The organism is Mesorhizobium sp. NPDC059025, from assembly GCF_042739655.1.
Lineage (GTDB): Bacteria > Pseudomonadota > Alphaproteobacteria > Rhizobiales > Rhizobiaceae > Mesorhizobium.
In genome coordinates, this window is record NZ_JBHYIM010000001.1 from 456,082 (window position 1) to 511,855 (window position 55,774).

Sequence of the window (55,774 nt, forward strand, 5' to 3'; positions counted from 1 at the left end):
GCTCGGCCTCGATCATGATGGGCAAGACGGCGACCGTTACCCACGATTTCGAGGTGGTCGATACCGCTGCCGGCTGAGGCAGCCTGCAAGGCAGTGCGATTGTACGTTGGGTCGGTCAGCTCGCTGCCAGAGCCTTGATACCGTCGGCCACGAACTGGACGGCGAGCGCGGCAAGGATCACGCCGAGCAGCCGGGTCAGGATCGAGCGCCCGGTCTGGCCGAGAATGCCGTCGATGCGCTCCGCCAGCACGAACACCAGATAGGTGATGAGCAGGCAGGCGAGGATGATGCCGAGCAGCGCCAGCTGCCCTCCAAGGCCTTGGAACGAACTGGACAGCAGGACGGTGGCCGAAATGGCGCCGGGGCCTGCGATCAGCGGGATCGCCAGCGGGAAAGCCGCGATGTTGTGGATGTGATCCTTGGTGATCGCCACATCCGCGCTTTTTTCCTTGCGGTCCTGCCGGCGCTCGAAAACCATCTCGAAGGCGATGAAGAACAGCAGGAAGCCGCCGGCTACGCGGAAAGCAGGCAATGTGATGCCGAACACCGAAAGGATCGAGGCGCCTGCCACCGCAAACAGCGCGATGACCAGAAAGCCGATGATCGAGGCGCGAACGGATACCTGGCTTCGCTGCTCACGATTCATGCCGCGCGTCACGGCAAGGAAAAGCGGGGCGAGTCCCGGCGGGTCGATGGTCACGAGCAGTGTCACGAAGGCGTTGAACAGGCTTTCGTAGCTCGGCATGCCGTTCCCCTCTCTCGCGACAACCAGGCCATTGGTAGCGCGAATATGGGGAAGTTGCCAACGCTCAGTCGGTCAGCTGCCTGAGCCGCAACAGGCCTCTATGCGATAGCCGTCCGGATCGATGGCGAAGGCCGCGAAATAGCTATCGCCATAGTCGGCGCGCAGGCCCGCTTTGCCGTTGTCGTTGCCGCCATGAGCAAGGGTTGCCGCGTGGAAGGCGCGGACACTGTCGTGAGTTGGCGCGGCAAAACAGAAGTGAAGCCCCGATCCCATATCGGCTGGAACCGGTCGTGCGACCTCGAGAATCCACAGTGAGATCTGATCGCCGCCATAACCTAGCGACCCCACGGATTCGCTGAGGCACGAATAGCCGAGCGGCGACAGAACCGCGTCATAGAAAGTCTTGGAGCGGGAGGGGTCGGCGACGCCGATCGAGACATGGTCGAGCATTTTGAACCTCGTTTGAGTTTGTATTGATGGGATAAGGACGTCACGCGGCGCGTCGTGCCAGGAATTCAACTTGCAGGTTCCAGTCTCCTTCGCCGTCCGCCCGTTCCCCAAGCCAGCGAAATGAGTTGTCGGTGATTTCGGTGAAGCGCCAGCGTGTCCGTGTTCCGCTGCCATCGCCGCCGATCTGGACGATGTCCGCCCCTTCAGCGCGGCCGGTCTGTCGGCTGTGGTATTGCGTGCGCGGATCGCTCCACAGGATGTGCCAGGCATCGATACCGGGGTCGTAGATCCGCAGCGTCGTGCCGTAGAACGTCCAGGGGCCGAGCTCCGGCGAAGGTCCTGCGTTGCGCGCAGGCAGTATCCAGACGTCCTGGATGGCACGTCCCTCCAGTGCCCAGCCGAAATGGATCTCGCCGTGGCCAGTCAGCAGCTTGCCGTCATCGGTCCAGCGTTTTGCATCGAAGCTCCATGCTCCGACAAAGCGACCGTAGAGCGCGAGCTTGTCTGCGTGGGCAGCGAAGGGGCCTGGCGCTTGCAGGGCTTCGGAGAAGGAGTTCGGGTGATGCATGGCGACCTCAAACCTGTCAGGAGATATGGCCGGCGTAGCGCTTGCCGGCTGTCCGGGCTTGGGAAAAATTGCTAAATCGCGGTCATGAGCCAGCAGGTGCGGATCCTTGCCAGGAAAGCCGGATGGAGCGTGGCCGACATTGTCTGCACTGCGACGGCTGGCGAACGGCCTTTCGAGGAAGAGCACGGCTCGTTCTGTATCGCAGTCGTTGCGAGCGGCACTTTCCGCTATCGCTCGCAGCAAGGAACGGCGGTGATGACGCCGGGCGCCCTGCTGCTGGGCAATGCGAGGACATGTTTCGAATGCGGGCATGACCACAGCAGCGGTGATCGTTGCCTGTCCTTTCAGTTTTCGCCCGAGATGCTGGAGGACGTTCTGGTCGATGTGCCCGGAGCGAAGCATCGCGGATTCGATGCGCCGAAGCTGCCGGCATGCCCGGAGCTTCCCGCGCTCCTCGCGGATACCGAGGTCGCACGCCGTGAAGGCGATGCCGACGAACTCGAGGAAGTCGCGCTCCGGCTGGCAGGTGCCACGCTGACCATGCTGACGGGATTGCCGGGAAGGCCGGCAAAGACCAACCAACGTGATGAAAAGCGCGTCGCCGAAGCGATCCGTCTCATCGAGAGCCGGGGCGACGAGCATCTCTCGCTGTCCGCATTGGCGGACCGAGCCGCGACCAGCCCATACCATTTCCTGCGCTCGTTTCGCGCGATCGTTGGCATGACCCCGTATCAGTTTCTGCTGCGGACAAGGCTGCATCGTGCCGCCGTCCGGCTGCGGATCTCCCGAGACGCTGTTTCGGAGATCGCCTTCGAGGCGGGTTTCGGCGATCTGTCGACCTTCAATCGCCGTTTCCGAAAGGTCATGGGGCAAACGCCAAGCCGATACAGGCTCTCCGGCAAGCCTGGTGCGGAATTGCGCCGGCTATACGCCCGGGAAGCAAAATCCCTCACGACCTCAGGTTGTCGCGGGTGAGATTTCGCGGTTGACGCGGCGGCAATCGACCAGCGTATTTCACACCGCCGCCACAATCTGCCGGACGCCATTCGCGCCGTGTTTCTTCGATCTGTCTATCTATTTGAAATAACTTGAAAAATAAGCACTGGAAAACATCGGTTGCGTGGCGAAAAACCGCGCCCTCGCATTGGAGAATGGCGCGGCTTTCCTATATAAGAAGTCAGTGATTCCCAGCTGATTGCGATCTATTTTGACCGACCAGAATACACCACAAGGGCCGGACGGCCCTTCCGGCATCGAACCGATTTCCATTATCGAGGAGATGCAGCGCAGCTATCTCGATTACGCCATGAGCGTGATCGTCAGCCGAGCGCTGCCCGATGTGCGCGACGGCATGAAGCCGGTGCACCGGCGCATCCTGTTTGCCTCGCATGAGAGCGGCTATCACTGGAACCGCAAGTATGTGAAGTCGGCGCGCCCGGTCGCCGACGTGATGGGTAAGTACCACCCGCACGGTGACGCTTCTATCTACGACGCCTTGGTACGCATGGCTCAGGATTGGTCGATGAGCGTGCCGCTCATCGACGGGCAGGGCAATTTCGGCTCGATCGACGGCGATCCACCGGCGGCCATGCGCTACACGGAATCGCGCCTGACCAAGGTCGCGCATGAGTTGCTGGAGGATATCGACAAGGATACCGTCGACTTCCAGGATACCTACGACGCATCGGGGCAGGAGCCGCGTGTTCTGCCTGCGCGTTTTCCGGCGCTGCTGGTCAACGGTGCTGGCGGTATCGCCGTCGGCATGGCCACGAACATTCCGCCGCATAATCTGGTGGAAGTCTGCAACGGCGCCATCGCCGTCATGGAAAATCCGGCCATCGACCTCACCGAGATGATGGAGATCATCCCCGGTCCGGACTTCCCGACCGGTGGCCTGATCCTTGGCCGCACCGGCATCTACAATGCCTACTCGACCGGCCGTGGTTCGGTTGTCATGCGCGGCAAGGTGCATGTCGAGGAAATACGCGGCGATCGCGAAGCCATTGTCATCACCGAGGTGCCTTACCAGGTAAACAAGGCCTCGATGATCGAGAAAATGGCCGAACTGGTGCGCGAAAAGCGCATCGAAGGCATTTCCGACATCCGCGACGAGAGCGATCGCCAGGGCTACCGCGTGGTGATCGAGCTGAAGCGCGATGCCAATACCGAGGTGATCCTGAACCAGCTCTATCGCTTCACGCCGCTGCAGACGTCGTTCGGCGCCAATATGGTCGCTCTCAACGGCGGCAAGCCGGAAGTGATGACGCTGCTCGATATGCTGCACGCCTTCGTCGCGTTCCGCGAGGATGTGATCAGCCGGCGCACCAAGTTCCTGCTGCGCAAGGCGCGAGACCGCGCGCACGTCCTGGTTGGCCTAGCGATCGCGGTTGCCAATATCGACGAGGTCATCAAGGTGATCCGCAGTGCGCCTGACCCGCAGTCGGCGCGCGACCAGTTGATGACACGCCGCTGGCCGGCTGAGGATGTCGAGGCGCTGATCCGCCTGATCGACGATCCGCGCCATCGCATCAACGAGGACGGCACCTACAATCTGTCCGAAGAGCAGGCTCGCGCCATTCTCGAGCTGCGGCTGCAGCGCCTGACCGCGCTGGGTCGCGACGAGATCGCCGACGAATTGAACAAGATCGGCGCCGAAATCGCTGATTTTCTTGAGATTCTGGCATCCCGCGCGCGCATCCAGCAAATCGTCAAAGACGAACTCATCGCCGTGCGCGATGAATTCGGCGGGCCACGCCGGACCGAGATTACCGACGCCGGCTCGGACATGGAGGACGAGGACCTCATCCCGCGCGAGGACATGGTCGTTACGGTCTCGCACTCGGGCTACATCAAGCGTGTGCCTTTGTCGCTCTACCGGGCGCAGCGCCGCGGTGGCAAGGGCCGTTCGGGCATGTCGACCAAGGACGAGGATTTCGTTACGCGGTTGTTCGTTGCCAACACGCACACGCCGATCCTGTTCTTCTCGTCGCGCGGCATCGTATACAAGGAAAAGGTCTGGCGCCTGCCGATCGGCAATCCGCAATCTCGTGGCAAGGCCTTGATCAACATGCTGCCGATCGAGAATGGCGACCGCATCACGGCCATCATGCCGCTGCCGGAAGACGAGACGAGCTGGGGCGAACTCGACGTGATGTTCGCCACCACGCGCGGCACCGTGCGTCGCAACAAGCTGTCGGATTTCGTCGACGTGAAGCGCAACGGCAAGATCGCGATGAAGTTCGACGAGGAAGGTGATGCCATCCTGGCTGTCGAGACCTGCACGGACAATGATGATGTGCTGCTCACCGCAAACACCGGCCAGTGTATCCGTTTCCCGGTTTCGGACGTACGTATCTTCGCAGGGCGCTCGTCACAGGGCGTGCGCGGCATCAATCTCGCCGAAGGCGATGGCGCTATTTCGATGGCGATCATCGAGCATGTCGACGCCGATCCGGCGGAGCGCGCGGCCTATCTCAAGCGTTCGGTCGCCGAGCGTCGCCTGGCAGGTGCTGGAGAAGAGGAAGAGGTCGCGCTGACCAACGAGGAGGTTTCGGAGGAAGCGCAATTGTCCGACGAGCGCTATGAATTCCTCAAGCAGCACGAACAGTTCGTGCTGACCGTGACCGAATATGGCTACGGCAAGCGGTCTTCGTCCTATGACTTCCGTCTGACCAGCCGTGGCGGCAAGGGTATCCGGGCCACCGACGTATCGAAAGCGGGGGAAATCGGTCCACTGGTGGCGGCGTTCCCGATCGGTAACGACGATCAGATCATGCTGGTTTCCGACGGCGGTCAGGTCATCCGCGTACCGGTACACGACATCCGGTTCGCCAGCCGCGCCACCAAGGGTGTCACCATCTTCAACACCGCCGAGGGCGAGAAGGTGGTGTCGGTGGAGCGCATTTCGGAACCGCAGGGCGAAGATGAGCCCGGTGACGAAGACGTGGCCGAGGGAAGCGACAGCCCAGCCGAAGGCGACGGCAACACGAGCGACGAAGCCTGACCTGACTGCATGGATCGCTTGTGAGCTATCTGGCCCAAGTGCAGGAAGTGCATGATGTTTCTGAAAGGGCGGCTCTCCAGGCCGCCCTTTCTTTTTGGGTTGGCCGGCGCTGGTCTTCACCCAGGTCCTCGCAGCCTCGCGGGGTATTGGCCTGTCCGCATTCTTGCCCAACCGACTTCGCCCGAGTGGCGCATTGGTCTGTGGTGCATCATGCCTATGGTGTCGGGCAGGTGCCTTACAAAGCGGGAAAAACGAATGGATCAGACCAAGGCTATTCTGCGCCTGGCAGACCTGTCCGATGTCGTGGCCGTGGCAGCGCTGACCGAACAAGCCTATGCGGCGTATACGCATCTGCTTGGCGCACCGCCGATTCCTGTCACTGAGGATTACAGACCGCGTGTCGAGGCCGGGCAGGTGTGGTTGCTGGAGTTCTCAGGCAAGCTCGCTGGACTGATCGTTCTCGAACGACATGTCGACCACGTCCTGATCTTTTCCGTCGCGATAGCACCGGAGTTTCAGGGAAAGAAGTTCGGCATCCGCCTGCTTGACTGGGCTGAAGAAAAAGCGGCCGAAGCTGGGGTCGATCTGGTGAAGCTTTACACCAACGCCCGGATGGAACGAAACATCGCGTTGTACTCAGCCTATGGCTATCGGGAAACCGGCAGGCGGGCCAACCCAAAGCGACCGGGCTGGACTGTCGTGGATATGGAGAAACGTCTCACCAGCCAAGGCTGACAGAGCCAATCTCCAGTCGAATCTCTACCGGCGCTTGCCGAAGCGGTGACGGCGATCGAGGTCGTCGAGGCGCACGCGCTCGGCTTCCTGATGCAGGCCGAAAACGGTCGCGATCAGCATGGCTACGGTCATTGCGGTGGCGAGCATGAGGATCATCATGGCTTAATCTCCTGTTCCCTAAACGAGCAGAAGGTGAATTGGTTTCACCGCGCATGATCATCTGTACGTGAACAGACTTTAACCGTGTGTGATCGCGCCGTTCATCTGCTGTTCATGGTTGATGAAGGGTTCACGCCGCAGTCCGGCCACCCATTTGCGTTCCGGCCCGGTGCCCGCTAGAAGCAGCATCATGACTGAACGCATCGCTCTCTATGCCGGCTCTTTCGATCCTCTGACCAACGGCCATCTCGATGTGCTGAAGGCCTCGCTTGCGATAGCGGATACGGTTTACGCCGCCATCGGCATCCAGGCGTCGAAGACGCCACTGTTCTCCTTTGAGGAGCGTTCCGAGCTGATCGAAAAGGCTGCCGCCGCCGAATTCGGCAGCGAGGCCAAGCGCATTCGTGTCGTCTCCTTCACCGGCCTGGTGATTGACGCGGCCCGCAAGAACGGCGCATCCATCATGATCCGTGGCCTGCGTGACGGCACCGATCTCGACTACGAGATGCAGATGGCCGGCATGAACGAGACAATGGCTCCGGAGTTGCAGACAGTCTTCCTGCCCGCGAGCCCTTCGGTGCGCACGATTACCGCCACATTGGTCCGCCAGATAGCCTCGATGGGCGGCGACATTCGTCCCTTTGTGCCGGTCGCAGTCGCCGGCGCGCTCAAAGCCAAATTCGCGAAATAGGTCCTGACCCTAGATATTTCGGAGATCATCCCATGCAGCTCAAAAAGCTCGCCGCCTTCCTCGTCGTGCTTGCCGGCCTTTTCGGCGGCGCGTCGCAGGCCTTCGCGGCAGACCCTGAAAACACCATGGTCATCACGCTGAAGGACGGCGATGTCGTTGTCGCCCTGCGGCCCGACCTTGCACCCAAGCATGTCGCCCAGATCAAGAAGCTGGTGCGTGAAGGTGCCTATGACAACGTTGCCTTCCACCGTGTCATCGATGGCTTCATGGCCCAGACCGGTGACGTCCAGTACGGCAACATGAAGAAAGGTTTCGACGCCAGCCTCGCCGGCACCGGCGGCTCGAAGGAACCCGATCTGCCCGCCGAATTCTCCAAGGAAAAATATGCGCGCGGCGTTGTCGGTATGGCGCGATCGCAGGATCCGAATTCGGCGAATTCGCAGTTCTTCATCATGTTCGCGCCGGCACCGTCGCTGAACGGCCAGTACACCATCGTCGGCAATGTCGAGAAGGGCATGGAATTCGTCGACAAGATCAAGAAGGGCGACGCCGCCGACAACGGCTCCGTCTCCGATCCGGACCGTATGGTCAAGGTTCGCATTGCCGCTGACAAGAACTGAGTTTTATCAAAAGGATATCCAAAATGGCTGAAATCAAGGATCGCGAAAACGCGCTCATCATGGAAACGACCAAAGGCAAGGTCGTCATCGAATTGTTCCCTGACCTCGCACCCGGTCATGTCGGCCGCATCAAAGAACTGGCGCGTGAGGGCGCTTATGACGGCGTCGTCTTCCATCGTGTCATCGACGGCTTCATGGCCCAGACTGGCGATGTGAAGTTCGGCAAGTCGGGCGGCAAGGATTTCAATCCGTCGCGTGCTGGCATGGGCGGTTCCGACAAGCCGGACCTGAAGGCAGAGTTCTCCAACGTCAATCACGCTCGCGGCACCTGCTCGATGGCACGCGCACAGAACCCGAATTCGGCAAATTCGCAGTTCTTCATCTGCTTCGAGGATGCCGGCTTCCTGAACCGTCAGTATACGGTCTGGGGCCAGGTCATCGAAGGCATGGAGAATGTCGACAAGATCAAGCGCGGCGAGCCGGTGCAGGATCCCGACAAGATCGTGTCGCTGAAAGTCGCGGCGGACGTGAAGGCCTGATCCGATGGCCGGCGCTCTCTGGTCGCTTCTCGGCGTCCTTGCGGGCGCCTTCATCGCCATCCAGGCTCCCATCAATGCCCAGCTCGCCCGCGGGCTGGGTGTGCCCGTTGCCGCGGCCGCGATCTCGTTCCTGGCCGGCGCAATCGTTCTCGGCATCGTTACGTTCTTCACGACGCGCGCGCAGGGCATCGCCATCGACTGGCGCGCGCCGGCACCTTGGCTCTTCGTCGCCGGTGGAGCGCTGGGTGCAGTCTATGTCACGAGTTCCGTGCTTCTTACGCCGAGAATCGGCGCCGCCGCGCTGATGGCGTTCCTTGTTGCGGGTCAGCTTCTGGCCGGCATGCTGGTGGACCGGATCGGCTTCCTTGGCGTCGCCGTCCGTGAAATCTCGATGGGTCGCGTGGTCGGCGCAGCGCTGTTGCTCGTCGGTGCGTTGATGATCCGGCTTTATTGACGGGCAGGCTCCTAGCAACAAGCACGGTGGCGGATCGATCGAGATCGCGCTATGGCCGCTGCCATGAAAGTGGATCTCTTCGATTTTGACCTGCCCGAGGAGCGCATAGCGCTTCGGCCCGCCGAACCGCGCGACACGGCGCGACTTCTGGTCGTGCGACCGGGCGAGGGACTTGCCGACAAGGTTGTGCGCGACCTGCCGTCCCTCCTCGATCCCGGCGACGTGCTGGTCTTCAACGATACAAAGGTCATTCCCGCGCAACTGCGCGGCATCCGCCGCCGCGGTGAGGCTGCTGCCCAGGTGGAAGCGACGTTGCACATGCGCACCGGTGCCGACCGCTGGCTAGCCTTCATGCGGCCAGGCAAGCGTGTCGCAGAAGGCGACCGGATCCATTTCGGCCACGACGGCAGTTCCTGTTTCCTCGGCCAACTCGACGCCACGGTGCTCGAAAAACGCGAGGGTGGCGAGGTGTTGCTGAGTTTCGATCTTTCCGGTGCGTTCCTCGATGAGGCTTTGCACGCCGTAGGCCATATCCCGCTGCCGCCTTATATTGCTTCAAAGCGTGACGATGACGCACGTGACCTTGCGGACTACCAGACCATCTATGCTCGGGAAGAGGGGGCGGTGGCGGCGCCGACCGCAGGCCTGCATTTCACACCCGATCTGTTTGCAGCGCTTGACGCCAAAGGTATCGAGCGACGGTTCGTGACCCTGCATGTCGGAGCCGGCACCTTTCTGCCGGTAAAGGCGGACGACACCGCCGACCACAAGATGCATGCCGAAACGGGTTACGTGTCGAGTCAGGTGGCGGATGCGCTGAACGCCGCCAAGGCACGTGGTAATCGCATCGTCTGCGTCGGTACGACGTCATTGCGGCTGTTGGAAAGTGCCGCGCGCGAAGATGGCAGGCTTGGCGAATGGTCTGGAGCGACCGACATTTTCATCACGCCTGGTTATCAATTCCGGACCGCCGATGTGCTGATGACCAATTTCCACCTGCCGCGCTCGACGCTGTTCATGCTGGTTTCGGCCTTCGCCGGGCTGGATACAATGCGCGCGGCCTATCGGCATGCGATCGAGAACGGGTATCGCTTCTATTCCTACGGTGACGGCAGCCTGCTGTTCAGGTCATAGCGATCTTCCCAGATCGGCATTTCGACGCTTTCGACATAAGGTGCTCTTGCGCGGGGAGCGGGGCGCACCTTATGTCGAGGAGGAGAGATGGATCACGATCTCGAAGCCATGAACCGCGACCAGCTTGTCGCCGAGGTGAAGAAGCTACGGCAAGGCATTCGCACGCACCGAGACTCGACGGGTCACGAGCTGTGCTGGCATCATCCGGACCTTTGGGAACTGTTGCCGGAAAGAACCGACCCGGCGATCGCAGTGCCGCCCTGGCCCAAGTTCATGCGCGGCTGCATCCGCTACAGGCAGTCGCTCGAGGAGCAGGCAGCCACGGCGCCGGTCCACGACAAGGAATTCGGCGAATAACAGTCGACAGCTCAGAACCAGTAGTCGACGACATTGCGGCCGTCGCGCGGTAAGTCGGTGTGGGTGGTCAGACCGTCGAAATGGTCGATCGGCAAGGCCGCCACGGTTTCCGGCTCGGCAAGCCGTACGTTGACGGCCATGCGTCTGCGACCGTTCCTGTCCAGTTGCGTGCCGCGCCACCACGCTACGTTGCCGCAGTTGGGGCAGAAATGGAACGTGAGATCGCCATCGCTGTCACTGCGGGCATAGACGCGTGCTTCGCCGGAGACCTCGATTTCCTTACCCTCGTAGCCGTAGATCCACAGCACGCCATAGCGGCGGCAGGCTGTGCAGTTGCAAGCCGTAGCGCCATCCGGAATCCCGTTGAACCGCCAGCGTACGGCACCGCAGTGGCATGCACCTTCGAATATCGGCATAGGATCGCTCCACGGATTGCCGTTTCTCAAGCTAGGCGCGGGGACTGAGCCGGACAAGGGTTCATCCCGGATTGTCTTGCGCCGCAGCGACAGCTAAAGGCAGCGCATGATCGAGAATTTTTCCTTTTCCGTGCTCGCCACGGACGGCAAGGCGCGGCGCGGTGAAATCGCCATGCCGCGCGGCAAGATTCGGACCCCCGCTTTCATGCCGGTCGGTACCGGCGGCACGGTTAAGGCCATGTACATGGACCAGGTGCGTGGTGTCGGTGCAGACATCATCCTGGGCAACACCTATCACCTGATGCTGCGGCCTGGTGCGGAACGGGTGGCGCGGCTGGGTGGGCTGCACGAATTCGCGCGCTGGCCGCATCCGATCCTGACCGATTCCGGCGGCTTCCAGGTGATGTCGCTGTCGAAGCTCAGGAAACTGACCGAGCAGGGCGTCACCTTCCGCTCGCATATCGACGGCTCGGCCTACGAGATGTCGCCGGAACGTTCGATCGAGATCCAGGGCCTGCTCGATTCCGATATCCAGATGCAGCTTGACGAGTGCACGGCACTGCCTACCGACGCCAGGGAAATCGAGCGTGCGATGGAGCTGTCGCTGCGCTGGGCCGAGCGCTGCAAGACAGCCTTCGGCGATCAGCCTGGCAAGGCGATGTTCGGTATCGTGCAGGGCGGTGACATTGCTCCGCTACGGGTGCGCTCCGCGCAGGCGCTGTCGGCGATGGATCTCAAGGGGTATGCGGTTGGTGGCCTTGCGGTGGGTGAACCGCAGGCGGTGATGCTGGATATGCTCGACATCACCTGTCCGGAGCTGCCGGCCAACAAGCCGCGCTATCTGATGGGAGTCGGCACGCCTGATGACATCGTGAAATCGGTGGCACGTGGCATTGACATGTTCGATTGCGTGATGCCGACGCGGGCAGGGCGCCATGGGCTAGCCTATACCAGACGCGGCAAGATCAACCTGCGCAACGCCCGCCACGCCGACGATCCGCGTCCGCTTGACGAGGAAAGCGACTGCCCTGCGGCCCGAGACTACTCCAGGGCGTATCTTCATCATCTGGTCCGCTCGCAGGAGGCGCTCGGCGCCATGCTGCTCACCTGGAACAACCTGTCCTACTATCAGAAGCTGATGCAGGACATTCGCGCCGCGATCGAAGCCGGTCAGTTCGAAGCCCGTACCGCTGTGATCTCGGAAGGCTGGGTGAAGGGTGATTTGCCGCCCTGCTGAAGGCGGGGCGGCCAATGACCCTGCGGCAGCCCCCTTTGATCAGTCAAGCTTCGACCAGCCGAAAACCTGCCATTTGTATTTGGACGTTTTTTCCGGCTCTGCCGTATAAGTCATCTGGATATCGCCGCCCTCGGCGTAGATGTCGAGCCGTGGTGCCGTGTCCAGTTTGAGCCAGAGCGAATCGTTCTTGAACGACCAGGTTCCGCACCACACGCAAGGCCCCGACGCAGGATCGCCAGGCTGATGGAAGTTGTAGCTACCGTCTGCCTTGATCTCAAGATAGTCGAAGGCTGAATAGAAGGTGGTTACTGTCTGCTGGAAATCATTCGCAGCCGCTTCATCCTTCTCTGAGGGCGATCCTTTCAGATCTCGCGGCGGCCGGATGGCCGACCCGCTCAGTTTCCACTTGCCGATGAAATCCTTCTTGGTCGGCAGATATTCGGTCTGAGCTTGGGCTGACGAAACAGGTGCGATCGACTGTGCCGCACCGATCAAGCCGGTTGCAAGCAACAGAGCAGCCGCACACGCAGCCTTGCTTCGGTTTTTCATGACGCGCATTTCTTCTCTGGAGTGGCAGGGTTTGTCGGAATTTGGCGAAGCGGCTACCACTGTGCTTGTCGATGCGTCAATCGTTGCACCCTCCCGGACGACGTCCGGGTTCTCCGTCGGCTATAGCGCGTTGGCGATCGCCTGGAATGCATCGATCGTTTCGTATTCCATCGCACCGCCGCTGTTGTTGTAGTCGGCATAGGCCGAAGTCTTGGCAATCACCACCCCGCGCGCCGGGTTCACGTAGATGAACTGACCATAGATGCCGATTGCCGCGAAGTCGCCCTGCGGCTTGCCGGGAATCCACCATTGGTAGCCGTAGCCGAATGGAATACCGGCGGCGGGGTCCTCACGGCCAGGCATCAGATAGGGTGCGTCCGGCGTCACCGAGGCATGCACCCATTCGGCCGGTACGATCTGCTCGCCCTTCCAGTTACGCCCCTTGTTGAGATAGAGCAGGCCAAAGCGGGCGTAGTCACGCAGCACGGCATTCAGGCCGCCGGCCGCCAGCGCTTCCTTCTTCTGATCGACCAGCCAATAGGCATCCGCCTCGGGGCCTAGCCTGGACCAAAGTCTCTCCTTGAAATAGTCGGGCAGGGGTTTGCCGGTTGCCCCCTCCAGTACCATGCCGAGCACCTGGGTATCGGCAGAGACGTAGCGGTTGAACGTGCCTTGCGGCCGCTCGCTCTTGAGATGCGCGGTGAAATCGTTCACCGAACCGGTGAGGATCTGGATGATATAGCGCACGATATCGGAATTGAGATCGCCGTAATCCTCGTTGAAACCGATGCCGGACGACATCTGCAGGACGTTCTTGACCGTAACGCCCTTATAGCCGCCCTCGGCCAGCAAGGGGGCGTATTTCTCGACGGGATCCTCCAGCCTGATCAGACCGTCGGCGACTGCATTGCCAACGAGAAAGGAAATGGTCGACTTCGAGACCGACATGGCGATCGACTGGGTTCCAGCATTGTTGCCGCGTCGGTATTCCTCGTGGATGATCTTGCCATCCTTGATCACAATGAGGCCGGTGGTCTGTGTCCTTTCGATCCAGTCGGCGAGCTTTCGGGTCTCACCTGCGGAGGCATAGGTTTCCGGCAGCGCTCTTTCTGCCTTTGGAAGTTCGCTTACCTCCGAACCATGTTCGACCCGAACGGCGGGATAGAGTTTGTAAAGCGAGCGGAAGTTCTCATCGATGACGTTCGGTTTGAACGCGTTCGCGTAAGTGTAGACGGCGTGCAGTTCCTCTATCTTCCGACGAAAGACGAAGCCGCCGACCAGTGCGACGGCAATGAGCAGAAGAAGGACGCGCAGCATCCAGCGCCAGAAAGTCCGCATTCAGTCCTCCCACCATGCCGGAACTACATGGGTTCCGATCGAATTGGGATGAAGTTGACGCTACGGCCGTCGGGCCTGTCAATGTGCCGTTGCGGCAAGCGTGGGCCTGCCGTCCCTGTCGGAAACCGGCTTGAATGCACCGGACACGTCTGCCAAAACGGATGCGAAACAGAAGGAAGGCCGGCCCGTGAAGACGTTTTTTGTGCAGTTCAAGTGCGAACTCGGCAAGGCCTATGAGGTGGCTGCCGCGCTTGCCGACGCTGAACTCGCCTCCGAGATCTACTCGACCGCCGGTCACTACGATCTGCTCGCGAAATTCTACATCGACGATGACCAGGACATCGGCCATTTCGTCAATGAGAAGGTGCAGATCATTCCAGGTATCTCCGACACCTTCACGACCGTGACGTTTCGGGCATTTTAGGCTGCGGTAAAGTGCACGCCGAATAAGCACGCATTGCCCAGGAAGCTGTTTTGCCGCCTGCCTATCGTGCAATCTTGACGGCCAAACTGCTGTAACGATGCAAATCGCCGATTGCGCTTGATTTCCTCTCCGACGCCAGTTGAAATGGTGTCAGAGGGGAGTACGCGTTTGGCAGCTTTCGATGAGATGCTTCCGGAAACGACCGGGCTGAGGAGACCATACTCGGCATATGATCGCTGGCTGAAAGAACAAGACCCAGGTCGACTTACCCAGAAGATGGAAGATGCCGAACGTGTCTTCCGGAAAACCGGGATCACCTTCGCCGTTTACGGCGAGCAGGAGGCTTCGGAGCGCCTCATTCCTTTCGACATCGTGCCGCGCATCATCTCGGGCCAGGAATGGCGCCGCCTGGCATTGGGCATCGAACAGCGGGTGCAGGCGCTCAACGCCTTCCTGGACGACATCTATCACCGCCAGGAGATCCTGCGGGCAGGGCGCGTCCCGAAACAGTTGATCGCGGCCAACGAAGCCTTCCTGCCGGAGATGATCGGTGTTCGGCCTCCGGCCGGAGTCTACACGCACATCATCGGCGTCGACATCGTGCGCATCAGCGAAAACGAGTTCTACGTGCTGGAAGACAATGCGCGTACGCCATCAGGTGTCTCGTACATGCTGGAGAACCGCGAGACGATGATGCAGCTCTTTCCGGAGCTGTTCCAGCAAATCAAGGTGCGGCCCGTCGAGAATTATCCGGCGCTGCTCAGGCAATCCCTGGCTGCCGTGAAGCCAAGGGGCGTCGAGGGGACGCCGACCATCGCTGTGTTGACGCCGGGCATCTATAATTCCGCTTATTACGAGCATGCTTTCCTGGCCGACCAGATGGGCGTGCAACTCGTCGAGGGGCAGGATCTGCGTGTCGTCGACGGCCATGTCGCGATGCGCACCACGGAGGGTTACAAGCAGATCGACGTGCTCTATCGCCGTGTCGATGATGCGTTCCTGGATCCGCTGACCTTCCGTCCGGATTCGGCACTTGGCGTGCCCGGCATCATGGACGTCTACCGCGCGGGCAACATCACCATCGCCAATGCGCCGGGCACCGGGATTTCCGATGACAAGGCGATCTATTCCTACATGCCGGAGATCGTCGAGTTCTACACGGGTCGCAAGCCGATCCTGGGTAACATTCCGACCTGGCGCTGTTCCGAGCCGGACAGCCTGAAATACGTGCAGGAACACATCTCGGAACTGGTCATCAAGGAAGTGCACGGATCGGGCGGCTACGGCATGCTGGTTGGCCCGGCGGCAACCAAGAAGGAATGCGAAGAGTTCGCCAAGAAGCTTGCCGCCAAGCCTGCCAACTACATCGCCCAGCCGACGCTGGCGCTCTCCACCTGTCCGATCATGACCGAGAAGGGTCTGGCGCCACGCCACGTCGATCTCAGGCCCTATGTGCTGGTTTCCGACCGTATCCAGCTGGTTCCGGGTGGCCTGACGCGCGTTGCGCTCAAGGAAGGCTCGCTTGTGGTCAATTCCTCTCAAGGCGGAGGCACGAAGGATACATGGGTGCTGGATGACTGAAGGCAGGTCGGCAGTCGGCGGCCGGCAGTCGGGTGTCTGCAACGCGCTGCTTGCTTTCGGAGGGGGGTATTAATGCTGCTCGGACGCACCGCCAACGGCCTTTACTGGATGAACCGCTACATCGAGCGGGCGGAGAACATGGCGCGGCTGGTCGATGCCGGGCTGCGCATGGCGCTGACGCGCACCCAGGATGCCTCGGAAGAATGGCATTCGGTGGTGATCAGCGCCGGGTCCGACGTCGCGTTCGCGCAAAAATATTCGGAGTTCACTGCGGCCAACGTCGCCGACTTCCTGCTGCGCGACACATCGAACCCGTCCAGCGTCATGTCGTCGATCGAGACGGCGCGCAACAATGCGCGCATGGTGCGTACCGCGCTGACACGCGAGACCTGGGAAAGCACCAACGAAGCCTGGATGGCGCTGAAGCGGATGCTGGCCAGGCCGATCGACCAGCGCGACCTGCCGTCAGTGCTCGATGCGGTCAAACGCGAGACGGCCTTGATCCGCGGCTCGCTCTTCGGCACGCAACTGCGCAACGAGATCTTCGATTTCTCGCAGCTCGGCACATATCTCGAACGCGCCGACAACACCGCCCGCATCCTCGATGTGAAATACTACGTGCTGTTGCCGTCGATCTCCTGGGTCGGCTCGACCCTCGACAACTATCAGTGGGAATCGATCCTGCGTTCGGTGTCGGCGCACCGCTCCTATCGCTGGGTCTACGAGGCGGAGTACAAGCCGACGAACATCGCCGACTATCTGATCGTCAACGCACGCATGCCGCGTTCGCTGACCTTCTGCTATCGGTTCATCCTTGAGCACCTGAATTTCCTGTGCGGCGACTATGGCGCGCGCCACGCCAGCCATGCGACGGCCGAGCGAATTCATGCGATGCTGAAGGTTGGCTCCATCAAGGACGTCTTCGATGCGGGCCTGCATGAATTCCTCGGCAATTTCATCGCCGAGAACACGCGCCTCGGCGACCAGATCGCCGAAGACTACCGGTTCTACTAGGCGGATTGAGATGAACCCTGCGATTTCGACCCGTCCTGATATCAACGCAAAACGTCGCAGTTGGCCATCATGCGTCTGAAGATCACGCACCGGACCGAATACAGTTACGACACGCCGGTCAGCTACGCGCTGCAACGCGTGCGACTCGTTCCAGGTTCGGGTCCCACGCAGACCGTGCGCTCCTGGGCGCTGAAGATCGAAGGCGCCAGGGAAGAGGTGCACTTCCGAGACCAATTTGCCAACGACACGCGCCTGGTCAGCGTCGAAGGGGCGTCGCACGTCATCGCGATCGAGGCGGTCGGCGAAGTGGAGACGATCGACAAGGCAGGCGTGTATGGACCACACCAGGGCTTCGCGCCCTTGTGGCTGTTCCTGCGCGAAACACCACTGACGACGGCTGGCGAGGGGATTCGTGGTCTTGTCGCGGGCCTCGGCGAAGGCCCCGAGATCGAACGGCTGCATAGACTGATGGGGCTGGTGCGCGATCGTATCACCTACCTGCCAGGCAGCACCAGCGCCGAAACGGTGGCTGAAGAAGCGCTCAGTCTTGGCACTGGTGTGTGCCAGGACCACAGCCATGTCTTCATCTCGGCGGCGCGGCTTCTTGGTTTATCAGCCCGATACATCAGCGGTTACCTGATGATGGACGGCATTTCGGAGCAGGTGGCGAGCCACGCCTGGGCCGAGGTGCATGTCACCGGATTGGGTTGGGTGTCGTTCGACGCGGCCAACGGCATCTCGCCGGATGAGCGTTATGTCCGGGTGGCGAGCGGACGCGACTATCGCGATGCGATGCCGGTTTCCGGCATTCGTCTGGGCCAGGGCCGCGAGCAACTCGCCGTTTCGATCACTGTCGTGCAACAGTAGTCACCAAGGCGACGCCAAATGCCGCCAACCTGCCTTGCGCGCCAGTGCCTGGCAGCATAATGCACATGTTAATCAATATCGGGCCGAACTCAGGGAGAAGGCGGTATGGATAGCCAGGAATTCCGCGCGTGGTCACGGCGCGCCGCGGACTGGGGCGCGGATTACCGGGATACCGTGCGGGACAGACCGGTACGGCCGCATGTGGCCCCGGGATCGACCCTGCAGCAGATCGCGGCATCGCCACCGGAGCAGGCGGAAGCGATGGAAGCGATCTTCGCCGATTTCGAAGCGAAGATCATGCCTAGCATGACACATTGGCAGCATCCGCGCTTCTTCGCCTATTTTCCGGCAAACGCCGCGCGTGTTTCCGTCATCGCCGAATACCTGGTGACCGCAGTAGCGGCGCAATGCATGCTGTGGCAAACCTCGCCTGCCGCAACCGAACTCGAAACAAAAATGATCGACTGGCTGCGCCAGGGACTCGGCCTGCCGGAAGGGTTCTCCGGGGTTATCCAGGATTCGGCTTCCTCCGCCACGTTGGCCGCCATACTCACCATGCGCGAACGGGCACTCAACTGGAAGGGCAATAAGGATGGCCTGACCGGACAGAAGCGCTTGCGTATCTACAGTTCCAACCAGGTCCACACGTCGATCGATCGCGCCATCTGGGTCGCCGGCATAGGCGACGAGAACCTCGTCCGTGTCCCGACAACCGGTGTGCTGCGTTCCATGGATGCAGCCGCGCTGGAGGCTGCGATCCTCGCTGACAAGGAGGCAGGATTTCTCCCGGCAGGCATCGTCGCCTGTGTCGGAGGTACCAGCACCGGCGGCACGGACGACATCGCTGCGGTCGTGGAAATCGCCCGCCGCCACGATCTCTACCTGCATGTCGATGCAGCATGGGCGGGCGCCGCGATGATCTGTCCGGAATATCGTCACTTCTGGCGCGGGATCGAAAAGGCCGATTCCATCGTCTTCAATCCGCACAAATGGCTGGGCGCCAGTTTTGACTGTTCAATCCAGTTCGTGCGCGACCCGGAAAGCCATGTGCGCACGCTGGCCATCAAACCTGAATATCTGAAGACACACGGCCATGACGGCATCGTCAATTATTCCGAGTGGACGGTGACGCTGGGTAGGCGGTTCCGTGCGCTGAAACTGTGGTTCCTGATGCGCGCGCATGGATTGGAAGGCCTGCGCACCATGATCCGCAACCATGTGGGCTGGAGTGCCGCTCTGGCGGAGCGGCTTTCGAAAGAGCCGGATTTCGAACTGGTGACAGCGCCGGTGCTGTCGCTGTTCTCATTCCGCCACCTGGCAGGCGAGGGAGGTGACAGCGACGAACACAATCTGCGGCTGGTCAATGCCATCAACGATGATGGCCGCATCTATCTCACCCAGACACGCGTCGACGATCAGGTCGCGATCCGTTTCCAGGTCGGGCAATTCGAGGCGACGCGAGAGGATGTCGAGGCCGCTTTCGATGTGATTGTCGAGATCGCTCGCGGCCTCTCGTAGCCAAAGAGGATGCGGCGGATACGCTGTCCGCCATAGCTGGCTCTTGCTTTTCTTCCATTTTCGTTTTTGGCTATGAGTAACAAAAAACGAAAATGGGAACTGCCCAAATGTATCTGTCGCCACGCCATGCCGAGATCATCCAGATGGCCAAGGAGGCAGGTCGTGTGCTGGTGGATGATCTTGCCGCGCATTTCGAAGTGACGCCGCAGACGATCCGCAAGGATCTCAACGATCTGTGTGACCAGCGGCTTCTGACACGCGTCCATGGCGGCGCATTGTTCCCGTCAGGCATCGAGAACATGGAGTATGAGGCGAGACGGCAGATCGCTGCCGATGAAAAAGAAGCAATTGGTCTCGCCGCTGCACGGCTGATCCCGGACAATGCCTCGCTATTCATCAATATCGGCACCACGACCGAAGCCGTCAGCAAGGCCCTGCTTGATCATAGCGGCCTGATGGTGATCACCAATAACATCAATGTTGCCAACAGGATGCGTGTCTATCCTTCGATAGAAGTGGTGATTGCCGGTGGTGTGGTGCGCGGCTCGGACGGTGGTATCGTCGGTGAGGCGGCAGTCGATTTCATCAAGCAGTTCAAAGTCGACTACGCAGTAATCGGCGCCTCGGCCATCGATCATGACGGGGCGCTGCTCGATTTCGATTTTCGCGAAGTGAAAGTCGCGCAAGCCATCCTTGCCAATGCGCGCCACGTCATCCTGGTTTCGGATTGCACCAAGTTCGAGCGCACCGCACCCGTTCGCATCGGTCACCTCTCGCAGGTCAACACCTTCATAACCGATCGATGCGACATCCCCGCGGTGCGCAAGATCTGCGCGGACTCCGAGGTTCAGCTCATCGAGACGTCACGACCCTGATAGCAATGCAGGCTAGCTTTTTTGATTGATCTGAATTTCGTTTGACATTCGTTCTGTTTTCGAAATAACATCCAAGCGCTTTCGAAATGCGGCTTTCTATGCTGCAATGCGAAATCATGGGAGGGCATTTTGGACGGAACTCCGGTCCATGACATTTTTGTCATCGGCGGTGGCATCAACGGTTGCGGCATTGCGCGCGACGCGGTCGGCCGTGGCTATTCGGTATTCCTGGCCGAGATGAACGATCTGGCGAGCGGGACATCGTCCGGTTCGACCAAACTCATCCATGGTGGCCTTCGCTATCTCGAATTCTATGAGTTTCGCCTTGTGCGTGAGGCGTTGATGGAGCGCGAGGTGCTGTGGCGCAACGCGCCGCACATCATCTGGCCGATGCGTTTCGTGCTGCCCTTTTTTGCCGGCGGGCCGCGTCCGGCCTGGATGCTGCGGCTCGGTCTTTTCCTCTACGATCATATAGGCGGGCGCAGGCTTCTGCCGGCCACGAAAACACTGGACATGCGGCGCGATCCTGCCAGCAAGCCGCTGAAGCCGCTGTTTTCCAAGGCGTTTGAATATTCCGACGGGTGGGTCAACGATGCGCGCCTGGTCGTGCTGAACGCGAGGGATGCCGCCGATCGCGGCGCAACCATCCGGACCCGCACCAAGGTTGTGGCCGCGCGCCGCGAAGGCGATCTATGGGCGATCACGATCGAGGACTCGCGTGACCGCAAGACCGAAACCGTCAGGGCGAGGCTGCTGGTCAATGCTGCCGGGCCCTGGGTTGACCATGTCCTGGAGAAGACCGTCGGCAAGAACGACGTGCACAATGTGCGTCTGGTGCAGGGCAGTCATATCGTCGTGCGCAAGAAGTTCGATGACCCGCGCGCCTATTTCTTCCAGAACAAGGATGGCCGCATCATCTTCGCCATTCCCTATGAGGAAGATTTCACGCTGATCGGTACCACCGATCGCGATTATTCCGGTGATCCGCATAATGTGACGATCAGCGAAGGCGAGATCGACTATCTGTGCGCGGCGGCCAGCGAGTATTTTGCCGATCCGGTGACGCGCGCCGACATTGTCTGGACTTATTCCGCTGTCCGCCCGCTTTACGATGACGGCGCATCCAAGGCGCAGGAAGCGACACGCGACTATGTGCTGAAAGCCGAGGGCGGGGAGGGCGCAGCTCCGCTCATCAATGCCTTCGGCGGCAAGATCACCACCTATCGCCGGCTGGCGGAGTCCATGCTGGAGAAGATCGAGGGCTTTCTCGGCAAGCGCGGCGAGCCCTGGACTGCAAAAGGCGCGCTGCCTGGCGGCGACTTCCCGGCAACCGGGTATGACGCCGAGGTCGCCAAGCTCAAGAGTTCCTATCCGTTTCTGGAAACCCGCATGGCGAGGCGTCTGGTGCGGCTCTACGGGACGCGTGCGCGCGTCCTGCTCGGACCGGCCAAATCAACGGCCGACCTTGGCCAGGATTTCGGTGCCGAGCTCTACGAGGCCGAAGTCCGCTACCTCGTCGAACATGAATGGGCACGGACTGCCGAGGACATCCTCTGGCGCAGGACCAAGCGTGGCCTGCATTTCGATCGCGAGCAGACCGCCAAGCTGGAAGCATTTCTGCGCCGCGTCAGCGGCCCGCATATCGCTGCCGCCGAATAGCGCGGCATAGGGAGGAAACCGAATGCTGGAATTGCGGAACGTCTTGAAGGTCGTGGGTGCGGCAACGCACATCAACGACGTATCGCTGACGCTGCAGCACGGCTCACTGAATGTGCTTCTGGGCCCGACGCTGTCTGGCAAGACGAGCCTGATGCGGCTGATGGCTGGTCTCGATCGCCCAACCACCGGTTCGGTCTGGTTCGATGGCAAGGATGTCAGCGGCGTGCCGGTACAGAAGCGCAACGTCGCCATGGTCTACCAGCAGTTCATCAACTATCCGGCGATGACGGTCTATGAAAACATAGCCTCGCCGCTGCGCGTTGCCGGTGTCGACAAGGCCAGGATCGATCGCGAGGTGCGGCAGGCCGCGGAGCTTCTGAAACTCACACCCTATCTGGAGCGCACGCCGCTTCATCTGTCCGGCGGCCAGCAGCAGCGTACCGCGCTCGCCCGCGCCATCGTCAAGAATGCCAGCCTCGTGCTGCTCGACGAGCCGCTGGCCAACCTCGACTACAAGCTTCGCGAGGAACTGCGTGCCGAATTGCCGAGGATTTTCGCCGAGGCCGGCACCATTTTCGTCTACGCAACCACGGAGCCGCATGAAGCGCTGCTGCTCGGCGGCAACACGGCGACGCTGTCGGAGGGCAGGGTCACGCAGTTCGGTCCGACCATCGAGGTTTTCCGCAAGCCGAATGACCTGATCACGGCCCGCACCTTCGCCGATCCACCGCTCAATACGATCGTCCTGCGCAAATCCGGCGCAAGGTTCCTGCTCGATGGCGGCGTGAGCCTGCCCGTGCCGGCGGATATCACCGGTGTTGCCGATGCCAGCTACACGATCGGATTCCAGCCGCATCATCTTTCATTGCAGCGGCCGAACGATCAGGCCGTGCCGGTGCGCGCCAAGGTATCGATCACCGAGATCACCGGTTCGGAGAGCTTCGTGCATCTGGACTTCGCCGATGCGCGCTGGGTGATGCTTTCCCACGGCATTCTCGACCTCACCACCGACGACGAGGTCGAGGTGTTCATCGATCCCCGCCACATCATGGTCTTCGACGCGGACGGGCGTTCGGTCGGCGCGCCGCGGTTGGCGGCATAGGAGCGCGGCATGGCACGCATCGATCTCGATCATATCCGCCATTCCTATCTGCCCAATCCGCAGAAGGACACCGACTTCGCGCTGAAGGAAGTGCATCACACTTTCCAGGATGGCGGCGCCTACGCGTTGCTCGGCCCGTCCGGTTGCGGCAAGACCACGCTGCTCAACATCATTTCCGGCCTGCTGCATCCTTCGCACGGCAAGCTGCTTTTCGACGGAAACGATGTGACCAATCTGTCGACGCAGGAGCGCAACATCGCCCAGGTGTTCCAGTTCCCGGTCATCTACGACACCATGACGGTTTACGATAATCTGGCTTTTCCGCTCCGCAATCGCGGCGTTCCGGAGGCAGATATCGACCGCAAGGTGCGCGAGACGCTCGACATGATCGATCTCGCTGACTGGGCCAGGCGCAAGGCGAGGGGCCTGACCGCCGACCAGAAGCAGAAGATTTCGCTCGGCCGCGGACTGGTGCGCTCCGACGTCAATGCCATCCTGTTCGATGAACCGCTGACCGTCATCGACCCGCATATGAAATGGGTGCTGCGTTCGCAGCTCAAGCAGCTGCATCGCCGCTTCGGCTACACCATGGTCTATGTCACGCACGACCAGACGGAAGCGCTTACCTTCGCCGACCAGGTGGTGGTGATGTACGACGGCGGTATCGTCCAGATCGGCACGCCGGCAGAGCTTTTCGAACGACCGAAACACACCTTCGTCGGCTATTTCATCGGCTCGCCCGGCATGAACGTGCTGCCGATCGAGGTCCAGGGCAAGACCGCCAAGCTTGGATCCCTGGCGATTACGCTCCCCGGAGCCCCGGAGAAGACCGGCGGTTCGATGGAACTCGGTATCAGGCCTGAATATGTGCGCCTTGGCCGGGTCGGCATCGGCGTGTCGATCAGCAAGGTCGAGGATGTCGGCCGCCACAAGGTTGTCCGTGCCAGGCTGGAAGGCCGCGAGATCGCGGCGATCGTCGGCGAAGACGAGGAAATTCCCGCTGAACCGAAGCTGCGTTTCGAACCGGCCGGCATCAATGTCTATGCCGATTCCTGGCGCGTCGAGATGAGGGCCTGACCATGGAGAAAACCTGGAACAACAAGGCCTGGTTTCTCGTCCTGCCGGTGCTGGTGCTGGTGGCTTTCTCCGCCGTCATCCCGCTGATGACGGTGGTCAACTATTCGGTACAGGACACCTTCGGCAACAACCAGTTCTTCTGGGCCGGTACCGAATGGTTCGAGGAATTGCTCGGTTCGCCGCGTTTCTGGCAGGCGATGGGGCGCAACCTCGTCTTCTCTGCGATCATTCTGGCCATCGAAGTGCCGCTCGGCATCCTGATCGCGCTCAATATGCCGAAGAAGGGCTGGGGCGTTCCCGTCTGCCTGGTGCTGATGGCGCTGCCGTTGCTGGTTCCGTGGAACGTCGTCGGCACGATCTGGCAGGTGTTCGGCCGCAGCGACATCGGTCTGTTCGGCTACTACCTGAACAAGCTGGGTTTCAACTACAACTATGTGCAGGACCCGCTCGACGCCTGGTTCACCGTCATCATCATGGATGTGTGGCACTGGACGAGCCTCGTCGTGCTGTTGTGCTATGCAGGCCTTGTCTCGATCCCGGATGCCTTCTATCAGGCCGCCAAGATCGACGGCGCTTCGCGCTGGGCCGTGTTCCGCTACATCCAGTTGCCAAAGATGCAGCGCGTGCTTCTGATCGCGGTTCTGCTGCGCTTCATGGACAGCTTCATGATCTACACCGAACCGTTCGTCGTCACCGGCGGCGGCCCCGGCAACTCGACCACTTTCCTGTCCATCGATCTGGTCAAGATGGCGCTCGGCCAGTTCGACCTCGGCCCGGCGGCGGCAATGTCGCTGGTCTACTTCCTGATCATCCTGCTGCTGTCATGGGTGTTCTACACCGTCATGACCAACTACGACGCGGAGCGCTGACATGGCGAGCGCAAACGAACGGACAAACCCGACCGATACGGCGATCACCGCCGGTTCGCTGAGGAGCGGTCTCTCGCAGGAACAGCTCGCGCGGCGCATGCGCAAGCGTGGCGAGGAATCGAAATTCTGGTGGGTGATCCCCACACTCTACATCCTGTTCCTGCTGCTGCCGATCTATTGGCTCGTCAACATGAGCTTCAAGACCAACACGGAGATCGTGTCCGGCCTGACGCTCTATCCGCACGAGCCGACACTGCGGAACTACCGGATCATCTTCACCGATCCATCCTGGTACATGGGCTATGTGAACTCCATCACCTATGTCGTTATGAATATGGTGATTTCGGTGGCCGTTGCCTTGCCTGCGGCCTATGCCTTCTCGCGCTATCGCTTCCTTGGCGACAAGCACCTGTTCTTCTGGCTGCTGACCAACCGCATGGCGCCGCCGGCCGTGTTCGCGCTGCCGTTCTTCCAGCTCTACTCCGCCTTCGGCCTGATCGACACGCACATCGCGGTGGCGCTGGCTCACTGCCTGTTCAACGTGCCGCTGGCGGTGTGGATCCTGGAGGGCTTCATGTCCGGGGTGCCGAAGGAGATCGACGAAACGGCCTATATCGACGGCTATTCGTTCCCACGCTTCTTCTTCAAGATCTTCATGCCGCTGATCGCGAGCGGCATCGGCGTGGCCGCCTTCTTCTGCTTCATGTTCTCATGGGTGGAACTGCTGCTTGCCCGCACGCTGACCACCACCGATGCCAAGCCGATTGCTGCCGTCATGACGCGCACGGTCTCAGCCTCCGGCATGGACTGGGGTCTGCTTGCCGCCGCCGGAGTGCTGACGCTGATCCCCGGCGCCATCGTGATCTGGTTTGTCCGCAACTACATCGCCAAGGGCTTCGCCCTGGGGAGGGTATGATGGCTGTTTCCCGGAACTGGATCGTTCCCTTCATCATCGTGATCGCCGTCTATCTCGGCGCATCCGGGCTGCTGGCCGCATTCGTCCCGGTTCAGGACGGCGCGCGCGCCTGGGGGGCGCCTCTGATCGCCGGCGGCTGGATGGCATGGACCTTTCCGACCGCCATGTTCTTTCTCTCGATCTTCGGCATCCTCTCGTTGATGGCGGTGTGGGAATATGCGTCGCCCGGCGGAAATCCGCGCGTCGGCGTGCTGCGTTTCGAGACGACGCGCGGCGACCGTCTGTTCATCACGCTGCTTGGCAGCGCCTTCATTCATCTCGCTTGGCTGGGTCTCGTTGGAGCCGGCCTGTGGTGGGCTCTCGCTCTCTCCGTGGCCTACGCCGTAGCGGTGTTCCGCTACGTTTAGAGGGAGAAAACCGTCGGGGAGGCGGCGGGTTCCGCTGCCGATCCGGAGCATATTAAAACTTATTGAGGAGGAGACTTATGCGACGGCAATTTCTGATATCGACGACCGCGCTTGCCCTGCTTGCTGGCATGGGCAACGCCTACGCAGGCATGGACGAGGCGAAAGCCTTCCTGGACAAGGAAATCGGCGACGTGTCGACGCTTTCGCGCGCCGACCAGGAAAAGGAAATGCAGTGGTTCATCGACGCCGCCAAGCCGTTCGCCGGCATGGAGATCAAGGTGGTGTCGGAAACCATCACCACGCACTCCTATGAATCGGAAGTGCTGGCGCCGGCCTTTTCGGCCATCACCGGCATCAAGCTGACGCACGACCTGATCCAGGAAGGCGACGTCGTCGAAAAGATCCAGACCCAGATGCAGACGGGTCAGAACCTCTACGACGGCTGGGTCAACGATTCCGACCTGATCGGCACGCACTGGCGCTACAAGCAGGTGCGCAACCTGACCGACTGGATGGCCAACGAAGGCAAGGATGTCACCAATCCGAACCTCGACCTCGCCGACTTCATCGGCACCTCGTTCACCTCGGCACCGGACAAGAAGCTCTATCAGTTGCCTGACCAGCAGTTCGCGAACCTGTACTGGTTCCGCTACGACTGGTTCAACGACGAGAAGAACAAGGCCGACTTCAAGGCGAAGTACGGTTACGATCTCGGCGTGCCGGTCAACTGGTCAGCCTACGAAGATATCGCCGAGTTCTTCAACGGTCGCGAGATCGACGGCAAGAAGGTCTTCGGCCATATGGACTACGGCAAGAAGGACCCGTCGCTGGGCTGGCGCTTCACCGACGCCTGGCTGTCGATGGCCGGCAACGGCGACAAGGGCATCCCGAACGGGCTCCCGGTCGACGAATGGGGCATCAAGGTCAACGAGAAGTCGCAGCCCGTCGGTTCCTGCGTGGCGCGCGGCGGCGACACCAACGGCCCGGCTTCCGTCTACGCCATCCAGAAATATCTGGACTGGCTGAAGGCCTATGCTCCGGCCGAAGCCCAGGGGATGACCTTCTCCGAAAGCGGTCCGGTTCCGGCGCAGGGCAACATCGCCCAGCAGATGTTCTGGTACACCGCCTTCACCGCCGACATGGTCAAGGACGGTCTGCCGGTGGTGAACGCCGACGGCACGCCGAAGTGGCGCATGGCTCCGAGTCCGCATGGCGTCTACTGGAAGGACGGCATGAAGCTCGGCTACCAGGACGTCGGTTCCTGGACGCTGATGAAGTCGACCCCCGATGACCGCGCCAAGGCCGCCTGGCTCTACGCGCAGTTCGTCACTTCGAAGACAGTCGACGTGAAGAAGAGCCATGTCGGTCTCACCTTCATCCGCGAGAGCACCATCCACCACAAGAGCTTTACGGACCGCGCGCCGAAACTCGGCGGTCTGATCGAGTTCTATCGCTCACCGGCCCGCGTGCAGTGGTCGCCGACGGGCACCAACGTGCCGGACTATCCAAAGCTGGCACAGCTGTGGTGGCAGGCAATCGGCGACGCATCCTCCGGCGCCAAGACCGCGCAGGAAGCGATGGACTCGCTGTGCGCCGAGCAGGAGAAGGTGATGGGCCGCCTCGAGAAGGCCGGCGTGCAGGGCGACATCGGTCCGAAGCTCGCCGAGGAGCACGATCTCGAATACTGGAACAAGGATGCCGTCTCGAAGGGCAACCTTGCGCCGCAGCTCAAGATCGAGCCCGAGAAGGACAAGCCGATCACCATCAACTATGACGAGCTGGTGAAGAGCTGGCAGAAATAACACGGTGCGGGCAGCGGCCCGCATCCAAAGTCGGGGGAGGCGGCGTCATGCCGTCTCCCTTCTCGTATCGCGATGAGGGGAAGAGATGACAGGTTTCGTCTTAGCGATAGACCAGGGCACGACATCCTCACGTGCGATCCTGTTCGACGGTGCCATGAAGGTTGCCGGCGTCGGCCAGCAGGAATTCACCCAGCATTTTCCGGCATCCGGCTGGGTCGAACATGATCCGGAAGAGATCTGGGCAAGCGTCGTCCAGACCGTCAAGGCTGCGCTGAAAAAGGCGGGTTGCAAGGCTTCCGGCGTGGCCGCCATAGGCATCACCAACCAGCGCGAGACGGTTGTCATCTGGGACAAGGCGACAGGCAAACCGATCCATAACGCCATCGTCTGGCAGGACCGTCGTACCGCGCCACTCTGCGCCAAATTGCGCAAGCAGGGCCTGGAACCGAAATTCACCAGGAAGACCGGTCTGCTGCTCGACCCCTATTTCTCAGGCACCAAGATCGCCTGGATGCTGGACAAGGTGAAGGGAGCGAGGAAGCGCGCCGAGCGTGGCGAGCTTCTGGCCGGCACCATCGACAGCTTCCTGATCTGGCGGCTCACCGGCGGCAAGGTGCACGCGACCGACGCCACCAACGCGTCTCGCACGCTGGTCTACAACATTGCCACCAATGCGTGGGACGACGAGTTGCTGCGCATCCTGAACATCCCGGCGCAACTGCTGCCGCAGGTGAAGGATTGCGCCGATGACTTTGGCGTGACGGAGAAAGATCTCTTCGGCGCCGAGATCAGGATCCTCGGCGTCGCCGGTGATCAGCAGGCGGCGACCATCGGCCAGGCCTGCTTCGAGCCGGGCATGATGAAATCCACCTACGGCACCGGTTGTTTTGCGCTGCTCAACACCGGCGCGGACATCGTGCGCTCGAAGAACCGGCTGTTGACAACCATCGCCTACCGCCTGAACGGCAAGACCACCTATGCGCTGGAGGGCTCGATCTTCGTCGCTGGTGCGGCGGTGCAATGGCTGCGCGACGGCATCAAGGTGATCGGCAAGGCCGAACACAGCGGTGAACTTGCCGCCCAGGCAGACGATGCGCAGAACGTCTATCTGGTGCCGGCCTTCGTCGGACTGGGCGCGCCGCACTGGGACGCCGAAGCACGCGGGGCGATCTACGGGTTGACGCGCAATTCCGGCCCGGCGGAGTTTGCCCGCGCGGCACTGGAATCAGTCGCCTACCAGACACGCGACCTGCTCGATGCCATGAAGAAGGACTGGAAGACCGGAAACGGCAAGACGGTGCTGCGAGTCGACGGCGGCATGGTGGCGTCGGCGTGGACCATGCAACGGCTCGCCGACCTTCTCGATGCGCCCGTCGATCGCCCGACCATCCTGGAGACCACGGCGCTCGGGGCTGCCTGGCTGGCCGGCTCGAAGGCCGGAGTGTGGCCGAAGATGAAGGACTTCGCCAAGGCCTGGTCGCTCGACCGCCGCTTCAAGCCGGAAATGGATGCGAAAATCCGGACAGCCAAGCTGAAAGGCTGGCACGATGCCGTCAGGCGAACCCTGACGACGTGATTTGGGCGCCCATGGGCGTTGTTATTGCTGCGAAAAAGTCGGTTGTGCGCAGTGGTTTGGAAATCGGCTTTTTTCCGGTTGACCATGGGGGGCACTCTCCCTATGTTCCGCCCACTTTTCAGGCGGACCGGCATTCGGAAACGCGGTCGGCAAAAGCCGGGCGATGTTCCGGCCAGAAAGCCAGGATGGGCCGGTAGCTCAGCGGTAGAGCACGTGACTTTTAATCATGTGGTCGAGGGTTCGATCCCCTCCCGGCTCACCATCTTAACCAGTTGAAAAATTTTACATTGTTCTAATTTAGTCCGCTGCTACGCTGTGCAAAACGCGCGTGGCCCAATTGCCTGTTTCGACGCCTGCAGCACAGTGGGCCCATCATGGCGGCGGAATTGGATACAGTCCTGTTCGAAATGGCGGTGCGGGCTGCCAGCGCGCTGCCGACCAGTTTTTCGGAAAAGGTTACGGATATCGCCATGCGCACGGCGGGCCTGCTGGCCTTCGATGTCCGTGTCGAGGGCGACTACCGCTTCCAGCGTATCGCAGGCATTCGGTATGACGCCGATATCGGCATCCTGGCGCTGACGAAGAACGGCCAGTCGGTGGACAGCTGCCGGGTCAATGGTGCGCTGGCAAGTTTCATCGAGCCGCTCGAGAACTGGAACGGCCTGTCCCTGCAGGCGCAGGCACGGACCGATATCCTTGGCCACACCAGCCTCCTGGTCGCAGCACTCAGGAATGCAGGCAACCTGCCCAACCGGTCAACCGACTGAGCAATTCCGGCAAAAGTGCACAGGGGCTTTCCGTCCGGGACTGTGTGAAAGCAAGCGGAAACGCTCCAACAGTGCGGTGCGGAGGCCCCGCGGCGCGATTTTCCAGGACGGTGTCAGGCGTTGTGCGCTGCTGCCAGGCCTGCTGCCAGATCGGCCTTCAAATCCTCGACATCCTCGAGCCCGATCTGCAAGCGGATCAGCGGGCCTTCGTAAGGGCCCTTGGCTATGGTGCGGTCGCCGAGGAAGACCGGCACCGCCAGGCTTTCATAACCACCCCAGGAATAGCCGAGGCCGAAGATCTTCAACGCATCGAGGAAGGCATGTGCCTGCTTCTGGCCGCCACCGGCGAGCACAATGGAAAAGACGCCGCTGGCACCGCTGAAGTCGCGCTTCCACAACGCATGGTCGGGATGGCTCGGCAAGGCAGGGTGGAGAACGCGCGCCACGCCGGCCTGCGTCTCCAGCCAGGTGGCGATATCCAGGGCGTTCCTGCCGTGATGGTCCAGTCGCACACCCATGGTACGCAGGCCGCGCAGCACTTGGTAGACGTCGTTGGGGCCGGCGCAGCAACCCAATGCATCAAAGCCTGCGAGCAGCTTTGGCCAGCAGGCCTCGTTGGCCGAAACGGTGCCCAGAAGCACATCGGAGTGGCCGCCCGGATATTTGGTGGCTGCGTGTATGGAGATGTCGACACCGTGGTCGAGCGGACGCAAATAGAGCGGCGTCGCCCAGGTGTTGTCCATCATGACCACCGCGCCAATGGCGCGCGCCTGCTTCGAGATCGCCGGTATGTCCTGCACCTCATAGGTGTTTGAGGCCGGCGACTCGGTGAACACGATCCTGGTGTTCGGCCGGAACCGCGCCTTGATGCCGGCGCCGATGCGCGGCTCGTAATACTCCACATCGACACCCATGCGCTTCAGCATGGTGTCGCAGAAATGCCTCGTCGGCCGATAGATGCTGTCGACCACCAGGACGTGGTCTCCGGCCGAGGCGAATGCGAGCAGCGGAACCGTTACAGCCGCCAGGCCGGATGGAACGATGATGGTGCCGGCCGAGCCCTCGAGTTCGTCGATGGCCGCAGCGAGCGCGTCCGAAGTGGGCGTTCCGTGCGTGCCGTAAGTGTATTTCTGGCTGCGCGAATTCATGGTGGCGGCATCCGGGTAGAGCACCGTGGAGGCATGCACCACCGGCGGATTGACGAAGCCGAAGAAGTCGCGCGGATCGTTGCCGCTATGCGCGAGCCGCGTGTTGATGCCCCAATTGCCGTTGTTTTTCGCCATGATCCTGCTGCCTGCTGAGGTTGGGAAGGGATAGAGCGGGCAAGCCTGCGGCGCAACCACCGGGTGGTCGCCAGCATCTCGCTTCGAATGGACCAGCGGCGCGAAACTCGCCCTGTTTTTTGAGCAATTTGAAGTTGAATTTCGTCGATCTGCCGAATGATGCGGCAGCCACGAGCAAACCTTTGTTCGAGCGTCGATATTATTTGCTGGTTGGCCGCCACGGTTCGGTCATTTTTCTTGACCTCACGGGAATTATCGCCTTCGATGTTCTTCGTGAACGGGAACAGCTCGTGCGTCGGCTAGGGAGCCGCGTTCCGGAAGTGGGCCGGGATGGCTGGTGGGGTTCGCACAAAAAATCGGGCAATGCGCCCAAACAACCGAAAAAGGGTCTGAGGGTTATGAAACACATTGCAATCGGCATTCTGGCAGCGGCGACGATGGGTCTGATGGCGTCCGCTGCTTCGGCCGCAAGCACTTTGGAGGCCGTCAAGGCCAAGGGTTTTGTCCAGTGCGGCGTCAATACCGGCCTCTCGGGCTTCTCGTCGCCGGACGACAAGGGCGAATGGAAGGGCCTGGACGCTGATTTCTGCCGCGCGGTTGCAGCTGCCGTCTTCGGCGACGGCACCAAGGTCAAGTTTACGCCGCTGTCAGCCAAGGAGCGTTTTACCGCCCTGCAGTCGGGCGAGATCGATCTTCTGTCGCGCAACACAACCTGGACGATCAACCGCGACACCGCGCTTGGCCTGAATTTCGCGGGCGTCACCTATTATGACGGCCAGGGCTTCATGGTGAACGCCAAGAAGCTGCCGGGCGTCAACTCCGCTCTCCAGCTCTCGGGCGCCGCGGTGTGCGTGCAGTCTGGCACGACCACGGAACTCAACCTCGCCGACTACTTCAAGGCGAACAAGATGGAATACAATCCGGTCGTCTTCGAGAAGGTCGAGGAAGCCAATGCGGCCTATGATTCCGGCCGTTGCGACGCCTACACCACCGACCAGTCCGGCCTCTACGGCATCCGCCTGACGCTGTCCTCGCCGGGCGACCATGTCGTGCTTCCGGAAATCATTTCCAAGGAGCCGCTCGGACCGGCCGTACGCCAGGGTGACGACCAGTGGTACCACATCGTCAAGTGGACCTATTTCGCGCTGCTGCAGGCAGAAGAGCTCGGCATCACCCAGGCCAATGTCGACGAGCTGAAGGCTTCGGGTGGTCCTGAAGTGAAGCGCGTGCTCGGCCAGGAAGCCGACACCAAGCTCGGCACCGATCTCGGCGTCTCCAACGACTGGGTCGTCAACATCGTCAAGTCCGTCGGCAACTACGGCGAAATGTTCGAGCGCAATGTCGGTGCCGGCAGCCCGCTCAAGATTGCGCGAGGCCTCAATGGCCTCTGGACGAAGGGCGGCCTGCAATACGCTCCGCCGATCCGCTGATCGAGAACATCGTCCGGGAGGCAGCACGCTGCCTCCCGGTTTCTCATTCAGGGGATTGACCCATGGCATCGCAGGAAGTTCTTCGCGAGGAGCCCACTCGCGGCTCCTTGATCAATGACCCGAGAGTACGCAGCATCTTTGTCCAGGTCGTAGCCGCCCTGGCGTTGATCCTGCTCATCTGGTGGATTGTCGACAACACCATCGAAAACCTTCAGCGCTTGCGCATCGCGTCCGGCTTCGCTTTTCTGAAAGGCCGCGCAGGATTCGATATCGCCGACAGCGCCATCGCCTATTCGTCGGATAACACCTATGGCCGCGCCATCCTCGTCGGCCTGATCAACACGGCGATTGTCGCGCTTGCCGGCATCATCACGGCAACCATCATCGGTTTCATGGTCGGTATCGGCCGGCTCTCCAACAACTGGCTGATCCGCAAGATCTGCACCGTCTATGTCGAGGTGTTCCGTAACATCCCGCCGCTGCTGGTCATCTTCTTCTGGTATTTCGGCGTGCTGTCGGTGCTGCCACTGCCGCGCGACAGCATCGAATTGCCGTTCGGTTCCTACGTGAACAGTCGCGGATTCTACTTCCCGCGCGCCGTCTGGGGCGAGGGGGCGTGGCTGATCCTGTTGGCCTTTGTACTTGGCATCGCCATGTCGTGGTTCGTTGCGCGCAGGGCGCGCCAGCGACAGATGGCAACCGGCCAGCAATTTCCGGTGTTCTGGACCTCGGTCGCGTTGATCGTCGGACTGCCATTGCTCGCCTATGCCGCCAGCGGTTTTCCGCTTTCCTTCGACCTGCCGAAGAAGTCGACCTTCAATTTGACCGGCGGCTTCCAGGTCAAGCCGGAATTCCTGTCGCTTTATCTGGCGCTCTCTTTTTACACCGCGTCCTTCATTGCCGAGATCGTGCGGGCCGGCATTCGCGGCGTGAGCAGGGGGCAGACAGAAGCCGCCGGGGCGCTTGGGTTGCGCTCAGGTCCGATCCTTCGCCTCGTCGTTGTTCCTCAGGCGATGCGCATCGTCATTCCGCCGCTGACCAGCCAGTATCTCAACCTGACCAAGAATTCGTCGCTGGCCATCGCGATCGGTTATCCCGATCTGACAGCCATCGCTGGCACCGTGCTCAACCAGACCGGCCAGGCGATTGAACCCATCATGATCATGATGGCGGTCTATCTCGGTCTCAGCCTGTTGACGTCGGCCATCATGAACGTGGTCAACGCCAAGATGGCATTGGTGGAGAGGTAAGATCATGACACAGACTGATCTTTCCTGGGTTCGTAGCGAGATGGCGCAGGCGATGCCTGCGCCTGCGGGAGAGCGGGGGCTGGTTGCCTGGGTCCGCAAGAACCTTTTTGCCTCGGTTGGTGACACCATCCTGACCCTTCTGGGGCTGGTGCTGCTCGCCATGATCCTGCCGCCGATCATCGACTGGGCATTCGTGCAGGCGCAATGGACAGGTCCCGACCGCTCGGTCTGCGCGACCGTGGCGCAGGGAGGCATCCAGCCCGACGGCTGGTCCGGTGCCTGCTGGGCTTTCGTCAATGCCAAGTTCGGCCAGTTCATGTTCGGACGCTATCCGCTGGAGGAACGCTGGCGGCCGATCCTGGTCGGCATCCTGTTTGTCGCGCTGCTTGCGCCGCTGTTGATCCCGCGTGTTCCGCACAAGGGGCTGAATGCGGTGCTGTTCTTCCTGGTCTTGCCTGTGGTGGCCTTCGTCCTGCTGGTGGGCGGCATGTTCGGTCTGCCGCATGTCGAGACGCCATTGTGGGGCGGCCTGATGGTGACGCTGACGCTGTCCTTTGTCGGCATCGTCGTCTCCCTGCCGCTGGGCATCCTGCTGGCACTTGGCCGGCGCTCGAAGATGCCGGTCGTCAAGATGATATGCGTCGTCTTCATCGAGACGATCCGCGGCATCCCGCTGATCACGGTGCTGTTCATGGCCAGTGTCATGCTGCCGTTGTTCTTGCCGGCCGGTGTGACCTTCGACAAGTTCCTGCGCGCTCTGATCGGCGTGTCGCTGTTTGCCGCGGCCTATATGGCGGAAGTGGTGCGCGGCGGCCTCCAGGCGATCTCGAAGGGACAATATGAGGGTGCCGATTCGCTGGGGCTGAGCTACTGGCAGAAGATGTATTTCATCGTGCTGCCACAGGCGCTGAAGCTGGTCATTCCCGGTATCGTCAACACCTTCATCGGCATGTTCAAGGACACCAGCCTCGTCTACATCATCTCGATGTTCGACCTGCTGGCGATCGTGCGCCAGAATTTCTCCGACGCTTCATGGGCATCGCCGCAGACACCTGCGTCGGGGCTTATTTTCGCCGCGGCGGTATTCTGGCTGTTCTGCTTTGGCATGTCCCGCTATTCTATGTTCATGGAACGCCGGCTAGACACCGGTTACAAGCGCTGACCGCAAGCCGGTCGGCGTAAGAATCAACAAGGGGAAAATGGCTTATGGCCTCTGAGAATGCAGTCAGCGCGGAAGAGCTGAGCGTCAACACCAAGAAGATGCATGTGTCGGATACCGACGTGGCGATCGAAATCGTCGGCATGCACAAGTGGTATGGCGAGTTCCATGTGCTGAAGGACATCAACCTGAAGGTGATGCGCGGCGAGCGCATCGTCATCTGCGGTCCTTCTGGCTCTGGCAAATCGACGATGATCCGTTGCATCAACCGTCTGGAAGAACACCAGAAGGGCAAGATCATCGTCGACGGCAAGGAACTGACCAACGATCTGAAGAAGATCGACGAGGTGCGCCGCGAGGTCGGCATGGTGTTCCAGCACTTCAACCTGTTCCCGCACCTGACCATCCTGGAGAACTGCACGCTGGCGCCGATCTGGGTGCGCAAGATCCCGAAGAAGCAGGCGGAGGAGACCGCCATGCACTTCCTCAAGCGCGTCAAGATCCCGGAGCAGGCGCACAAATATCCGGGCCAGCTGTCGGGTGGCCAGCAGCAGCGTGTGGCGATCGCGCGTTCACTGTGCATGAACCCGCGCATCATGCTGTTCGATGAGCCGACCTCGGCGCTGGATCCGGAAATGATCAAGGAAGTTCTGGAGACGATGGTCGGCCTTGCCGAAGAGGGCATGACGATGCTGTGCGTGACGCACGAGATGGGCTTCGCGCGCAAGGTGGCCAACCGCGTGATCTTCATGGATCAGGGCCAGATCGTGGAAGAGAACACGCCGGTCGAGTTCTTCGATCATCCGCGCCACGAGCGCACCAAGCTCTTCCTCAGCCAGATCCTGCACTGATCTCGCTGCGGTAATCCAGAAAGGCCCCGTCGCAAGGCGGGGCCTTTTGCTTGGGTCGACAAAAGGCCTTGCCACACGGCTTTTGTGGGACATCACAATGAGACGGGTCTTTCGCTTTGTTCTCAGTATTCTGGCCCTGGTTGCCGTCATCGCCGTGTTGGGCACGGTTGTTCCACGACCGTTCTGGTCAACGGGCGCGGATGAAGGCAGAACCACGCGGCGCATCTATGTCATCAGCAATCCGATCCATACGGACATCGCCATTCCGGTCGATGCCGCGGTGCTGGAGCGTTTCCGGTTCCTCTCGGAAGACGGCATTCCCGCAAATGGGGAAGGCGTGCGGTATCTCATCTTTGGCTGGGGTGGCCGGGCCTTCTATCTCGAGACGCCGACCTGGTCTGACCTGAAGCCTCTGCCGGTGCTCAGGGCGCTGACAGTGGATGCGGCCGTCATGCATGTCGATGTCGCCGGCCGCATCCCGGAACCACATCCCGCCGTGGTTGGCTATGATGTCAGCGAAGAACGGTTCGCAGCGCTGCTCGATTTCATCGCCGCAAGCTTCTCGCGGCAGGCCGATCGGCCAAAATTCATTCCGGGTGCCGGCTACGGCGCCAGCGATGGCTTTTACGAAGCCGAAGGTGCCTTCAACGCGCTTGTCGGCTGCAACACCTGGACGGCGAGGGCGCTGCGAGTGGCTGGTCTGCGGACTGGCTGGTGGAACCCGCTGCCCTGGTCGCTAAACCTGTCGATGCAGCTCTACAACAGACAATAGCGCCAACGTCGTCAGGCGCCATGCGTGAGGGCGGCATTCGGGAGCTGCCAGCCATAGAGCCAGTCAAGATCGGCGGCCAGGCGTTCACCGGAGCGCGACTTCAGGACAAGATTTCGCGCCAGCGCTACCGGACCTGCCGCATGCCAGGCGAGATGGTTGAGTGCGCCGCGTCGCGCGACCTTGGCCACACGCGGCTTGCGCTGCTGCTCCCAGCTTGTCAGTGCCTGGGCAATGCTGTGCGAAGATCCGGCAACGCAGGCAGCAAGCGTGGCTGCGTCCTCGATCGCCATGCCCGCGCCCTGTGCCGCAAACGGTGTCATGGCATGTGCTGCATCGCCGATCAGGGCAACGCCTCGCGGCAGTGTCCATGACGGTTTTGGGTCGACTGCATGCAGCGGCCAGGCCAGCCATGTTCCCGCTTCCGCTATCAGCCTCGCCAAGGCAGGGGCAGCTCCCCTGAGCGCTCCAGTCAGGATTGCCGGATCGGCGTGGCCGGACCAGCCCTCGGCGATACGCTCGCCCCTGGTAAAGGCGACGAGGTTGATGGCCGTGCCTGCGCTGACCGGATAGGCAATGAGATGAAAACCGGAATGCAGGAAAGCGGTGACACAGCCAGCCGCGCCCACCAGGGCAAAAGTCCTACCGGCCGGGCTATCGGCGGCGATGGTGGTACGCCAGGCGAGCTCGCCGGTGAAACGGCTTTTGCCGGCAAGTCCCGGCAGCTCCCTGACTTTCGACCAGACGCCATCCGCGCCGATCAGGAGTGAGCCCATTGGCCGAACCTGTGTTCCGTCCTGTTCGAAGGTACCGATAACGCCTTCCGGGGAGGTGCCGATATTCTTTAGCGTCGCGCCGGTGATCAGCCGAGTGCCGGCTGTTTCAGCCACTTGCGCAACCAGCGCCGCCTGTACGTCGGCGCGATGGGCGGTGAGATAAGGCGCCAGCCAGCGCTGTTCGGCGAAGGCTCCAAGCGGAACGCGCGCGCGTTCTTTCAGGCTGGCCGCATCCTTGAGCACAACGGCCTCCGGCCTGACTGCCATCGGCAATAGCCGCTCCAGCACGCCGAGGCTTGCCAGGATTCGCGTCGCGTTCGGGGAAAGCTGGATACCCGCGCCGATGGTTTCGAGGCGAGGTGCCTGTTCGTAGATCTCGACTGTGAAGCCACGCTGCGCGAAGGCGAGCGCGGCCGTCAGTCCGGCAATGCCGCCACCGGCGATCACGACTGGGCGAGACCGCGCATCCATGGTCATGATCGAACGATCGGAAAGATCAGGCGGCGCGATCGAGGTAGAGGCAGCCTGGCGGCACCGTTTCGGTCGCTTTCAGCTTGGCCGAATAGCGATAAAGGGTCGAGCAATACGGGCAGACCTTCTCGTCGTCGCTGCCAAGATCGAGGAAGACGTGCGGGTGATCGAAAGGCGGGTTGGCACCAACACACATGAATTCGCGCACGCCGATCTCGATCGCCGGATGGCCCGCATCGTTCTGGAAATGGGGAATGGAACCGCCGGCCATCATCGTCTCCTTCAGCGCATACGACATGCGTTTGAAGCATATCTGTGTTCTTTGCAAGTTCGATGAAATGAAACTGTCGCAAAACCCTGTCACAGGATAAATTGAGCCGGTTAACCGGTGTGACTCGCTGGAGAGAAAGGCGGACATGAACGAGCTCAAGCCGGTCCAGGCCGACTTCATCAATGTCGAAACGGCAAGCGTCGAGGGCGGAAATCCTGATCGCTTCGTCAATCGCGAGTTCTCCTGGCTGCAATTCAACCGCCGTGTGCTGGAGGAATCGCTCAACGCGCACCACCCGCTGCTCGAGCGCGTTCGCTTCCTGTCGATCTCCGCCGCAAATCTGGACGAATTCTTCATGGTGCGTGTCGCCGGCCTTGCGGGGCAGGTACGCGAAGGCATCGTGCTGAAAAGCCCGGACGGGCGCACGCCGGAGCAGCAGCTTGAGCAATTGCTGCGTGAAGTGGAGCGCCTGCAGGAGGATCAGCAGAAGAGCCTCTCGGCGCTGATGGCGCTGCTCAACAAGGAAGGCATCGAGACGGTCGCCGGCGACGTGCTGACCAAGGACGAGCGTATCTGGCTGGAAGAGCATTTCCAGGAGCAGGTCTTCCCGGTGTTGACGCCGCTGTCGATCGACCCGGCGCACCCGTTCCCATTCATTCCCAATCTCGGCTTTTCGATCGCCCTGCAGCTGCGGCATCGCAAGAACGGCGAGACGATGAGCGCGCTGCTGCGCTTGCCGCAGGCCCTGAAACGCTACATCCGCCTGCCGGATCGCAAGGGCCATGTGCGCTTCATTCCACTCGAGGCGGTGGTCGGTCTTTACATCGGCAAGCTTTTCCCGGGCTATGAGGTCACGGGTTCCGGCACGTTCCGCATCATCCGCGACAGCGATATCGAAGTCGAGGAGGAGTCCGAGGATCTCGTGCGGCTGTTCGAGACGGCGTTGAAGCGCCGCCGCCGCGGTTCGGTGATCCGTATCGAGTTCGACAACCTGATGCCCGAGGAACTGCGTGAGTTCGTCGCCGGTGAACTCGGCGTCTCGTCGAGTCGGATCAGCGTCCTGACCGGACCGCTGGCACTCAGCCAGATATCCGAGATCGTCTCCATCGCTCGCGACGATCTGAAGTTCGTGCCCTACAATCCGCGCTTTCCGGAGCGTATCCGCGAACATGGTGGCGACTGTTTCGCGGCGATCCGCGAGAAGGACATCGTCGTTCATCACCCGTATGAATCATTCGACGTCGTCGTGCAGTTCCTGCGCCAGGCGGCAGCCGACCCCGAGGTCGTCGCGATCAAGCAGACGCTGTACCGTACCTCCAATGACAGCCCGATCGTGCGCGCGCTCGCGGATGCCGCCGAAGCGGGTAAATCGGTGACCGCGCTGGTCGAATTGAAGGCGCGTTTCGACGAGGAGGCCAATATCCGCTGGGCGCGCGATCTCGAGCGTGCCGGCGTGCAGGTCGTGTTCGGTTTCCTCGAACTGAAGACGCACGCCAAGATGTCACTGGTGGTGCGGCGCGAAGACGGCCGCCTGCGCAACTACGTGCATCTCGGCACCGGCAACTATCACCCGATCACGGCGCGCATCTATACCGATCTGTCCTTCTTCACGACCGATGCACGCATTGCCCGCGATGTCGCGCAGATCTTCAACTTCATCACCGGTTACGCCGAGCCGACCGGCGAGATGCGTCTTGCGCTGTCTCCCTACACGCTGCGCAGCCGCATCCTGGATCATATCAAGGAAGAGATCGAACACGCACACAATGGCAAGCCAGCGCGCATCTGGATGAAGATGAACTCGCTGGTCGACCCGACCATCATCGACGCACTCTACGACGCCAGCCGCGCCGGGGTGGAAATCGATCTCGTCGTGCGCGGCATCTGCTGCCTGAGGCCACAGGTTCCGGGACTTTCCGAGAACATCCGCGTGAAGTCGATCATCGGCCGCTTCCTCGAGCACAGCCGCATCTACTGCTTCGGCAACGGACATGGACTGCCGTCCGATGACGCTGTCGTCTACATCTCGTCGGCCGACCTGATGCCGCGCAATCTCGACCGCCGCGTCGAATGCATGGTGCCGATCACCAATCCAACTGTGCATGAACAGATCCTTGGCCAGATCATGCTGGGCAACATCATGGACAACCAGCAAAGTTTCGAAGTATTGGCCGATGGTACCTCGCGGCGCCTTGTGCCCGATGAGGGCGAAGAACCGTTCAACGCGCAGGAATATTTCATGACCAATCCGAGCCTGTCGGGACGGGGCGATGCCTTGAAATCGCATGCGCCGAAGCGCATCGCGCAGTTCAAGCGCCGCAAGAAGGACATGGCCGGCTGATGATGGCCGCTTCCCAGGGGCGGCTGCAGGACCGCCGCCCGCTGTCGATCATCGATATCGGCTCGAACTCGATCCGCCTTGTCGTCTATGAAGGGCTGGCGCGCTCGCCGACCGTGCTTTTCAACGAGAAGATGCTGGCCGGTCTCGGCCGTGGCATCGTTTCGACGGGCAAGCTGGATCCTGAAGCGGTCACGCGCTCGATGGAGGAATTCCGTCGGTTTCGGGCCTTGTCCGAACAGGCCGGTGCGGAACGCATGTATGTGCTGGCCACCGCTGCGGCGCGCGAGGCTGTCAACGGACCCGATTTCATCCATCGCGCCGAACAGGTCCTTGGCACCGAAATCCATGTGCTGAGCGGTCGCCAGGAAGCATACTATTCGGCGCTCGGCGTCATTTCCGGTTTCCATCCGGCCAATGGCATCGCGGGCGACCTTGGTGGCGGCAGCCTGGAGCTGATCGACATCAACGGGGAAGTCATCGGCGACGGCATCACACTGCCGCTTGGCGGCCTGCGGTTGCAGGACATGGCCAAGAACTCTCTGGCGCAAGCGACCCGCATCGCCAAGACGCAACTGGCCAAGGCCAAGCTGCTCAAGGCCGGCCAGGGCAGGGCCTTCTACGCCGTTGGCGGTACATGGCGAAACCTGGCGCGTCTCCACATGGAGATGAACAACTATCCGCTCGGTGTCATGCATCACTATGAGATCGGCGTGGAGAGTGCGCTGGCCTTTCTCAAGCAGGTCGGCAAGGGTGACGTCGAAAAGGTCAAAGGCATCGAGGGCGTGTCGAAGAACCGCCGGTCGCTGCTGCCTTACGGCGCGGTCGTGCTGCAGGAAATCCTCGGCGCGATGCAGCCATCCAAGATCGTCGTGTCGGCGATCGGCGTGCGCGAAGGCTATCTCTATTCGCTGCTCGACGAGAGTGAGCGCAAGGCAGATCCGCTGATCTCGGCGGCCGAGGAACTGGCCCGGCTGCGTTCGCGCTCGGTCACCCACGCGCATGAACTGGTCGATTGGACCGGCAAGGCGTTCGAGGCGTTCGGAATCGAAGAAACCGCTGATGAGGCCCGCTATCGCCGCGCCGCCTGCCTGCTCGCCGATATCGGCTGGCGCGCGCACCCGGAATATCGCGGCCGTCAATCGCTCAACATCATTGCACACGCTTCCTTCATCGGCGTCGACCATCCAGGCCGTGCATTCCTCGCCCTGGCCAATGCCTATCGCCATGACGGCGTGTTCAACGAGAGCATCGCTCCGGAGATCAAAGCACTGGCAACGCCACGCTACCTGGAGCGGGCCCGTATCCTGGCCGGCATGATGCGTGTCGTCTACCTGCTCACGGCGTCGATGCCTGGCGTGATGCCGCGCCTGCGCTGGGAAAGCCGCGGCAATGGCGCGCTCGCGCTGGTCATCCCGGCCGACCTTGCCGGCCTCTACGGAGAGCGTCCGGCGGGGCGCCTGGCACAACTCGCAAAGATCACCAACCGGCGGCTTTTCCTGGCGGTGGATGGCGGCCCGAGCGTGAGCGCGAAGTAGGCGCGTCTAACGCTTCAGGGCGTCCATCGAATAACCACCGGCGCCCGCGACGGCGAGTGCCAGGAAGCCGCCTGCAATGGCGATATCCTTCATCAGCATCTGTGTGTGCAGGAAAGCGAGTGTGGGATCATCACCCTGGCCATAGTGGCCAAGATAACCGGCGACCAGACAGAACGCGCCGAGCAACGCGGCGGTGATACGGGTTCGGAAACCGGCCAGGATGGCAAGTCCGGCAATCAGTTCGAACAGGCCGACGCCCCAGGCCGCAAGCTGCGGCGAGGGCAGGCCCAGACCGGTGAAATAATTCGTTGCACCACCAATGTCGCCAAGCGTCTGGATGCCGGCAGGTACAAACAAGGCCGCCAGCAAAAGCCGGGACAGAAGCAGCAGAAGATCGGCTCGCATGTCGTGCCTCCCATCAGAGATGCCGTCGATGCAGTTTACATCGGTTGCGGGTGTGGAGACATCAACAACGAAAAAAGGGCGCGGAAATCATCCGCGCCCTTCGATTTGCGTCTTGCAGGTCGATCAGCCGCGGCGGCCGTCGATCGAATAGGCGCCTGCGCCAATCAGGGCCAGCAGCAGGAAGCCGCCGGTGATGGCGAGGTTCTTCTGCAGCATCAGTGGATTGAGCGGCTGCGAGAAATCGAGATGCGCGGCTGCCGTTGCGCCGAGAACGAAGATGGCAAGGACAATCGCCGCGATGCGGGTCTGGAAGCCGACCAGAACGGCCAGGCCGCCAACGAGTTCCACCAGACCGACCACGACGGCGGTGACAGATGGAACCGGCAGGCCGAGGCTGCCAAAGAAGCCAGCGGTGCCGGCCAGATCGGTCAGCTTGGCGTAACCGGCCAGGATGAACAGGATGGACAGGAAAATACGGCTGACGAGAATGACGGCCGAAGCATTTGAGGTAACGCCGGAAGTGGCGGATGAGTTGACGGACAATGTACCCTCCAGTGGCAAGCGTCCCCCCAGGAACGCAACACCATCAACGTAACGCAATTTCAGCGTTCACTAAAGACGGTTGTCCGGCAACACATCGTTCACAGGTTTGCGGCGTTGCCTGTTCTATCCGGGATGCGTCATGTCTTCCGGCTTGACCAGGCGGTCGAAGTCGGCGTCGCTGACATAGCCGCCGCCGACGGCCTCTTCGCGCAGCGTGGTGCCGTTCTTGTGCGCGGTCTTGGCGATCTTGGCGGCATTGTCGTAGCCGATCGTCGGCGCCAGGGCTGTGACCAGCATGAGCGAGCGTTCGAGTGCGGCCTTGATGTTGTCCTCGCGCGCCTCGATGCCGATCACGCAATTGTCGGTGAACGAGACCGCGGCATCGGACAGCAGCTGCACCGACTGCAGGAAGTTGTAGGCCATCAGCGGATTGTAGACGTTCAGCTCGAAGTGGCCCTGGCTGTCGGCGAAGGTGAGGGCTGCGTTGTTACCGAACACCTGCACGCAGACCTGTGTCAGCGCTTCACACTGGGTCGGATTGACCTTGCCGGGCATGATCGAGGAGCCCGGCTCATTTTCCGGCAAGGACAGTTCGCCCAGACCCGAGCGCGGGCCCGACCCGAGGAAACGGATGTCGTTGGCGATCTTGAACAGCGCGGCCGCCGTCGCGTTGATGGCGCCGTGCGAGAACACCATGGAATCGTGGGCGGCGAGTGCCTCGAACTTGTTCGGAGCCGAGGTGAAGGCGATGCCGGTGATACTGGCGATGTTTGCCGCGACCTTTTCGGCGAAACCGATCGGGGCGTTGAGGCCGGTGCCGACGGCAGTGCCACCCTGCGCAAGCTCCTGCAGACCGGGCAGGGTCAGTTCGATGCGCTTGATGGAGGAGGCGACCTGCGCGGCGTAGCCGCCGAACTCCTGGCCGAGCGTCAGCGGCGTGGCGTCCTGCGTATGGGTGCGGCCGATCTTGACGATGTGGTCAAAGGCCTTGGCCTTGGCATCGAGCGCGGCGTGCAGATGCTTCAGGGCCGGCAGAAGGTCGTGCACGATGCGTTCGGCGCAAGCGATGTGCATGGCCGTCGGATAGGTGTCGTTGGACGACTGGCTCATATTGACGTGATCGTTCGGATGCACCGGCTTCTTCGAGCCCATCGTGCCGCCGAGCAATTCGATCGCCCGGTTCGAGATCACCTCGTTGGCGTTCATGTTGGACTGCGTGCCCGAACCCGTCTGCCAGACGACGAGCGGGAAATGATCGTTGAGCTTGCCGTCGATCACTTCCTGCGCAGCTTCGATGATGGTCTTGCCGAGTGCAGGATCGAGGCGACCCAACTCCATGTTGGCCTCCGCCGCGGCGCGCTTGACGATGCCGAGTGCCCTCACCACCGAAAGCGGCTGCTTCTCCCAGCCGATCTTGAAATTGCCGAGCGAACGCTGCGCCTGCGCGCCCCAGTAGCGATCGCCGGCCACTTCGATCGGGCCGAACGTATCGGTTTCGGTTCTGGTCTTCTCAGCGCTCACGGCCTCACTCCAATCTGATGTGGTGGCAAGGGCCTATCGCGTTGCACAATACGCTTCAAGCGAAGAATGCTCGGCGTCTGAAACCAAATCGGTTGAAGCGAAACCGCGCATCCACGACGGGTGTTTTGCCGGGACGCTTCAAGCGGCGGAGGGCACTTCGGAGAGATCGAAATACACCGGCAGGCCGCGCTCGCGCGCCAGGCGCACGTCTTCGTCGGCGCCCTTCGAAGCGCCGGGCAGACGCAGGACCGCATCGCAACGGCGCAGCAGGCGTTCGGCGACGGGATAGGCAAATTCATCATAAATCGGGTCGGAGACACCGGTCGATCCGGCCTGTTTTCCGAGCGGCAGCGCCACCCATTCCCCGATCATCGGGATGTGGCCGGCCCGGAACAGCGGTACCGCGACGCTTTCCAGGCGATCCAGATTGGCGGCCATCTTGTCGGGGTCGTCGTTGGTCCCCGAGCGATAAGGGCCGGCAATGAGGATCAGCATTGATTTTCCATGTTCTGTCATGAGAAGTCCTGATTGTGCACGAATGAAGAGTTTTTTCATACATATTCGTGCAATTTCGTGCAATATCATGAAATGCAGATAGGCAGAAAATGCTGACCAGCCAACGCAAGCGTCTGATCCTCGAGCTTCTGGAGCGTGACGGCGAGGTGGTGGCCAAACGCCTGAGCCGGGATCTGGCGATTTCCGAGGACACGATCCGGCGCGACCTGCGCGAACTCGCGGCTGAAGGCCTGTTGCAGCGCGTGCATGGCGGCGCACTGCCAGCTTCGCCGACAGTAGCCGCGCTGCCCATCCGCAGGGGCATGGCCGTCGAGGCCAAGGCCGTGCTTGGGCGCAAGGCAGCTGAAAGGATCGAGTCCGGTCGAACAGTCATTTTCGATGGAGGCACCACCAATCTTGAAATCGTTCGCCACATACCACCTGACCTCCGCTTCACGGCAGTCACCCATAGTCCGGAGATCGCCGTTGCATTGGAAGGGCATGACGCCGAGGTCGTGCTGATCGGCGGAAAACTGTTTCGGCATTCGATGGTCGCCGTCGGGGCGCTGGCGATTGAAGGAATTGCGCGCATTCGTGCCGACCTCTTGTTCCTCGGGGTCACCGGCGTGCATGCCGAGGAGGGGCTGACGACGGGCGATATCGAGGAAGCGGCGATCAAACGCGCATTGATCGGCCGCGCCGCAGAGACGGTTGTCCTGGCGACAATAGAAAAACTCGGGGCGGTGTCGCCTTGCCTTGTGGCTCCACTCGAAGATGTCACGGCGCTGATCGTCGTGAAGGATACACCAGAGACCGTGACGGCGCCGCTGGCGGCGCGGGGGCTTGCGGTCGTCCGGGCGTGAGGTCAGCCCAGTGCCCGAGCTGGACGAGGGTGTGGGCGGCATGCTGAAGTGACCGTCATGGCCGGTCAGTTTCCATTCCTCATTTCGCGACGCGCAATGCTTGCCGGTATCGGAGCTGCGGGTGCAAATCTGATCGCGCCCGGCCCTGTCCGTGGTCAGTCGACTGCCGGAGTGCTGCCGGTCGATGCCACGTTCCTGTTCATCGCCGACATCCATGCCTGCCGAATGGCGAGCGGACTGAGCCCCAATTGCCTGCAGGAGGGCAAGACCGATGCGGCGCTGCTGCGCCATATCGCGGCGTTGAACGGCATCGGCGACAAGCTTTGGCCAGTCGAGATCAATGGTGTTTCATCTGCCCTGCACTCCGCCGGCGGCCAGATCGGTACGCCACTTGGGGTCGTGGTTGGTGGCGACATGACCGATGATGGCGGCGGTCAGGTGACGCAACCGAGCGAAGGCACCCAACTGCTCCAGTTCAGCCAGCGCTACCAGCAGGGGATCGGGCCGGATCGCGTGCACGTGCCCGTCTATGTCGGTCTTGGCAATCACGATCTCGACCAGAACGGGCCGCCACCGCATGCCGACTGGTACCGGCGCGAACTGCGCGATTATGTCGAGGTCAATCATCGTGCCGGCGTGTTCTTCAAGCCACCGGTGCCGGTGGCCGACTATGACGTCGCCTCCGATTGCTACTCCTGGGATTGGGGCGGATTGCATCTGGTGCAATTGCATCGTTTCGGGGGCGATAAGGCGTTTGGTGCCGAAAGCAGCCTGCCATGGCTGAAACGCAACCTTGCAGCCAACGCGGCGGACAGACGACCCGTGGTGCTATTCCAGCATTATGGCTGGGACAGTTTCTCTCTCGAGCGCTGGGACCCGCAGAGATCCACCTTCGATGACGAAGGCCCCGGCGCGCCACATTGGTGGACCAATGAGGATCGTGAAGCATTGCTGGCGGTGCTCGATGGCTACAATGTCGTGGCGGTCTTTCATGGTCATCAGCATGAAACGCCAATGATCTATCAGCGGGACGGGCTGGATATCGTCAAGCCGAAGGCCAGCTTCATGGGCGGCTTCGCGCTGGTGAGGGTCACTGATGCCGGCATGGACGTGGCGCTCGGTGAAGCAATCGATGATGCCGGCAATGTGGTGTTCACAAACGCGTTGGCGCGCCGCTGGAGAAGCTGAGCATCGACCCTGTCCAGCCAAGGCTGGCGCTCTAGATAGCGTGATGATGCGAGGGCATCTCCAGGAGCAAGAACATGACGACTACGGTTTCCGCGCGTCCTCTCGCGGGCAAGGTGGCTTTGGTCACCGGTGCTTCCTCCGGCATCGGTGAGGCCACGGCGCTGGCGCTCGCAACGGTTGGCGCCGAGGTGGCGATCGTTGCCCGTCGAGCCGATCGCCTGAAGGCGCTCTCCGAAAGAATCGAGAAGGCCGGTGGCAAGGTCTTCGCAATCGAGGCGGATGTTGCGCGGCCTGACAGTGCACAAGGCCTGATCACCGACGTGCTGGCGCATGGCAAACGGCTGGACATCATCGTCAACAATGCCGGCGTCATGCTTTTGGCGCCGGTGTCCGAGGCGAGGCCGGAAGATTGGCGGCAGATGATCGAAGTCAATCTGGTGGCACTGATGGAACTCACACGTGCGGCGCTGCCGCATCTCAAGGAGAGCAGGGGCCATATCGTCAACGTATCCTCAGTGGCAGGCCGCATCGCCAATCCGGGGGCTGCGGGCTATGCTGCGACGAAGTTCGGCGTCGTCGCCTTCTCGGAGGCATTGCGCCGGGAGGTCTATGCCGACAAGGTGCGGGTAACGGTGATTGAGCCAGGCATGGTCGAAACCGAACTCGGCGACCACATCACCAATCCCGGCATGAAGGCCAATCTCGAGCAGCGCCGGGCGGCGATGGAGCCGTTGCGGTCGGAAGACATTGCCGCAGCCGTGCTCTATGCCGTGACGCAGCCGCCTCGCGTCAACGTCAACGAGATCCTGATTCGTCCGACCGATCAGGAGCGATGACGTTCGCGCCGCAGAAAGTACGAAATCTTACCGATCCGTAAGGTGACGGACAGACAGTGGCGAGGCACAGCCACTACCGTTCCCCGAGCCAGCCCGCTTCGCTGGCGAGCAGTGGCCGCGCACGGGGCTTTCAATGAAACAGGTAGGCTGCCTTGCCATAGTAAGGACCGCAGCGCTCCATCATTTTATCATAAAGCCCTGCCACCTCATCGTCGCGCCTTTGGCTGCGCGGTGATGGCTCATTCGCATGCCGGATCGCGACCAGCCGAGGCTTTGCAAACCGGATCCGAACGCATGCGCATCCTTATGTTGGAGGACGACAAGAAAACGGCCGCCTTCGTCGCCAAGGGGCTGAACGAGGCCGGGCATATCTGTGACCATCTGGCCGACGGCCGTGACGCGCTGTTTCAGGCAACCCGCGAAGCCTATGATGTCTTCGTCGTCGACCGCATGACGCCGGGGCTCGACGGGCTTTCCGTCGTGAAATCGCTGCGCGCCGCGGGCGTCATGACGCCGGTGATTTTCCTGACCTCGGTAGGAGGGGTGGATGATCGGGTCGAGGGACTGCAAGCGGGTGCAGACGACTATCTAGTCAAACCCTTCGCCTTTTCCGAGCTTCTGGCGCGCTTGCAGGCGCTTGGTCGCCGTCCGCCAGTGCAGGAGCAGAAGACCGTGCTCAAGGTGGCGGACCTCGAGATGGACCTGGTCAAGCGTCATGTGGCGCGGCAGGGACAGCCCATCGAGCTGCAGCCGCGCGAGTTCCGGCTCCTGGAGGTTCTGATGCGCGGCGAGGGCAGGGTGATCACCCGCACCATGCTGCTGGAGCGGGTCTGGGACTTTCATTTCGATCCCAAGACCAGCGTGGTCGAAACTCATGTCAGCCGTCTGCGCGCCAAGATCGACCGCCCCTTCACGGTGCCGCTGCTCCATACCGTCCGGAACACCGGCTACAGCCTCTATGCGTCCCGCTGAAAGCCTGCTTCGTTCGACGCCATTCCGGCTGGCACTGGCCTTCTCGGCCTTCGTTATTCTCGCTTTCCTGCTGACGGGCGGCATCGTCTACCAGACCATGAGCGCGAACCTTGATCGGCGTCTCGATGATTCCGTCCGGCAAGCCTATTCGATGATCGCGACGACCTATGCCGAGAGCGACGTCGACGACCTCATCATCGCTGTGAACAGCCACGCCGTCGGGAATGCCGGCAATGACCAGCTGATCTCCCTGACCGGCGCCCAAGGCGAGAGCCTGGCCGGCAACCTTTCGGCGATCGACCTGCCCGAGGGGTTCGCCATCGTGCCGGAAGGCACTCCCGGTTTCCCTGAGACGGCGCCATACAGGGCCTATTCGGGCAAGGTCGGCTCGACCAATCTCACCGTTGCACAGAGTTTCAAGGAAACGGAAGAGCTGGAAAGCCTGCTTCTGGCGAGCTTTGTCTGGGCCGCCGCGATTGTCGCCGGTCTCGCCATTGCCGGTGGCGCATTCCTGGCGTCGCGCGTGCAGCGTCGGCTGGATGCGATTGGCGATACGATGGTGGCCGTCTCGCAAGGCAAGCTCGAGGCTCGTATTCCGCAGCTCGGCCGCGACGACGACATCGATGGTGTCTCGATCCAGATCAATGCCGCGCTCGACCGGCTCGGGTCGCTGGTCGAAGGCATGCGGCAGGTCAGCAGCGATATCGCCCATGATCTGAAAACACCACTCAATCGCCTGCACATGATCCTCGACAGTGCCGCCGACAAGGCCGGCAGGCGCGCGGATGTTTCGCTGGATCTCGCCGAGGCACGCGCGGAAAGTTCACAGATCAACGAGACGTTCGATGCGCTGCTGCGTATCGCTCAGATCGAGGCCGGCGCACGCAAGGCGCGTTTCATGCAGCTCGACCTCGCAGAAGTGGTGACATCGGTTGCGGATATCTATGCCGAGGTCGCCAAGGACGACGGCAAGGCGCTGCTCGTCGGGAGTTGCAAGGCTGGCGATATGATCACCGGCGACCGTGAGCTGCTGACGCAGCTTTTCGCCAACCTGATCGAGAACGCCATCCGCCACACCCCGGATGGGACGCGGATCGAAATTTCGGCGAGCCGGCGGACGGATGGCCTTGTCGCCGAGGTACGGGACGATGGCCCCGGCATCCCCAGTGAAGAGCAGGAGAAGGTTTTTCGGCGCCTTTACCGGCTGGACAAGAGCCGCTCGACACCGGGAACCGGCCTTGGGCTGAGCCTGGTCAAGGCAATCGCCGACCTGCACGGCGCCACCGTTTCGATGCAGCCGCGCAATCCTGGCATCGCCGCGGTCGTCGTCTTCCCGATCCCGACGGCTCAGCTGCCGCTGCGATGATCCGCCAGTACGGCATCGATGACCTGTTCCGACAGACGGATCTCTTCGGCGCTTCGGCTGATCTGACCTGAAACCGTGATCATCGCCTTCCACAAGGTCCAGGCGCGGCCGCGTGTCCAGGTGCCGTTATCGAGCGGCAGGGCCTGGCGGAAGGCGTTGCGGCTTCCGTTATCAAACAGCGTCCAGGCGATTGCCAGATCGCAGGCCGGATCGCCAACCGCAGAACTGCCGAAGTCGATGACGGCGCAGAGCTTGCCGTCCTTTACCAGCAGGTTGCCCCACGCAATGTCGCCATGCACCCAGACCGGGGCATGCCTCCATTGCGTTGCGAGCGCTTCTTCCCAGAGCGCATGCGCCGCCTTCGTGTCGATCCGCCCGTCAAGCAGGCGAAGGGCCTCTCTTGTCTGGTCGTCATAGACGGTGAGTGAACCACCCCGGAAATAGTTCTGCGGTCCGGCCGCCGGTCCGTCGGCAGCGTCGATCTGGTGGAGTGCCGTCAGGAAGCCGGCCAGGTCGACGGCAAATTCGTCGACGTCGCCGATGCGCCCGTCCGTCGCCGTCTCTCCTTCCAGCCAGCCGTATATGGACCACGGCCAGGGGTAGCCTTCGCCAGGCTCGCCGAGGGCGAGCGGTGTGGGGATCGGCAAGGGCAGATGTGGCGCCAGCCTGGGGAGCCAATGCTGTTCCCTGATCACCTGCGCGGCATAGCCGGCGGCGCTCGGCAGGCGCACGCTCATCCCATCGCCCAGAAGGAAGGTGCGGTTGTCCCAACCGCCGGGCTCGACCTTGCGGACAGGCAGATTTGCCCAGCGAGGAAACTGCGCGTCGATCAGCCGACGTACCAGCGTCGCATCAATCTCGACCGTGATCTCGGATGTGTCCGACATGGCTATCCCCGATGCGTGCTGACCCTCGCAAAAGAAGAAAGGGCGACATTTCTGCCGCCCTTTCCCGGATATTGCCTGAGAAGGGTAGCCGTAGACGGACTTCGTTAAAAAACCATATCATTGCCGGCACTTACCGGCAGATCGTGAAAATTGTTCCGATGCCGGTAGTGCCACAATCAGCAGCAGAAAACGACTTTCTCAAAGAAAAAGGGCGGCATTTCTGCCGCCCTTCGTAGGCTTGAGCCGTTTGGCTGGGCTTAGAAGTCCATGCCGCCACTCAAGCCCGCTTGCGGGCTTGAGTATTGTCAGCTCATGGGCGTGCTTTATGGATTTTCTTAGAAATCCATGCCGCCCATGCCGCCCATGCCGCCAGGCATGGCCGGAGCTGGAGCGTCCTTCTTCGGAGCTTCGGCGATCATGGCCTCGGTGGTGACCAGCAGGCCGGCAACCGAAGCGGCGTCCTGCAGAGCGGTGCGGACAACCTTGACCGGATCGACGATACCGAAAGCGATCATGTCGCCGTATTCGCCGGTCTGGGCATTGTAGCCGTAGGTCGCGCCCTTGTTCTCGAGCACCTTGCCGGCGACGATCGAAGCTTCAGCGCCTGCATTCGAGGCGATCTGACGGATCGGAGCCTGAAGGGCGCGACGGACGATCGCGATGCCAGCAGCCTGGTCGGCGTTGATGCCGGCCGACTTGATGGCCTGGGTGGCGCGCAGCAGGGCGACGCCGCCGCCCGCAACGATGCCTTCTTCCACCGCAGCGCGGGTGGCGTTCAGGGCGTCGTCGACGCGGTCCTTCTTTTCCTTCACTTCCACTTCGGTCGCACCGCCGACGCGGATGACGGCAACGCCGCCAGCCAGCTTGGCGAGACGCTCCTGGAGCTTCTCACGGTCGTAGTCCGAGGTGGTCTCTTCGATCTGCTGCTTGATCTGGGCAACGCGGCCCTGGATCTCGGCCTTCTTGCCGGCGCCGTCGACGATCGTGGTGTTCTCCTTCTCGATACGGACCTTCTTGGCCCGGCCGAGCATGTTGAGCGTCACGCTTTCGAGCTTGATGCCGAGGTCTTCCGAGATGACCTGGCCACCGGTGAGGATGGCGATGTCTTCCAGCATGGCCTTGCGGCGATCGCCGAAGCCCGGAGCCTTGACGGCAGCGATCTTCAGGCCGCCACGCAGCTTGTTGACGACCAGCGTGGCCAGGGCCTCGCCTTCGACGTCTTCCGAGATGATGAGGAGCGGCTTGGAGGTCTGCACGACGGCCTCGAGAACCGGGAGCATGGCCTGAAGGTTGGACAGCTTCTTCTCGTGCAGGAGGATGTAGGCGTCCTCGAGCTCGGCGATCATCTTGTCCGGGTTGGTGATGAAGTACGGCGATAGGTAGCCGCGGTCGAACTGCATGCCTTCGACGACTTCCAGCTCGGTCTCGGCGGTCTTGGCTTCCTCAACGGTGATGACACCTTCGTTGCCGACCTTCTGCATCGCTTCGGCGATCATCTTGCCGACCGACTCGTCGCCGTTGGCCGAGATGGTGCCGACCTGCGCGACTTCCTCGGAGGTCTTGATCTTCTTCGAAGCCTTGCCGAGGGCGGCAACGACTTCAACCACGGCGAGGTCGATACCGCGCTTCAGGTCCATCGGGTTCATGCCGGCGGCAACCGACTTGGCGCCTTCCTGCACGATCGCCTGGGCGAGAACGGTCGCGGTCGTGGTGCCGTCGCCGGCGATGTCGTTGGTCTTCGAAGCGACTTCGCGGACCATCTGGGCGCCCATGTTCTCGAACTTGTCCTCAAGTTCGATTTCCTTGGCGACGGTGACGCCGTCCTTGGTGATGCGCGGAGCGCCGAACGACTTGTCGATGACGACGTTGCGGCCCTTCGGACCGAGGGTGACCTTCACCGCGTCGGCGAGGATGTTGACGCCGCGCAGCATGCGCTCGCGGGCATCACGGGAGAATTTTACTTCTTTAGCAGCCATTTTTTACTCCTGGGCTTAAGCGCCCGAAATCAAGATTGGATGGTGCGGATGAGACGCCGGTGATCAGCCGATGATGCCCATGATGTCGGATTCCTTCATGATCAGAAGGTCTTCGCCATTGAGCTTCACTTCGGTGCCCGACCACTTGCCGAACAGGACGCGGTCGCCGGCCTTGACATCCAGCGGAACCAGCTTGCCGGCCTCGTCACGAGCGCCCGAGCCGACGGCGATGACTTCGCCTTCCTGCGGCTTTTCCTTGGCGGTGTCGGGGATGATGATCCCGCCAGCCGTCTTTTCTTCGGATTCAACCCGGCGAACGACCACGCGGTCATGAAGCGGGCGGAACTTCGACTTTGCCATTTGATTTCCTCGGTGCGAAAGGTGAGAAAGAATTTCCTCCGTCCGGCCCTGCCGGACCTTCGGTTAGCACTCTCTGTGGGTGAGTGCTAACGTGGCGGTGAGATAATCCCGCCCATCATGAGAGTCAAGGTGCGGCGCGGCATCTGGCCGCATGAAATCGGTGTTTTGTCCCGGCTGCAGTCGTCCCTGCAGCATGCTCGCCGGCCACACCGATCCAGCATGAGCAAAATATGCTAATCTCACGCCGTCCATGAACGGCGGGTGATGGCCATGCCTAATGCGGACTAGGTCTTCGCGGGCTCAATACCGGAAAACTATGATCGCCACATGGTGCCGTTGATTTTTGAGCCATATGCCGTGGATCTCGCACGACGCATTGTTTCCCTCTCGCCCGGCGCTGTTTTGGAAATCGCTGCTGGCACCGGAGCGGTCACCCGCGCGCTGGCGCCACAATTGTCTCCTGATGCCAGATATGTGGTGACCGATCTCAACCAGCCGATGCTGGACTACGCTGCCTCGAGGCAAGGGCCAGACAGCCGTGTCACCTGGCTGCAGGCAGACGCCCTGGCGTTGCCTTTCGCGGATGCCGCCTTCGATCTCGTTTGCTGTCAATTCGGGGCGATGTTCTTCCCAGACCGCGTCGCGGCCTATCGCGAGGCAAAACGCGTGCTGGGGCCCGGTGGGCATTTCCTGTTCAGCGTATGGGATCGCATCGAGGAGAATGTTCTTGCGAATGATGTGACGAACGCTCTCGCCCAAGTTTTTCCAGACGACCCACCGCGTTTCCTGGCACGCACGCCACACGGCTATCACGACAAGGAACAGATCCGCCGTGACGTGGAGCGCGCGGGGTTCTCTCGCGTCGAAATCGATACAAGGGCGGAGCAGAGCCGTGCATCCTCGCCGCTGCTTCCCGCCGTCGCCTATTGCAAGGGAACCGTGCTGCGCACGGAAATCGAGGCCAGGGATGCAGGAAAACTGGACGCTGCCACCGACCATGTCGCAAGGGTGATTGCGGAAAGGCATGGGCAGGGTGAGGTTGCCGCCAAGATCCAGGCCCACATCGTCGTGGCCACGGCCTGATCTAGTCGAAAAATGCGCGCAACTGGCCGTGAATGATCGATTTGTAATCGTCGATCGTGCGTTGTCCCTGCATTCCATCCTGTGTCAGCGCCAATCGCACCACGCCACCGGCGAGCTGGAAGAACAGGAACACCATGCACCTGAATTCCTCCTGCCGCTGTGCTTTCAACAGATGGACGACTTTGTCGCAGAAGATGTTCGCCTGGTGATGTGTTTCGGCGATGTCGAGATTCTGCAGCGCCTTGTCGGCCTGGATGGCATGCTGCAGATCTAGGATGGCGGGATCGCCAGCGACGCGTTCGTAGTAGTCGTCGAGCATCCTGTCTGAAGCCGCGATCATGCTTTCCAGCCCATCGATGCCGGCAGCGATATCCCGCTGTCGCGTGCGCGTGACTTCCGAGAAGCGTTCGTAAAGCGTGGCCAGGATCGCCGATTTGTTCGGGAAATAGTGATAGACGGTGGCAATCGGGCCGCCCGCCAGCGCGCCGACTTCTTTCATGGTGACGGCGTCGATACCTTTTTCGCCGATCAGCCGCTTGGCGGTGGCCAGGATGGCATCGATGCGCTCGCGGCTGCGTTCCTGCTTCGGCCGGCGCCGCAACTGCGACCCGGCGGCTGTAGGCTTGGGCTGTTTCATGAGCCGGCTGTCCACACTCTGATGGATCCTCGTCACCAAATCCGCATTGACAAGAAA

57 protein-coding genes and 1 tRNA gene (1 of these 58 cut by a window edge) are annotated in these 55,774 nt (G+C 61.5%); 40 read left to right on the forward strand and 18 right to left on the reverse strand.

The genetic code is table 11. From position 1 onward, the window contains the following. Positions 1-77, forward strand: the 3' end of a protein-coding gene (locus tag ACFWYE_RS02115) for an OsmC family protein (protein WP_379070268.1). It extends 349 nt beyond the left edge of the window; the window shows 77 of its 426 coding nt (coding positions 350-426); its start codon lies off the left edge, out of view; its stop codon occupies positions 75-77. Between the two features lie 38 nt (positions 78-115). Here the strand turns inward: ACFWYE_RS02115 and ACFWYE_RS02120 are convergent, their stop codons facing one another. From ACFWYE_RS02120 to ACFWYE_RS02130, 3 genes are all read right to left on the reverse strand, one after another. After that, positions 116-745, reverse strand: coding sequence for a MarC family protein (locus ACFWYE_RS02120; protein ID WP_379070270.1), 630 nt, complete (start codon positions 743-745; stop codon positions 116-118). A gap of 72 nt (positions 746-817) precedes the next feature. Then, a complete protein-coding gene (locus ACFWYE_RS02125) occupies positions 818-1,195 on the reverse strand; it encodes a VOC family protein (RefSeq protein ID WP_379070273.1) in 378 nt (125 codons plus the stop codon). A 40-nt stretch (positions 1,196-1,235) separates the two neighbouring features. Continuing rightward, positions 1,236-1,763, reverse strand: a complete 528-nt coding sequence (locus tag ACFWYE_RS02130; RefSeq protein ID WP_379070275.1) for a hypothetical protein — start codon at positions 1,761-1,763, stop codon at positions 1,236-1,238. An 84-nt stretch (positions 1,764-1,847) separates the two neighbouring features. Here ACFWYE_RS02130 and ACFWYE_RS02135 point away from each other — a divergent pair, with 84 nt between their 5' ends. The 3 genes from ACFWYE_RS02135 (at position 1,848) to ACFWYE_RS02145 (ending at position 6,501) form a co-directional block, all read left to right on the forward strand. Then, positions 1,848-2,738, forward strand: a complete 891-nt coding sequence (locus ACFWYE_RS02135) for a helix-turn-helix transcriptional regulator (protein ID WP_379109302.1) — start codon at positions 1,848-1,850, stop codon at positions 2,736-2,738. A gap of 232 nt (positions 2,739-2,970) precedes the next feature. After that, positions 2,971-5,766 (forward strand): DNA gyrase subunit A, encoded by a 2,796-nt coding sequence (gyrA, locus tag ACFWYE_RS02140; protein WP_379109304.1) that lies wholly within the window; start codon positions 2,971-2,973, stop codon positions 5,764-5,766. Between the two features lie 255 nt (positions 5,767-6,021). Next, complete coding sequence (locus ACFWYE_RS02145) at positions 6,022-6,501, forward strand: GNAT family N-acetyltransferase (RefSeq protein WP_379109306.1); 480 nt, start codon at positions 6,022-6,024, stop codon at positions 6,499-6,501. A gap of 24 nt (positions 6,502-6,525) precedes the next feature. Here ACFWYE_RS02145 and ACFWYE_RS02150 read toward each other — a convergent pair whose 3' ends face one another. Continuing rightward, positions 6,526-6,660, reverse strand: coding sequence for a hypothetical protein (locus ACFWYE_RS02150; protein WP_260854895.1), 135 nt, complete (start codon positions 6,658-6,660; stop codon positions 6,526-6,528). Between the two features lie 190 nt (positions 6,661-6,850). On the opposite strand from ACFWYE_RS02150, the gene coaD reads away from it, so the two are divergent. The 6 genes from coaD (at position 6,851) to ACFWYE_RS02180 (ending at position 10,455) form a co-directional block, all read left to right on the forward strand. Next, complete coding sequence (gene coaD / locus ACFWYE_RS02155; protein WP_379070288.1) at positions 6,851-7,351, forward strand: pantetheine-phosphate adenylyltransferase; 501 nt, start codon at positions 6,851-6,853, stop codon at positions 7,349-7,351. A 32-nt stretch (positions 7,352-7,383) separates the two neighbouring features. Further along, on the forward strand, positions 7,384-7,971 hold the full coding sequence (locus ACFWYE_RS02160) for a peptidylprolyl isomerase (RefSeq protein ID WP_379070291.1): 588 nt from the start codon (positions 7,384-7,386) through the stop codon (positions 7,969-7,971). A 23-nt stretch (positions 7,972-7,994) separates the two neighbouring features. Next, positions 7,995-8,510: a peptidylprolyl isomerase gene (locus ACFWYE_RS02165; protein ID WP_129414722.1), complete on the forward strand. Its 516-nt coding sequence runs from the start codon at positions 7,995-7,997 to the stop codon at positions 8,508-8,510. Positions 8,511-8,514: 4 nt separating this feature from the next. Next, positions 8,515-8,964: a DMT family transporter gene (locus tag ACFWYE_RS02170; protein ID WP_379109308.1), complete on the forward strand. Its 450-nt coding sequence runs from the start codon at positions 8,515-8,517 to the stop codon at positions 8,962-8,964. A 63-nt stretch (positions 8,965-9,027) separates the two neighbouring features. Continuing rightward, complete coding sequence (queA, locus tag ACFWYE_RS02175; protein ID WP_379109309.1) at positions 9,028-10,098, forward strand: tRNA preQ1(34) S-adenosylmethionine ribosyltransferase-isomerase QueA; 1,071 nt, start codon at positions 9,028-9,030, stop codon at positions 10,096-10,098. A gap of 87 nt (positions 10,099-10,185) precedes the next feature. Further along, complete coding sequence (locus tag ACFWYE_RS02180; RefSeq protein WP_379070300.1) at positions 10,186-10,455, forward strand: hypothetical protein; 270 nt, start codon at positions 10,186-10,188, stop codon at positions 10,453-10,455. A gap of 11 nt (positions 10,456-10,466) precedes the next feature. On the opposite strand, the gene ACFWYE_RS02185 is transcribed toward ACFWYE_RS02180, so the two are convergent. After that, the gene (locus ACFWYE_RS02185; protein ID WP_379109748.1) at positions 10,467-10,865 is read right to left on the reverse strand and encodes a GFA family protein; all 399 of its coding nucleotides are present in this window, start codon (positions 10,863-10,865) and stop codon (positions 10,467-10,469) included. Positions 10,866-10,977: 112 nt separating this feature from the next. Here ACFWYE_RS02185 and tgt point away from each other — a divergent pair, with 112 nt between their 5' ends. Beyond that, entirely contained in the window at positions 10,978-12,108 is a 1,131-nt protein-coding gene (gene tgt, locus ACFWYE_RS02190) for a tRNA guanosine(34) transglycosylase Tgt (protein WP_379109311.1), read from the forward strand. Positions 12,109-12,147: 39 nt separating this feature from the next. Here the strand turns inward: tgt and ACFWYE_RS02195 are convergent, their stop codons facing one another. Both ACFWYE_RS02195 and ACFWYE_RS02200 read right to left on the reverse strand, forming a co-directional pair. Beyond that, positions 12,148-12,657 (reverse strand): hypothetical protein, encoded by a 510-nt coding sequence (locus ACFWYE_RS02195; protein WP_379109313.1) that lies wholly within the window; start codon positions 12,655-12,657, stop codon positions 12,148-12,150. 120 nt (positions 12,658-12,777) lie between these two features. After that, a complete protein-coding gene (locus ACFWYE_RS02200) occupies positions 12,778-13,974 on the reverse strand; it encodes a serine hydrolase domain-containing protein (protein ID WP_379109750.1) in 1,197 nt (398 codons plus the stop codon). 208 nt (positions 13,975-14,182) lie between these two features. On the opposite strand from ACFWYE_RS02200, the gene ACFWYE_RS02205 reads away from it, so the two are divergent. From ACFWYE_RS02205 to ACFWYE_RS02280, 16 genes are all read left to right on the forward strand, one after another. Then, entirely contained in the window at positions 14,183-14,419 is a 237-nt protein-coding gene (locus ACFWYE_RS02205) for an Lrp/AsnC family transcriptional regulator (RefSeq protein ID WP_054311233.1), read from the forward strand. A 168-nt stretch (positions 14,420-14,587) separates the two neighbouring features. After that, a complete protein-coding gene (locus ACFWYE_RS02210) occupies positions 14,588-16,000 on the forward strand; it encodes a circularly permuted type 2 ATP-grasp protein (RefSeq protein ID WP_379070307.1) in 1,413 nt (470 codons plus the stop codon). Between the two features lie 72 nt (positions 16,001-16,072). Next, a complete protein-coding gene (locus tag ACFWYE_RS02215; RefSeq protein WP_379070313.1) occupies positions 16,073-17,014 on the forward strand; it encodes an alpha-E domain-containing protein in 942 nt (313 codons plus the stop codon). Between the two features lie 69 nt (positions 17,015-17,083). Further along, a complete protein-coding gene (locus ACFWYE_RS02220; RefSeq protein WP_379070316.1) occupies positions 17,084-17,881 on the forward strand; it encodes a transglutaminase domain-containing protein in 798 nt (265 codons plus the stop codon). A gap of 105 nt (positions 17,882-17,986) precedes the next feature. Further along, complete coding sequence (locus ACFWYE_RS02225) at positions 17,987-19,399, forward strand: pyridoxal phosphate-dependent decarboxylase family protein (protein ID WP_379109314.1); 1,413 nt, start codon at positions 17,987-17,989, stop codon at positions 19,397-19,399. Between the two features lie 107 nt (positions 19,400-19,506). Continuing rightward, the gene (locus tag ACFWYE_RS02230) at positions 19,507-20,274 is read left to right on the forward strand and encodes a DeoR/GlpR family DNA-binding transcription regulator (RefSeq protein ID WP_379109752.1); all 768 of its coding nucleotides are present in this window, start codon (positions 19,507-19,509) and stop codon (positions 20,272-20,274) included. A gap of 129 nt (positions 20,275-20,403) precedes the next feature. Then, positions 20,404-21,933 carry a glycerol-3-phosphate dehydrogenase gene (glpD, locus tag ACFWYE_RS02235; RefSeq protein ID WP_379109315.1) on the forward strand — a complete coding sequence of 510 codons (1,530 nt, stop codon included), beginning with the start codon at positions 20,404-20,406 and terminating at the stop codon, positions 21,931-21,933. 22 nt (positions 21,934-21,955) lie between these two features. Next, the gene (locus ACFWYE_RS02240) at positions 21,956-23,035 is read left to right on the forward strand and encodes an ABC transporter ATP-binding protein (RefSeq protein ID WP_379109317.1); all 1,080 of its coding nucleotides are present in this window, start codon (positions 21,956-21,958) and stop codon (positions 23,033-23,035) included. Between the two features lie 9 nt (positions 23,036-23,044). Beyond that, entirely contained in the window at positions 23,045-24,112 is a 1,068-nt protein-coding gene (locus ACFWYE_RS02245; RefSeq protein ID WP_379109319.1) for an ABC transporter ATP-binding protein, read from the forward strand. 2 nt (positions 24,113-24,114) lie between these two features. Further along, positions 24,115-24,981 carry a carbohydrate ABC transporter permease gene (locus tag ACFWYE_RS02250; protein ID WP_379109321.1) on the forward strand — a complete coding sequence of 289 codons (867 nt, stop codon included), beginning with the start codon at positions 24,115-24,117 and terminating at the stop codon, positions 24,979-24,981. 1 nt (position 24,982) lies between these two features. Beyond that, positions 24,983-25,897: a carbohydrate ABC transporter permease gene (locus ACFWYE_RS02255; protein ID WP_379109323.1), complete on the forward strand. Its 915-nt coding sequence runs from the start codon at positions 24,983-24,985 to the stop codon at positions 25,895-25,897. Next, positions 25,897-26,304 carry a DUF2160 domain-containing protein gene (locus ACFWYE_RS02260; RefSeq protein WP_379070337.1) on the forward strand — a complete coding sequence of 136 codons (408 nt, stop codon included), beginning with the start codon at positions 25,897-25,899 and terminating at the stop codon, positions 26,302-26,304. The genes ACFWYE_RS02255 and ACFWYE_RS02260 overlap by 1 nt, the downstream gene beginning before the upstream one ends. 77 nt (positions 26,305-26,381) lie before the next feature. Beyond that, positions 26,382-28,106 carry an ABC transporter substrate-binding protein gene (locus tag ACFWYE_RS02265; protein WP_129414739.1) on the forward strand — a complete coding sequence of 575 codons (1,725 nt, stop codon included), beginning with the start codon at positions 26,382-26,384 and terminating at the stop codon, positions 28,104-28,106. A gap of 85 nt (positions 28,107-28,191) precedes the next feature. Beyond that, on the forward strand, positions 28,192-29,682 hold the full coding sequence (gene glpK, locus ACFWYE_RS02270) for a glycerol kinase GlpK (RefSeq protein ID WP_379109325.1): 1,491 nt from the start codon (positions 28,192-28,194) through the stop codon (positions 29,680-29,682). A 187-nt stretch (positions 29,683-29,869) separates the two neighbouring features. Further along, positions 29,870-29,944 (forward strand) — tRNA-Lys (locus tag ACFWYE_RS02275). A gap of 112 nt (positions 29,945-30,056) precedes the next feature. Continuing rightward, the gene (locus tag ACFWYE_RS02280) at positions 30,057-30,449 is read left to right on the forward strand and encodes a hypothetical protein (RefSeq protein ID WP_379109327.1); all 393 of its coding nucleotides are present in this window, start codon (positions 30,057-30,059) and stop codon (positions 30,447-30,449) included. 113 nt (positions 30,450-30,562) lie between these two features. Here the strand turns inward: ACFWYE_RS02280 and ACFWYE_RS02285 are convergent, their stop codons facing one another. Further along, positions 30,563-31,732 carry a cystathionine beta-lyase gene (locus tag ACFWYE_RS02285; protein WP_379109329.1) on the reverse strand — a complete coding sequence of 390 codons (1,170 nt, stop codon included), beginning with the start codon at positions 31,730-31,732 and terminating at the stop codon, positions 30,563-30,565. Positions 31,733-32,130: 398 nt separating this feature from the next. On the opposite strand from ACFWYE_RS02285, the gene ACFWYE_RS02290 reads away from it, so the two are divergent. The 5 genes from ACFWYE_RS02290 (at position 32,131) to ACFWYE_RS02310 (ending at position 37,194) form a co-directional block, all read left to right on the forward strand. Further along, positions 32,131-33,162 (forward strand): amino acid ABC transporter substrate-binding protein, encoded by a 1,032-nt coding sequence (locus ACFWYE_RS02290; RefSeq protein WP_379070353.1) that lies wholly within the window; start codon positions 32,131-32,133, stop codon positions 33,160-33,162. Between the two features lie 62 nt (positions 33,163-33,224). Beyond that, positions 33,225-34,412: an amino acid ABC transporter permease gene (locus ACFWYE_RS02295; protein WP_379070356.1), complete on the forward strand. Its 1,188-nt coding sequence runs from the start codon at positions 33,225-33,227 to the stop codon at positions 34,410-34,412. A 4-nt stretch (positions 34,413-34,416) separates the two neighbouring features. Beyond that, positions 34,417-35,574, forward strand: coding sequence for an amino acid ABC transporter permease (locus tag ACFWYE_RS02300; protein WP_379070359.1), 1,158 nt, complete (start codon positions 34,417-34,419; stop codon positions 35,572-35,574). A gap of 44 nt (positions 35,575-35,618) precedes the next feature. Beyond that, entirely contained in the window at positions 35,619-36,422 is an 804-nt protein-coding gene (locus ACFWYE_RS02305; RefSeq protein ID WP_129414745.1) for an amino acid ABC transporter ATP-binding protein, read from the forward strand. Positions 36,423-36,519: 97 nt separating this feature from the next. Continuing rightward, positions 36,520-37,194, forward strand: a complete 675-nt coding sequence (locus tag ACFWYE_RS02310; RefSeq protein ID WP_379109331.1) for a TIGR02117 family protein — start codon at positions 36,520-36,522, stop codon at positions 37,192-37,194. A gap of 11 nt (positions 37,195-37,205) precedes the next feature. Here the strand turns inward: ACFWYE_RS02310 and ACFWYE_RS02315 are convergent, their stop codons facing one another. Then, a complete protein-coding gene (locus ACFWYE_RS02315) occupies positions 37,206-38,438 on the reverse strand; it encodes an FAD-dependent monooxygenase (RefSeq protein WP_379109333.1) in 1,233 nt (410 codons plus the stop codon). 25 nt (positions 38,439-38,463) lie between these two features. Further along, a complete protein-coding gene (locus tag ACFWYE_RS02320; protein ID WP_379073026.1) occupies positions 38,464-38,709 on the reverse strand; it encodes a zinc-finger domain-containing protein in 246 nt (81 codons plus the stop codon). A gap of 145 nt (positions 38,710-38,854) precedes the next feature. Between ACFWYE_RS02320 and ACFWYE_RS02325 the strand changes: the two genes are divergently transcribed. Both ACFWYE_RS02325 and ppx read left to right on the forward strand, forming a co-directional pair. Then, positions 38,855-41,050: an RNA degradosome polyphosphate kinase gene (locus ACFWYE_RS02325; RefSeq protein WP_129414747.1), complete on the forward strand. Its 2,196-nt coding sequence runs from the start codon at positions 38,855-38,857 to the stop codon at positions 41,048-41,050. Beyond that, positions 41,050-42,585, forward strand: coding sequence for an exopolyphosphatase (gene ppx / locus ACFWYE_RS02330; protein ID WP_379109335.1), 1,536 nt, complete (start codon positions 41,050-41,052; stop codon positions 42,583-42,585). The genes ACFWYE_RS02325 and ppx overlap by 1 nt, the downstream gene beginning before the upstream one ends. Before the next feature lie 6 nt (positions 42,586-42,591). Here the strand turns inward: ppx and ACFWYE_RS02335 are convergent, their stop codons facing one another. The 4 genes from ACFWYE_RS02335 to ACFWYE_RS02350 all read right to left on the reverse strand — a co-directional run bounded on the left by ACFWYE_RS02335 (position 42,592) and on the right by ACFWYE_RS02350 (position 45,549). Beyond that, positions 42,592-42,990: a DoxX family protein gene (locus ACFWYE_RS02335; RefSeq protein ID WP_379070369.1), complete on the reverse strand. Its 399-nt coding sequence runs from the start codon at positions 42,988-42,990 to the stop codon at positions 42,592-42,594. A gap of 123 nt (positions 42,991-43,113) precedes the next feature. Then, entirely contained in the window at positions 43,114-43,533 is a 420-nt protein-coding gene (locus ACFWYE_RS02340) for a DoxX family protein (protein ID WP_379070372.1), read from the reverse strand. Positions 43,534-43,656: 123 nt separating this feature from the next. Continuing rightward, the gene (gene fumC, locus ACFWYE_RS02345) at positions 43,657-45,054 is read right to left on the reverse strand and encodes a class II fumarate hydratase (RefSeq protein ID WP_379109336.1); all 1,398 of its coding nucleotides are present in this window, start codon (positions 45,052-45,054) and stop codon (positions 43,657-43,659) included. 138 nt (positions 45,055-45,192) lie between these two features. Then, positions 45,193-45,549: a DUF4406 domain-containing protein gene (locus ACFWYE_RS02350; RefSeq protein ID WP_379073027.1), complete on the reverse strand. Its 357-nt coding sequence runs from the start codon at positions 45,547-45,549 to the stop codon at positions 45,193-45,195. Between the two features lie 110 nt (positions 45,550-45,659). Between ACFWYE_RS02350 and ACFWYE_RS02355 the strand changes: the two genes are divergently transcribed. From ACFWYE_RS02355 to ACFWYE_RS02375, 5 genes are all read left to right on the forward strand, one after another. Beyond that, on the forward strand, positions 45,660-46,412 hold the full coding sequence (locus tag ACFWYE_RS02355; protein WP_379109338.1) for a DeoR/GlpR family DNA-binding transcription regulator: 753 nt from the start codon (positions 45,660-45,662) through the stop codon (positions 46,410-46,412). A gap of 57 nt (positions 46,413-46,469) precedes the next feature. Continuing rightward, entirely contained in the window at positions 46,470-47,600 is a 1,131-nt protein-coding gene (locus ACFWYE_RS02360; protein WP_379109340.1) for a metallophosphoesterase, read from the forward strand. A gap of 74 nt (positions 47,601-47,674) precedes the next feature. Continuing rightward, positions 47,675-48,436: an SDR family NAD(P)-dependent oxidoreductase gene (locus ACFWYE_RS02365; protein ID WP_379109342.1), complete on the forward strand. Its 762-nt coding sequence runs from the start codon at positions 47,675-47,677 to the stop codon at positions 48,434-48,436. Between the two features lie 294 nt (positions 48,437-48,730). Continuing rightward, on the forward strand, positions 48,731-49,408 hold the full coding sequence (locus ACFWYE_RS02370; RefSeq protein ID WP_379070384.1) for a winged helix-turn-helix domain-containing protein: 678 nt from the start codon (positions 48,731-48,733) through the stop codon (positions 49,406-49,408). Next, on the forward strand, positions 49,395-50,774 hold the full coding sequence (locus ACFWYE_RS02375) for an ATP-binding protein (RefSeq protein ID WP_379109344.1): 1,380 nt from the start codon (positions 49,395-49,397) through the stop codon (positions 50,772-50,774). Before ACFWYE_RS02370 ends, ACFWYE_RS02375 begins: the two co-directional genes overlap by 14 nt. Here the strand turns inward: ACFWYE_RS02375 and ACFWYE_RS02380 are convergent. The 3 genes from ACFWYE_RS02380 to groES form a co-directional block, all read right to left on the reverse strand. Next, positions 50,756-51,661: an aminoglycoside phosphotransferase family protein gene (locus ACFWYE_RS02380; RefSeq protein WP_379109346.1), complete on the reverse strand. Its 906-nt coding sequence runs from the start codon at positions 51,659-51,661 to the stop codon at positions 50,756-50,758. The two genes, ACFWYE_RS02375 and ACFWYE_RS02380, sit on opposite strands and share 19 nt — an antisense overlap. 335 nt (positions 51,662-51,996) lie before the next feature. Next, the gene (groL, locus tag ACFWYE_RS02385; protein ID WP_129414757.1) at positions 51,997-53,637 is read right to left on the reverse strand and encodes a chaperonin GroEL; all 1,641 of its coding nucleotides are present in this window, start codon (positions 53,635-53,637) and stop codon (positions 51,997-51,999) included. A gap of 63 nt (positions 53,638-53,700) precedes the next feature. Further along, complete coding sequence (groES, locus tag ACFWYE_RS02390) at positions 53,701-53,997, reverse strand: co-chaperone GroES (RefSeq protein ID WP_019173599.1); 297 nt, start codon at positions 53,995-53,997, stop codon at positions 53,701-53,703. 327 nt (positions 53,998-54,324) lie between these two features. Here groES and ACFWYE_RS02395 point away from each other — a divergent pair, with 327 nt between their 5' ends. Next, on the forward strand, positions 54,325-55,080 hold the full coding sequence (locus ACFWYE_RS02395) for a class I SAM-dependent methyltransferase (protein ID WP_379109347.1): 756 nt from the start codon (positions 54,325-54,327) through the stop codon (positions 55,078-55,080). Between the two features lies 1 nt (position 55,081). On the opposite strand, the gene ACFWYE_RS02400 is transcribed toward ACFWYE_RS02395, so the two are convergent. Beyond that, a complete protein-coding gene (locus ACFWYE_RS02400) occupies positions 55,082-55,717 on the reverse strand; it encodes a TetR family transcriptional regulator (RefSeq protein WP_379109349.1) in 636 nt (211 codons plus the stop codon). Between the last annotated feature and the right edge of the window lie 57 nt (positions 55,718-55,774).

Coding starts and splice junctions, on each gene's coding strand:
- ACFWYE_RS02120 (WP_379070270.1), bottom strand. CDS start 745: ATGCCGAGCTACGAAAGCCTGTTCAACGCCTTCGTGACACTGCTCGTG.
- ACFWYE_RS02125 (WP_379070273.1), bottom strand. CDS start 1,195: ATGCTCGACCATGTCTCGATCGGCGTCGCCGACCCCTCCCGCTCCAAG.
- ACFWYE_RS02130 (WP_379070275.1), bottom strand. CDS start 1,763: ATGCATCACCCGAACTCCTTCTCCGAAGCCCTGCAAGCGCCAGGCCCC.
- ACFWYE_RS02135 (WP_379109302.1), top strand. CDS start 1,848: ATGAGCCAGCAGGTGCGGATCCTTGCCAGGAAAGCCGGATGGAGCGTG.
- ACFWYE_RS02145 (WP_379109306.1), top strand. CDS start 6,022: ATGGATCAGACCAAGGCTATTCTGCGCCTGGCAGACCTGTCCGATGTC.
- ACFWYE_RS02150 (WP_260854895.1), bottom strand. CDS start 6,660: ATGATGATCCTCATGCTCGCCACCGCAATGACCGTAGCCATGCTGATC.
- coaD (WP_379070288.1), top strand. CDS start 6,851: ATGACTGAACGCATCGCTCTCTATGCCGGCTCTTTCGATCCTCTGACC.
- ACFWYE_RS02160 (WP_379070291.1), top strand. CDS start 7,384: ATGCAGCTCAAAAAGCTCGCCGCCTTCCTCGTCGTGCTTGCCGGCCTT.
- ACFWYE_RS02165 (WP_129414722.1), top strand. CDS start 7,995: ATGGCTGAAATCAAGGATCGCGAAAACGCGCTCATCATGGAAACGACC.
- ACFWYE_RS02170 (WP_379109308.1), top strand. CDS start 8,515: ATGGCCGGCGCTCTCTGGTCGCTTCTCGGCGTCCTTGCGGGCGCCTTC.
- queA (WP_379109309.1), top strand. CDS start 9,028: ATGAAAGTGGATCTCTTCGATTTTGACCTGCCCGAGGAGCGCATAGCG.
- ACFWYE_RS02180 (WP_379070300.1), top strand. CDS start 10,186: ATGGATCACGATCTCGAAGCCATGAACCGCGACCAGCTTGTCGCCGAG.
- tgt (WP_379109311.1), top strand. CDS start 10,978: ATGATCGAGAATTTTTCCTTTTCCGTGCTCGCCACGGACGGCAAGGCG.
- ACFWYE_RS02195 (WP_379109313.1), bottom strand. CDS start 12,657: ATGAAAAACCGAAGCAAGGCTGCGTGTGCGGCTGCTCTGTTGCTTGCA.
- ACFWYE_RS02200 (WP_379109750.1), bottom strand. CDS start 13,974: ATGCTGCGCGTCCTTCTTCTGCTCATTGCCGTCGCACTGGTCGGCGGC.
- ACFWYE_RS02215 (WP_379070313.1), top strand. CDS start 16,073: ATGCTGCTCGGACGCACCGCCAACGGCCTTTACTGGATGAACCGCTAC.
- ACFWYE_RS02220 (WP_379070316.1), top strand. CDS start 17,084: ATGCGTCTGAAGATCACGCACCGGACCGAATACAGTTACGACACGCCG.
- ACFWYE_RS02225 (WP_379109314.1), top strand. CDS start 17,987: ATGGATAGCCAGGAATTCCGCGCGTGGTCACGGCGCGCCGCGGACTGG.
- ACFWYE_RS02230 (WP_379109752.1), top strand. CDS start 19,507: ATGTATCTGTCGCCACGCCATGCCGAGATCATCCAGATGGCCAAGGAG.
- ACFWYE_RS02240 (WP_379109317.1), top strand. CDS start 21,956: ATGCTGGAATTGCGGAACGTCTTGAAGGTCGTGGGTGCGGCAACGCAC.
- ACFWYE_RS02245 (WP_379109319.1), top strand. CDS start 23,045: ATGGCACGCATCGATCTCGATCATATCCGCCATTCCTATCTGCCCAAT.
- ACFWYE_RS02250 (WP_379109321.1), top strand. CDS start 24,115: ATGGAGAAAACCTGGAACAACAAGGCCTGGTTTCTCGTCCTGCCGGTG.
- ACFWYE_RS02255 (WP_379109323.1), top strand. CDS start 24,983: ATGGCGAGCGCAAACGAACGGACAAACCCGACCGATACGGCGATCACC.
- ACFWYE_RS02260 (WP_379070337.1), top strand. CDS start 25,897: ATGGCTGTTTCCCGGAACTGGATCGTTCCCTTCATCATCGTGATCGCC.
- ACFWYE_RS02265 (WP_129414739.1), top strand. CDS start 26,382: ATGCGACGGCAATTTCTGATATCGACGACCGCGCTTGCCCTGCTTGCT.
- glpK (WP_379109325.1), top strand. CDS start 28,192: ATGACAGGTTTCGTCTTAGCGATAGACCAGGGCACGACATCCTCACGT.
- ACFWYE_RS02280 (WP_379109327.1), top strand. CDS start 30,057: ATGGCGGCGGAATTGGATACAGTCCTGTTCGAAATGGCGGTGCGGGCT.
- ACFWYE_RS02285 (WP_379109329.1), bottom strand. CDS start 31,732: ATGGCGAAAAACAACGGCAATTGGGGCATCAACACGCGGCTCGCGCAT.
- ACFWYE_RS02290 (WP_379070353.1), top strand. CDS start 32,131: ATGAAACACATTGCAATCGGCATTCTGGCAGCGGCGACGATGGGTCTG.
- ACFWYE_RS02295 (WP_379070356.1), top strand. CDS start 33,225: ATGGCATCGCAGGAAGTTCTTCGCGAGGAGCCCACTCGCGGCTCCTTG.
- ACFWYE_RS02300 (WP_379070359.1), top strand. CDS start 34,417: ATGACACAGACTGATCTTTCCTGGGTTCGTAGCGAGATGGCGCAGGCG.
- ACFWYE_RS02305 (WP_129414745.1), top strand. CDS start 35,619: ATGGCCTCTGAGAATGCAGTCAGCGCGGAAGAGCTGAGCGTCAACACC.
- ACFWYE_RS02310 (WP_379109331.1), top strand. CDS start 36,520: ATGAGACGGGTCTTTCGCTTTGTTCTCAGTATTCTGGCCCTGGTTGCC.
- ACFWYE_RS02315 (WP_379109333.1), bottom strand. CDS start 38,438: ATGGATGCGCGGTCTCGCCCAGTCGTGATCGCCGGTGGCGGCATTGCC.
- ACFWYE_RS02320 (WP_379073026.1), bottom strand. CDS start 38,709: ATGGCCGGCGGTTCCATTCCCCATTTCCAGAACGATGCGGGCCATCCG.
- ACFWYE_RS02325 (WP_129414747.1), top strand. CDS start 38,855: ATGAACGAGCTCAAGCCGGTCCAGGCCGACTTCATCAATGTCGAAACG.
- ppx (WP_379109335.1), top strand. CDS start 41,050: ATGATGGCCGCTTCCCAGGGGCGGCTGCAGGACCGCCGCCCGCTGTCG.
- ACFWYE_RS02335 (WP_379070369.1), bottom strand. CDS start 42,990: ATGCGAGCCGATCTTCTGCTGCTTCTGTCCCGGCTTTTGCTGGCGGCC.
- ACFWYE_RS02350 (WP_379073027.1), bottom strand. CDS start 45,549: ATGCTGATCCTCATTGCCGGCCCTTATCGCTCGGGGACCAACGACGAC.
- ACFWYE_RS02355 (WP_379109338.1), top strand. CDS start 45,660: ATGCTGACCAGCCAACGCAAGCGTCTGATCCTCGAGCTTCTGGAGCGT.
- ACFWYE_RS02360 (WP_379109340.1), top strand. CDS start 46,470: ATGGCCGGTCAGTTTCCATTCCTCATTTCGCGACGCGCAATGCTTGCC.
- ACFWYE_RS02365 (WP_379109342.1), top strand. CDS start 47,675: ATGACGACTACGGTTTCCGCGCGTCCTCTCGCGGGCAAGGTGGCTTTG.
- ACFWYE_RS02370 (WP_379070384.1), top strand. CDS start 48,731: ATGCGCATCCTTATGTTGGAGGACGACAAGAAAACGGCCGCCTTCGTC.
- ACFWYE_RS02375 (WP_379109344.1), top strand. CDS start 49,395: ATGCGTCCCGCTGAAAGCCTGCTTCGTTCGACGCCATTCCGGCTGGCA.
- ACFWYE_RS02380 (WP_379109346.1), bottom strand. CDS start 51,661: ATGTCGGACACATCCGAGATCACGGTCGAGATTGATGCGACGCTGGTA.
- groL (WP_129414757.1), bottom strand. CDS start 53,637: ATGGCTGCTAAAGAAGTAAAATTCTCCCGTGATGCCCGCGAGCGCATG.
- groES (WP_019173599.1), bottom strand. CDS start 53,997: ATGGCAAAGTCGAAGTTCCGCCCGCTTCATGACCGCGTGGTCGTTCGC.
- ACFWYE_RS02395 (WP_379109347.1), top strand. CDS start 54,325: ATGGTGCCGTTGATTTTTGAGCCATATGCCGTGGATCTCGCACGACGC.
- ACFWYE_RS02400 (WP_379109349.1), bottom strand. CDS start 55,717: ATGAAACAGCCCAAGCCTACAGCCGCCGGGTCGCAGTTGCGGCGCCGG.